Here is a 57671-nt window from a genome sequence, read left to right on the forward strand (position 1 = left end):
GCGTCTGCGCGAGGGGCAGCAGGCCGTAGTCGGGCGGTCCGGCGCGCAGTCCGTCGCTGATCTCGGCCGCGAACGTGCGGTACGGCTCGGGGAGTACGACGGCGTGCTCCGCCTCGAAGGACCGCACCGCCTCCCAGCCGGCCGGCGGTGCTGCCTCGGGGTACGACGCGATGACCTCGCGGAGGGTCGCCAACTCCACCGGGTCACAGGTTTCCGTGTTCATGCGGTTCATCATGCAAGATCCTGGGCGCGCTCTCGCCGGGACCGAACCCGCTCCGCTGATCTGCCCGTCCCCGGCGGGGTCTTCCGCGGCCGGGTCTTCCGCGGCGACGCGAGCAGCGCGCTGGTCCGGTCGCGTCCGCGCCCACCCGCGCCGCCCACCCGCGCCGCCGACCCGCACCGCCGACCCGCGCCGCGCCCTCCCGCACCGCCGACCCGCACCGCCCGCCCGCACCGCTGACCCGCCGCGCGCTCGCACAGGCTCTGACGTACGCTCCTCCGGTACGTCGACGACGGGGGAGTGGCTGATGGAACGCCGTACGGTGATGCGGGGCATGGGCGCGTTCGTGGCGGCATGGGGCGGCGGGGCGGTGCTGGGGGCCACGCCCGCGGCGGCCGCCGGCCGAGGTGTCGTCGTCGACGTCACCGCTCACGGTGCCAAGGGCGACGGTGCCACCGACGACACGGCCGCCTTCCAGGCCGCCCTCGCCGCGGTCAGGGACGTACCCGGCGGGGCCACGCTGCTGGTCCCGCCCGGCACGTACCCGATCGGCACGAGCCTCGTCCTCGGTGCGGGCACCACCGTCTCCGCGTACGGCGCCCGGATCGTCCGCATCAAGGACAGCGGTGCCCTGCTGAAGAACTTCGACTCCGTGACACCCGTCTACGGCTACGAGGGCGCCGGCGACATCGCCGTCCTCGGCGGCACCTGGGACATGCGAGGGGCGCTGTTCAGCAAGCAGAGCGACGCCATCGGCTTCGCCCACTGCTCCGGCGTCCTGGTGAAGGACTGCACCTTCCTCGACACCCCCTCCGCGCACGCCATCGAACTCAACGCGGTCCGCGACGCGGCCGTCGTCGACTGTGTCTTCGACGGCCACCACCCCGGTGACGGGGCAAGCCTCACCACCAAGGAAGCCATCCAGATCACCTGCGCCACCGAGGGCAACCTCCCGGCACCCGGCTACGACGCCACCCCGTGCGAGGACATCCTCATCACCGGCTGCACGCTGCGCGCCGGTACCACCACCGGGCCCTTCGGCGCCCTGTGCGGGGACCACTGGGGCGCCAAGGGTGTCCACCACCGGCGCATCCGGGTCATCGCCAACACGGTCGAGCGGAGCGGTGCCTTCGGCATCCGCGCCGCCGACTGGCAGGACTCGGTCATCGCCGACAACACCCTCACCGGCATCGCCCTGCACGGCATCTACCTCAATTCGCCCCAGGGCAACGCCCTCAGCGGCATCACCGTCTCCGGGAACACCGTGCGCGGAGTGGAGGGCAGCGGCGGCATCTCCGTGACCGTACCCACGGGCGGCGCCCGCCACCGCGACCTGGCCGTCGTCGGCAACACCGTCGAGTCCGTGAAGGGCGAGGCCGGCATCTACGCCACCCAGACCGACGGCCTCACCATCGCCCGCAACACCGTCAGCGCCACCCTACGGCTCACCGCCACCGGCAACAGCCAGGGCATCCACGTCCAGAACTCGCCGAACGCGCTGGTCACCGGCAACAGCGTGTCGAACATCCAGGGCGACGGCATCGGCGTCGACAGCGGCGCCACCGGCACGCTCGTCGCCGACAACACCGTCACCACCACCACCGGGTACGGCATCAGCGCGGGTGTCAACGGAGCCACCCTGCGCGGCAACCGCATCACCGGCGCCACCACCTACGCCGTACGCGTCGGCGGCAACGCGACCGGCACCTTCGTCCAGTCCACGACCGTCGACCAGGTCGTCGGCGGCACCTCGGGCGCGGCGATCGGCGTGATGGCGGGTTCCACCGGCACCTGGCTCGTCGGCAACGACCTCACCGCACGCGGCACCGGCACCCCGGCGATCGCCGACAACGGCACCGGCACCACCCTCGTCCAGAACCTGACCTGACGGGAAGAGTCCACTCGGCTCCCGTTCGCTCCCCTTCGCTCCCGTTCGCTCCCCTTCGCTCCCCTTCGCTCCGCTCCGGGCGTTCAGCGTCGGTCTCGCGTCCACGTCAGGCGGCCGTCGCACGGCGGCGCGCGCCGCCGCCGGCGCATGGATCCGCAGGACCGTCCACTCCATGGAGCGTGACCACACGTCCGGCCCCACCATGACGGCACGCCTTTGGCCACTGATCACCGGAGCCGGCGAAGCCGCCGAAAACGGCTGGCCGACAGCGTAATGCCCGATCATCCTGACCCCATGGGAGACAGAGCCAACGTCGTCGTGGTCCGCGAGAACGGGACACATGAGCTGTACCGGACCGGCTGGGCGGTCGGAATCGACCTCGACCTGCTGGAAGGGCCGAGCGCGGTTCTCGCCATGCTTCCCGGACTCCGCCAGGACGGCTGGTGGTTGGACGAGACCATGGCCCAGGGCGGGATACTGCTCGACCTCGGCCGGAAGGTGCTCCTGTTCTTCGCCTGGGAAGGGCCGAGTACTGAGCTCCGCCACCGCGCGGCCATGTTCGAGCTCATCGCGGCCGCGTGGCCGGGCTGGGAGGTCCGCTGGCTGTACGACGGCTCCGCCGAACTGCGTGAGTACGTCGGGCTGGACCCCGAGTACGTCCGCTGCCGCGATTCGGCCCCGTCCTTGGCCCTGCTCCTCGGTCCCGACGACGAGGACCTGGCCGGGCCCGACCCGGGCGGTGTGGTGATCACGGTCAGCACCGGCCGCTGCCACGTCGCCTCTGACGCCTTCGACCACCCCGTCAGCGAGGGCGCCGCCCTGCTCGACCGCCTGGCAGCCGCCCCCGGGCACGGAGTCTGCCGCCTGCACGTCAACTCCGGCATCCACCTCGACCCGGAACACCGCCATCTGAGCTGGTGGTCCCTCTACTCCTCGCCACAGGCTTACCAGGTACCCGAGTTGTGGCCGGGCTGGACGGTGGAGTTCTGGCAGGACGACTGGGAGAAGCACGTCAGAGCCAGCGACCGCTTCTCTCCGGCGGCGTTCGACGCCGGAGAGGAAGCCAGAGCCGCGATACTCGCCGAGGCCGGGGAGCGCAGGGCTGCCCGGGCCCGCAACCGCGACCAGGCCACCCGTCTACGGACCGCACCGGCCCGCTCCCAGGCGGGATGACCGTAACCGGCCTGTGCACGGACGACCGACGACTACACGCAGTCAGACCAGTGAATACGTCGTCCTCGCTCAGACCATTGAGTTCGGGCACTGAAGCCGGCACCTACCTCAGGGAGGCGCCTGGGAGGAGCGCACGCGATGCCTGCCTGGGCCATTCTTTCGATGCTTTTCGAAAGGCTGGGACCCGTCGGCCGGTCCGGACGAAACTGGTTGCGCTGACCGGGCCTGCTGGTCGGAGAGCCGGTATGGCATCGGAAGTGCCCTGCGCGTGGCGTCCGAAGTGCCCCTGGGTGCGGCGTCCTTGGCCGACTGTACCGGCCGTTGGGAGGACCCGGATGCAGGGGCAGCCGGGCGGCAGAAAGGTCTGTTCCTTGTCACACAGGAATGCGGTCCGGGCGGCGTTCGCCAGGGCGCCAGGCCTCCTGCCGTCCTCCCATCCCGCCCCCCACTTCTCGCGCGCGGGTACGATCACGGCGACTACGGGGCACGGGGTACGGGGTACGACGGGGGATCTGCATGTCGAAGGCGACCGTTCCGATCGGGCGGCTGGAGCACGAACATCTGCCGGGCTGCAGGCTGCCGGGCAGCACGCTGTTCTCCGGTCTCACGGGTGCGTTCGATGACCGCGCCCAGGAAGCGCCGGAGGCTCCAAGCGTGGGCGACCCGTTGCTCCCCGACAGCCTCGTACTGACGCGAGGCATTCACGAAGCCGGGCCGGCGGCGAGCGCGACGGAGGCCGAGGCCGACCCCTGCCGGTCCTGGCACCACTTGCGTCGGGTTCACCGCCGAGCTGGGGAGTCTGACGGATTGCGCGGACGCGGAGCCCGGTACGCCTGACGAGCGAGCCTGTGCAGGGCCTCGCCCTGCCCCCGGACCGTGGCGGGTTCCGCAGAAAGGCCGTTGTTCCTCTGCGATCGAGGGCCGCTCAGTACCGGGGCGACAACGTCCCGTACGCCTGCGTCCCGTGGAGCAAGGACCCCGACCGCGGGCCGAGGCAACTTCTCGGCGGCTTCCCGCCGGCGACAGCCGGAAGGCCGCTGGCACTTCTGTTGTGGTCTGCCGCAGGACCGGCGAGACGCGAGACGCGAGACGCGGAGTCGTCCCCGTAGACGTGTGTCGCCTCACCAGTCGTCGACTCCTCAGCTTCACGCCGTCCGCTCAAGTCCTGTGCTGTGCGCAGGTCGACCACTCCCCATGGCTCACCCGAAGTCTTCCCGTTCGCGGGACGTGCACCATCACCTCATCGGAGAAGGAAGGCACCATGCTCAGACAGAGGCTACGGTCGACGCTCACAGCGCTGACCGTCATGCTGGCGGCCGGCGGGCTCGTGGCCACGACGCCACCAGCCGCGCAGGCCGACGATCTGCCCCTGCCCCTGCCGGTCGTCTGCGGCCCGAGTCCCTGGCGGGTCGAAGGGCACTACGAGGACTTCAAGGAGGCCGAGGGGCCTTGGCGGGTGGCGCCAGGAGGCAACCTCCAGATAACCGTCACGAAATCCGACACCCTCGAGGTCGGCGCCCAGCTCACCGTCGGCATGGATGCGGATTACTTCGTCGGCAAGATCAACACCGAGCTCAGCATCAGCGCCAAGTCGTCGTGGACCAGCTCGGTGGGTCTGCAGACCAACATCACGTCCCCTCCCCATGAGATCACCTACGTCTACTTCGGGATCTTCACCGAACGCGTCTACATGACGCGCACCTGGTCCCCGGCGGGGTGCAACGATGGTCTCGAGCTCCTGGTGGGTCACGAATCCGCCCTCTGGCTACAGCTTCCGAAGAGCGAGGGATTCAAGACCGTCACCCAGCCCATCGGCCGGGGCGGGGGATCGTCCCCCGGTCGCACGGACTCGCCCGCCCCGCCGCAGCCCCAGCCCGTGACGTCGGTTCACGGCCTGGCCGACGGCACACTTCTGCACACCACGGACACCCAGCGCATCTACAAGATGGTCGGTGGCGCGCCGGTCTGGCAGGCCACCTGCGACAGCGGAATCTGTGATTCCACGCCTCGGCCCACGTACCAGTCCGTCATCGACGCGGGACCGAAGACACCCCGCAACGGCTCGTCGGCGATCGACCAGCGGGGACGCGTGTACATCTACGTGGGCGGTGCGCCCCTGCACCAGTCGCACTGCAACTCCCCGGTCAACTGCGGCCGGCCCCCGAAGATCTCGGACTGGTCGATCGACGCCCGTGACCACATGAACCAGGTCCCCGCCGACGGGAGCCTCGTCCAGGGCTGGAACGGCGGCAACGCGACCCCCGTCGCGCAGACCGTCGGCGGCGCGAGGATCAACTTCGCCAGCCCGCAGGAGGTCATCGACACGGGCCACGGCACGGACTGGGCGTCCAAGGTCGTCATCGTGTCGGACCACGCGTTCAACTCCATCAGCACCGTCCCGGTGGACGGCACGCTCGTCCAGGGCACGGGTGGCGGCTCTTCGACGCCGGTGGCCATGTTCGTGGCCGGCTCGCGCATCAACTTCGCTTCCCCTGAGGAAGTCGTCGAGACGGGATACGGCACGAACTGGCGTGAGAAGGTGCGCGCGATCCCGAGTCGGGCCTTCAACGAGTTCCACGCTGACATCCCGCCGGACGGCTCGCTCATCCAGGGCATCGCGAACGGCGTACCGACCCCGGTGGCGATGATGTTCGGCGGCGCGCGCGTCAACTTCGCCTCGCCGCAGGAGGTCATCGACGCGGGCTTCGGCACTGACTGGGCGTCGAAGGTCCGGACCGTGCCGACGCGCGCCTTCAACATGATCCGGCCCGACGTGCCCGACGACGGCATCCTGATCCAGGGCACCGGCGGAACCACGCCGGTCGCCGCGGTGATCGGCGGCGCGCGGGTCGACTTCGCCTCGCCGCAGGAGGTCATCGACGCGGGCTTCGGCACCGACTGGGCATCCAAGGTCCGTGCGCTGCCCGCCCGGGCGTTCAGCCTCATCCCGGACCGCATCGCGGACGGCACACGGATAAGGAAGGCAGGCAGCACGTCGCAGGCCGGCATCGTCGGGCGGGCGAAGGTGCCGTTCGCCTCGATGGACGAGTTGACCGCCTGTGGCTTCGGGGACAAGCCGACGTGGACCGTCCCTGCCAGGGTGTGGGACGCGCTCACGACAGAAATCGCGGACGGTACGCGTATCGCCAAGAGCGGGTCCTCCTCCGAGGCGGCGGTCGTCGGCGGGGCCCGCGTCGACTTCCACTCGGAGGCCGAACGCAACGACGCCGGCTACGACACCAAGGCTCGCCAGGTCGTCCCCGCCCGGGTGTGGGACGCGATGACGACGCGGATCGCGGACGGTACGCGTATCGCCAAGAGCGGCTGGTCGTCGGAGGCGGCGGTGGTCGGCGGTGCGCGCGTCGACTTCCACTCGGAGGCCGAACGCAACGACGCAGGCTACGACACCAAGGCTCGCCAGGTCGTCCCCGTCCGCGTGTGGGACGCGATGACCACCAGAATCGCCGACGGTACGAGGATCGCCAAGAGCGGGGCGACGTCGGAGGCGGCGGTGGTCGGTGGAGCGCGCGTTGACTTCCACACGATGGACGAACTTCTGGCTGCCGGCTATGGAGCCAAGCCCCGGCAGGTCGTCCCTGTTCGGGTGTGGGAGGGGATGACGACGCGGATCGCGGATGGTACGCGTATCGCCAAGAGTGGGTCGACGTCGGAGGCGGCGGTGGTCGGTGGAGCGCGCGTCGACTTCCACACGATGGACGAACTTCTGGCTGCCGGCTACGGAGTCAAGCCCCGGCAGGTCGTCCCCGTCCGCGTGTGGGACGGGATGACCACCAGGATCGCCGACGGTACGCGTATCAAGGATGCGGGTTCGTCGGGCCAGGCAGCGATCGTGGGTGGGGCGAAGGTCGCCTTCCACAGCATGGACGAGTTGACGGCCAGCGGGTACGCGAACGTCCCCATGCAGGTTGTGCCGAACCGTGTCTGGCAGTCGCTGTCCACTCAGATCGGCGACGGAACCCGGCTGAAGTCTCCCGATTCCCCGGCCGTCTGGCTGGTCGCGGAAGGACGCCGGACCCCGACCGACACGGCCACTGGCGTGTGGACCGTCCCGCAACGCGTGATCGACGCCATTCCTCTCGCCTGACCGCGGTGCGGTGACACCGCACCCCGTAAGGGAGGCCGCCCGGCACGCTTCCGGGCGGCCTCTCGCCGCCGACGAGGCTTTGGCGCCCGTGGATTCAGCCGGCCGACGCGTGGCGCCCCGTCAGCCGTCGTGAGGGCCCCTCGACCTGTCGTGCCTTGCACAGCGAGCCCGCCACGCCCGGCAGGCTGCTGCCACGGCCGTCAGGCCCGCCGGCGCTTCCCCACCCCGCGCGGGGCGGCCGACCATCACCCGCGCCTGCACCTGCACCCGCACCCGCAGCTCGAGAAGACCCAGCCACCAGACAACCCAGGTCATTGTCATTGCCAGGGCTTGAACAACCACTTCGGGGAGCTCTCGGTGCAGGCCTGGTAGACGACGGGGGTGCCGTTACGGTGTTTCCCGCTCGGCACACCGACGCAGTGCTCGCTGCCGATCTCGAAGCGGTCCCCGTGTCCGGTCAGGCCCCACTCTGTGCTCAGATTCTGGTCTGAGCAGTCCGCCTGCACGATGTCGACGCCCGGATCGAAGCGGTCCCCCGCCAAAGCGAGGCACTTGTCGCTGTGCTGGGCCCGGAGTTTGACGAAGAGGACGTGGTCGGTCTGCTCGCCGGCCGGACGGTCCTCCAACTGCCCGACAGGGGTGTCACCGATGTCCGTGACTCGCCATCGCTGGTCGGTGATTCCCAGGCAGTCCCACAGGACCACGTCCGCGCCGGAGCGCTGGGAGGATCCCGGGACGGCCAGGCATCTGCCGTCCGGGCTGCGGATCTCGTAGTACTGCACGGCAGCGTGAGCTGGGCCCGCACCCAGGACACCCAGGGCCAGGGACTGCGCGGCGAGGAGCCCGAATGCTGCGGCCACGCGGGCCGCGGAATGCCGGGGCATGCCCGTCATCGGTCCTCCTTCGGCCATATGGGCTACCTACGCAAACGAAGCTAGTCGCCCTCCACGAGCCACTTGGGCTTAGATACGTCCATTCGGGTGATGGTGCCCGGGTTCACCGCGAGCTCGCGAGTGCGCACGCGGTGCCGCGTGCCGAGTTGAGTTGCCGGCCGGCACCGCAAGCTCACCAGGCGGTTTCTGAGCGGTCTCGCAGCGCATGTCGCCGCCCCGTCCCAAACCCGTCAGCGGCTGCGCGGGACTCCTGGAAGAGATCTACGTTGACAACGCTTCACGTTGCCATCGCCTCACCAGCGACACCGTCGACGCGGTGCGCGCCGCCCTCGCTCCCCGCGCGCCCGTCCGTGTGGCCAGACCTCTCCTCCGACACCGCCGCTGTCCCCGACGCTCCGCCGACGGAGGGTCTCGTCGAAGGCGTCTGGCAGGACACGGACGGCGAGATCCACAGCGGCGTCGCTGGCGAAGACGAGTTCCTGGAGCTGGCTGCCCGGATCGCCTTTTCCCATGCTGCAGCGGTTCTCCCCATGTATGGGCCGCACGTCTTCATCGTCCTTTGCGCGTGTAGGCGCGCAGTGACAGAGGGATGAAGATCACCAGCAGCGTGGCCGACCACAGCAGGACCGCAGTCACCGGATGCGCGAGGGGCCAGGCTGCGGTCGCGGACGGGGCGCCCGGGTTGCCGAACAGCTGCCGCAAGGCGGCGGTGAGCGCGCTCACCGGGTTCCAGTCGGCCAGGAACCGCAGCCAGCCCGGCATGCCGTCGGTCGGGACGAAAGCGTTCGACAGCATCGTGAACGGCAGGCCCAGTGGCACCATCGCGTCGGCAGTCTGTTCGTTCTTCACCGCCAGGCCCACATAGACGCCCGCCCAGCTCAGCGCGTACCGCAGCACGATCACCAGCAGGAACGCCTGGGCGGTGTGGGTCAGACCGCGGTGCGGCTGCCAGCCCACCAGCAGGCCCGTGCCCACCATCACGGTCAGCATCAGCAGGCCGGTCAGCAGATCGGCGCCGGTCTGCCCGAACGGCACCGCCCAGCGCGCCATCGGCATGGAGCGGAACCGGTCCATCACACCGCGGGCGGCGTCGGAGGCCATGCGTGTCATGACCCCCAGCCACGCGGAGAAGGTCACCATCGCGAACAGGCCGGGCATGAGGTACTCGCGGTAGTCGCCGCCGTCCGGCACCTGGATCGCGCTGCCGAAGACGTATCCGAACAACACGACCATGACGGCGGGGAACACCAGCGCCGCGACGAGCTCGCCGGGAGCATGTCGCAGTCGCCCCAGCTCGCGGCCGACGAGGACCAGCCCGTCGGTGAACGTCCACTGCACTCGGCGGCGCAGCGGCGGGGCCGGATCGGTCGTCATGCCGGCTCCTTCTGCTGGTCGGTGAGGCGCAGGAACACCTCGTCGAGGGTGGGGCGGCGCAGCCGCACGTCGGCCGCGGCGATCCCGGCGCGGTCGAGCTCGCGCACGATGTCGGCGAGCCGGAGGCCGCCGCCCGGCAGTGCGACGCTGAGCCGATCCGTGCCGGTCATCGTGGGAGTGGTGCCGGCCAGGGCGGTCAGTGCGGTCACTGCCGAACGCAGGTCAACCGGGTCTTCGAGTTCGACGTCGAGGTGGTTGCCGATGGTGGCCTTCAGCTCGTCGGGGGTGCCCGTGGCGATCACACGTCCGTGGTCGACGATGGCGATGCCGTCGGCCAACTGGTCGGCCTCCTCCAGGTACTGCGTGGTGAGTAACACCGTCGTGCCGTCCGTCACCAGCTCGCGGACGCTGCCCCAGATCTCGCCGCGGCTCCGGGGGTCCAGACCGGTGGTGGGCTCGTCCAGGAAGAGCACCTCGGGGCGCAGGATGAGGCTGGTGATCAGGTCCAGGCGGCGGCGCATCCCGCCGGAGTAGCCGGCGACCTGGCGGTCGGCGGCATCCATCAGGCCGAAGCGTTCGAGCAGCTCGTCGGCGCGGCGGTGCGCCTGGCCCCGGGACAGGTGGGAGAGACGCCCGAACATGCGCAGGTTGGTGCGGCCGGTGAGATTCTCGTCCACGGCGGCGTACTGGCCGGCGAGTCCGATCCTGGCGCGCACCTTCGCAGCCTCACGCACGACGTCGTAACCGGCGATGCGGGCGTGCCCGGCGTCGGGATCGGACAAGGTCGCCAGGATGCGCACCGCGCTCGTCTTTCCTGCACCGTTCGGCCCCAGCAGGCCGAAGACCGTTCCTCTCGGCACGTTCAGGTGCAGACCCCGCAGTGCGCGGGTGTCGCCGAAGGATTTGTGCAGCCCTTCGGCGACCACGATCTGATCAGGCACGACCCCTCCACCGGATACCGTGTACGCGGTCATGACCGACTCTGGCCGGCACGGACCCGGACGACAGGCTCAGCTCCTGCCGTCCAGCCACGGAGCTTCTCGGGGTTACGGATCACCCAGAGGCACTTGACCTTCCGGTCGACGACCTCGAACGCGAACACCGTCACGATGACGCCGTCCTGCTCCGCCACCACGCCGGGCTGGCCGTTGACCGTACGTTCCAGGAACGCCATGTTGCCGGGCCTGCGGCGGGCGATCTCGACCAGGGCGCGCGCGACCTGCTCGCCGCCTTCGATGGGGTCCAGGAAGGTGACGGCGAGGCCGCCCCCGTCGCCGATCGCCGTGGCGTCGGGATCGAGAAGGCCGATGAGGGCGTCGATGTCCTTCGCTTCCCATGCCTGCTTGAAGTCTCTGACGATGCCGGCGCGCTCGGCCGACGAGGGCGCGGAGGCCTGTGCGGCCCGGACGCGGCGGCGGGCCGATGAAGCCAGCTGGCGGCATGCCGCCGGCGTGCGGCCGACGATCTCGGCCACTTCTGCGAAGGGGTAGCGGAAGACGTCGTGCAGGATGAACGCGACGCGTTCGGCAGGAGTCATCGATTCGAGCACGACCAGAAAGGCAAGGTTCACCGACTCGTCCAGGGTGACCCGGTCAGCCGGGTCGACGGCCTCGCCGCCCGGTCGCCCGCTGATCCACTCCGTCGGTTCGGGCAGCGGTTCGGGCAGCCAATGCCCCACGTAGGTCTCGCGCCGGGCCCGTGCCGAACTGAGCACATTGAGGCAGATGCGGCTGGTGACCGTGGTCAGCCAGGCACCGGGGGACTCGATGGTGTCCTGCTGCTGCCGAGACATGGCGTACCACCGGGTGTAGGTCTCCTGCACGGCGTCCTCGGCGTCGGCGAGGGAGCCCAGCAACCGGTAGGCGAGATTGATCAGATGGCGCCGCTCGCTCATGATCGCGTCGAGTCCTGGATCCGGCCGGCGCAGTTCTTGCACGGATGGTGTGGTCATCGTGACGGCTCCTCGGTCGTGTCTGCCTACGCCTCACCGACAAGACAGCGTGCCGAAATGTGAGGCCGCCGCGTCACCTGACATTCCACCGCGCCGTGTTGTCGAACGGTCGAGACGAACTCGCCCGCCCGTCGCGTTGTCGGCGGCAGCACGCAAGGAGAGACCGTGAGCCTGTTCCGGCTTGACGCCAGCATCCTTCCCGGCACCTCGGCCAGCGCCGAACTGGCCGACATCGTGGAAGCGCAGTGGACCGCGGCCCACCCGGACAAGCCGGTGGTACGCCGCCATCTGGGCACCGATCCGCTGCCCGCCGACGCCTGGGCACAGGCCCACGCCGGGGCCTTGACGCCTGACGCCGACCGCACTCCCGCCCAGCGCGACGCCCGCCTGCTGGCCGAGTCACTCGTCGCGGAGCTGGAGATCGCCGAGGCGGTGGTGCTGGCCGTGCCGCTGTACAACTTCGGTGTCTCCCAGCACTTCAAGACCTGGGTCGACCTGGTCATCGCCGGGGCACCCCTCGGCAGTCCGGTACTCAAGGACAAGCCGACCGTCCTGATCACCGTGCGAGGAGGCGGCTACGGCCCCGGCACCACCCGCGACGGCTGGGACCATTCCACTCCTTACCTCAAGCGCATCCTCGCCGACGTGTGGCAGGCCGACCTGACCGTCATCGAACGCGAGCTCACTCTCGCCGCCACCGCCCCCGGCATGGAACACCTCCAAGACCTCGCCGCCGACCTCCACACCGAGGCGATGGCCGCGGCGCGCGACGCCGGCCGTCAAACCGCGGCCGGGTGACGCCGCTTTCTCCGGTGCGCCTCACGGTCGTCTCGACCCGTCGCCCTGCGATCGTTGAGGCACCTGGCTGACAGACAGGGGCCGTGTTCCGGCGGGTGCCTGGGCGATGGCCTGCCGGCTGCTGGCTCGTGCGCGCACCTGCCGTACGCGGAGTCCGGCAAACCCAAACCCGGGGCTCTCCGCCTCGGCCCCACGCCCGGCCTGACCGTGGCTGCGGAATCATCTACTGACGGCACCCTCAAACAACAGTGCCGATCAGAGGCGTCAGCCCGAACCGGCGACCAGCGCCTCCCCGAGCGGGGTGCGCCGGTAGAGCACCGAGCGTCCGGACCGGGCGCGGACGAGCAGCCCCGCGCTTCGCAAGATGGCGAGGTGGTCTCCCACCGCGCCGGGTGCCATGGCGAGGCTGCGGGCGAGGTGGCTGGTACTGGCCGGGGCGTCCAGCGCCACCAGCAGCCGGGCTCGGGCCCGGCCGACCAGAGCGGTCAGCGCGTCCGGTCGGGGGACGTCCTCCTGTTCGCTCCACAGGGCGGCGGTGCCGCGGGCAGGGTAGACCAAGGTCCTGGGCCAGGGGTCTTCCAGGTGGGCGGCGACATTCCCGACGAAGGCCGAAGGGATCAGCAGGAGCCCGTCGCCGGCGAGGTGGATGGTTCCGCCTCGGAAGAAGCCGAGTTCGATACCGCCGGCCCGCCAGGCGATGCCCGGGTGCAGGCCCTCGATGGTCGTGGCCCATCCGTGTTCGCCGATCACACCCACCCGGTGCACGACATCGCGCTCACAGATCGCACGCAGTTGCGGCCAGTCAGGGGCGAGCAGCTCGTGCCACGCCTGGTCCATCGCCTCGGCGATCCTGGAGACGGCGTCCGGCGAGTCCAGCACGGCGCGTACACGAGGATCACGGGCGGACGGGCCGGTCGCGGTGGCGGCCCATTCGTGGCGGGCCGCCTCCAGCGGTGTGGCCCGGATCGCGGCGAGGTCGTCCGTCCAGGTCTGGTTGAGGCCGCGCGGGGGCGGGGCGACGAAGTTCGGACCGCCTTGCGGGGCCTGCAGGGCGAGGGCGGCGTTCAGTTCGGTCTCGCGGCGAAGCCGCTCGAAGGCCGGCATGAGCCGGGAGGCCCAGGCTCGCGGCAGCGGCCGGTCATGGCCGGCGAGCGAGCGCAGCAGCAAGCAGAGGTCAAGCGCGGGGGAGAGGGCGAAGCGGCTGCGCAGCAGGTCCTCGACGGAGACTTCGAAACGCAGCACCCTGCCATGCTACCGCGGCACGCCTGCTCCGATTCGTCCAGCGACGAATCATTGGTGAGTGGTGTGGGCGCACGGCGAGGCTGGGCGTCATGACCCCAACCGCCGAAACCGCGCAGGGCAACCACCCTGCCACCTACCGGGAGGTGCTGGCCGAGCCACGATTCCGGCTGCTCTTCTCGACCCGCGCCGTCGCGATCGCCGCGGGCTCGCTGCGGATCACCACGTACTCGGTACTGGTCTTCGCGGCCACCGGCTCCGCGCTGCTGAGCGCACTGGCCTTCGGCATCGGCTTTCTCCCGCAGTTGTTCGGCTCGCTGCTGCTTGGCTCACTGGCCGACCGACTGCCGCCCCGCGCGCTCATCGCCGGCGGCTACGCCCTGGAGTGCGCCGCCGCCCTGCTGCTCGCCCTGGTGCGGATGCCGATCGCGGCAAGCCTCGGTGTCGTGGCGCTGGTCGCCCTCGCCACACCGGTGTTCGGCGGCGCGTCGAGTCGGCTGGTCGCGCAGTGGCTCAAGGGCGACGCCTATGTACTGGGCCGTTCACTGAACAACATCGCCTCCTCTGGCGCGCAGTTGTTCGGTCTGGCGCTGGGAGGTGCGGTCGTCGCGTTCCTCGGCACGCACCGGGCGCTCGCGGTGAGCGCCGCCCTCTACCTCGGCTGCGCGCTCGCCATCCGCATCCGGCTACCGCGGCTGGAGCCGGGAGAGTCCGGCGGCTCACCGGGCAGTGCTCGGGGCGATGGCGGGGCCGTTCGGGCAAGCCTGTACGGTGCCGGCCTGCTGCTGCGCGGACACGACGTACGACGACTGATGCTGGCCCAGTGGCTACCGCCCGCGTTCGTCGCCGGTGCGGAAGGTCTGATCGTCGCCTACGCGGGAGGACGCCGCTTCGCGCCGGGCTGGTACGCGGTGCTGATGGGCTGTCTGCCGGTCGGCATGCTCGTCGGCGACCTACTGGTGGGGCGACTGCTACGGCCACTGACCCGGGAGCGGCTGGTAGTCCCGTTGACTGCGCTGACAGGACTGCCGCTGATCGGCTTCGCAACCGAGCCCGGAGTCTGCGTCTCCGCCTGCCTGCTGCTGCTCAGCGGCTTCGGATTGGCCTACGGTCTCGGCCTGCAACGACCGTTCCTGGATGCCCTGCCGCGGGACGGCCGGGGCCAGGCCTTCGGTCTGCTCGGTTCCGGCAGCATGACGCTGCAGGGCGTCGGGCCGGCCTGCTTCGGCGCGGCGGCCGCAGGCATCGGAACAGGCGGCGCAATCGCCCTGGCGGGCGGCGCGGCGGTGCTCACCGCCGGCTGGATCCTCACCTGGCACCCGCCCGCCTCGCCGCTCCCCGTCCGGAAGAACTCAACGGCACCGGAGAACGGCGCCGAACAGCATGCGTGCAGTTCTCCTGCACGGTAACCGTCCCACGCCGGGCCGGCCGCGAACCGTCTCCTGACCGCAGTCATTTCCCGCGCCGGCTCATGGCGTACGGAGTCCTCAGCCTCGGGTCTGCCGGCCACGGGCGGCGGCGGTTGCGAACCACGTACGGAATCTTGAAACCACGCACAGCCCATGGAAGGTTCATGCCGCATGATCGACCAATTCGCCAAGGACAACCTGCACGGGAGACTGCGGCGGGACCGCAAGGCGCTGCTGTGGAAGCTCGACGGCTTGTCCGAGTACGACGCCCGCCGTCCTCTGACGGCGACCGGGACCAACCTCCTCGGCCTGGTCAAACACGTGGCCACCGTCGAGGCCAGGTACTTCGGCGAGGTCTTCGACCGCCCTTCCCCGGAACAGCTGCCCCGATGGCAGGACTACGACGGCAGCGATCTGTGGGCGACCGAGGACGAGACCCGCGACCAGATCATCGAGTTCTACCGGCGCACGTGGGAACACGCGGACGCGACGATCAACGAGCTGCCCCTCGACGCCCCCGGCCATGTGCCGTGGTGGCCGGAGCCCGCTCCCAACACGAACCTGTTCGCCGTCATGGTCCACGTCCTCGGAGAATCCCTCCGGCATGCCGGACACGCCGACATCCTGCGCGAAGGCCTCGACGGCCGGACCGGGCTGCGCCCCGAATACGAGCAGCAGATCGACGCGGAAGCCCGTGCGGCCTACTGCGCGAAGATCGAGCAGGCCGCCAGATCAGCCGCAGCAATCAAGCCCTGACCAGACATCCCGAACAGTCCGAAGCGGCTCCCTTACGTTCGCATGCGATCTCCGAGCACCCGGCCACCTGATATGCCCGCGTCACCCGATGGGGCGTTCAGCCCGCGCCCTCGTCGTCCTCGTCATCCAGCTCGAGCGTGCCCGGCGGCGGCCGGCGGCCGGCGGCCGATCCGGTTCGCGGAGGGCGGGGGCGGCAGTTCGCGGAGGGCAGGGGGCAGCGGGCTCGAGGACAGCGGAGCCGTATCCCTGCCGGCACCGTACTGTAGGCCTGGAACCTGCCTCACCTGCCACTGGTTGATCCGTCACACGACCGTGCCGGCCACAGAGCAGAACCCGTCACTCGCCCTCGTCGCCGCAGTCGTGAGGACGGCGCTGCACCGCATTACCGTCGTCCTCCCCCACCCGTTCATCCGAGAGTGACCGGATGAACCCGGCTGGCGGTCCCGCTCGCCCCACGGCCGGGTTCAGGCGGCGAGGTGGCAGGATGACGCGGTGTCCGACTCTCTGCGCGAACCCTGGCTGCGCGGCATCGGGCAGTGGCGCTCGAACACGACTACTTCTGGTCCGTTCCGGGCGACGAACTCTACGACGTCCCCAATGAACCGAAAACGATCACAATCGGGCAACTCTCCGAGTCATGGCAGCACCTTGAAGACCTCCTCGCCGACCCGGACCGAGCCGTGAGCCACCACCTGGTCGGGCTCGCCGATGTCCTCCGCGCGATCGGACAGGACACCGCCCAGTAACCAGCGCACGTGCGACGTGACGTGACGTGGAACTACGAAGTCACACTGGAGTACTAGGCTCTGTCGTCAAACTCCCGCCTGGCCACGACGCCTGGCATTCGATCGCCAGGTCAGCCGTGTGCCCGATGCGGCGCCACAGGACCGTAGACGGAGGGCTTGACGTCACGTGGCAGGCGGAGCGCGGGACAGTCAGGCTCATGCTGGATGAGGCTGCAGCCCGTGCGGAGCCGGGAGCGCTCGCCCCCTTCCGTGAACAGGACTTCGGGAGGGTACGTCTCGAACGGCTCGCCGCCATAGTCGACAACGGCTGTTCCGTGATGCTCGAGACAGGTCCAGTCAATCTCCAGCCGCCAGCCGACCTCTTCAGCACCCACCGCCGGCTCGATCCAGAGTTGCTCCGGATCGGCGGCGCTGATCGTCAGGGGAAAGTCCACCCCCTCGGGCCTCAACTTCGGTTGGCCCGCATCGAGGTCGACGGAGAACTTCCTCGGCTCCAGGGGCCCGAGGATGTGCGCCTGATAGCACGCCCGTCGCGGTTGGCAGCGAGAAACGACCACGGACCGGGCCCGGTGCAGGATCACCGCTCGCGCGGTCCGCGCCTGCAGCGTCACTACGTACACGCTGCCGCTCGGTGCCATGGGACGGGGCGGGTCGGCGTCCACGATGAGGTCGGCGTGCCACGCGCGCGGGTGGATTTCCACGCCGACGACTATCGGATTCCTCATGTTACCGGCGTCATCGCCCACGGCAGCGTGAACGTGCACGCCGCCGGCAATGCTGCCTGCTTGGATCACATTCCCCAGCGTCCCACCGGTCACGCTGTTGCTGGTACTCCCCGGTCCGCCCTGCTGGTTGAGACTCGGAGCCCGCCGACGCTCCTCACCGGATAACGTCACTGGGATCCCGTGCAGTTTCTCCAGCAACTGACGCCCGACCTCGACTGCCCGCACGAGGTCGTCAGGGAGGTCGAGTGCGGCATGTCCGGCATGGTAAACGGACTTCCGCAATGACCGAAGCTCCGGCACCAGCCCCTCCGCCGTCGGCCTGTCGACCGCCGGAAACACGTGCGGCCACTTCACCGCCGAGGGCGTCAACACGCTTGCGAGAGAACCGATTCCATGGGCACTCAAAGAGCCGAGGATCTCTGTTGTGTAGGAGTCCAGGAAATCGACCAGTTCGGAGAGTTCAATCGGGCTGAGTGTCGTCTTGGGCGGGTGATCCGACATCGCACCTCACAGCTGCTTTCGCGGCCCACGCAAGTGGTTTGCCTCCCGAGTGTAACCTCGTCGCCCTCACATCGACGGTTCGTCAACTCATGCGCCACAAAGCCGAGTTGCGTCATGAGTCGTCGCTCGGGACGCCACTTCGGGACCGAGGCGAATGCCTGGAGCTGGCGCGTCACGGACCTGCTGGCGGCCTCCGACGATGAGCACACCCGCGAAGTCTGGTTGAGAGCCTTCACGGAGCTGCGCGCGATGCACCACCGGGCCTTCGAGCACCACATAGCCCAGATGCTCACCTTCGACGGGTTCACGGTGGAGCGCTGGAGCGGCGGGGCCGGCGATCTCGCGGCCGATGTCATCGCCCGCCTCCCGGCTCCAGACGGCCGCCGTGCGATCGTGCAGTGCATGCACGTCCAAAACCAGGACACCACCATCGTCTCGGGCGTCATCCAGCAGGTCGCCGGGACACGGCAGCTCCAGGAGGCCGACTTGGCGTTCGTGGTGACCACCGGCCGGTTCCCCAAGCCCGCGACCGCGAGTTGGAGCTCGGTATTCAGCTGACACGGTGGTGCAGTGGGCTCTGCGTGGCGAGCGCCTGCTCGATCTGTTCGCCGAGGCGGGCTGTTTCCCCGCACCGCAAGCCCGCCGTTCAGGTGGCGTCCCCGCGGGGCCTGTGCCCGCTGGGGGCGGCACGGACAGTTCGGTGGCCGCCGAGCAGCCGGCCCGGTTTGCCCTCGGCGTCGCTGTCGGGCCGATTCTGGTATCGGAGTTGTCCTTCCGGGCCGCCCAGGCATCGCGCTCAGCCGCAACAAAACCGGTCGATCCTTACCGATCGCCGGAAGAGTCGCCCTCCTTCCTGGAGTGATCACCACGCCCGCACCGCCGCCGGAGACCCGTGTTCCTCTGTTCAAGGGAATCGGGGGTGCGATGGGTCGGCGAGCCGGGCAGCATGGCGGGGTGACCGACCTGCTGTGGGATGACGTGGAGTGCTTCTTCGACCCGGACCTGATGGGGGCCTTGCCCGACGTGCGCGTGCCGGGCGCGTCGGTGGAGGAATGGCAGGCGGTTCTCGATCTTGTGGGGGAGAGGGGCTGGAAGCACCAGTACTCCGAGGGAGAGCTGGTGCTTCCGGTGCCGCGGGCGGAGGACGTGCTGTCTCGCCCGTCGGATGCCGAGTGCCCAGCCCTCCGGGTCTGGCCGACGGCCGATGTGCTGGCGATCTTCCGCTTTCACACCGATCAGGAAGTCGACTTCGACCTGGATCTGCGGGAGCTGCAGGGCCAAGATCGACTTGATGTGTTCTGCGGCTTCCTCCGGGAGATCGGGCGGCGACTGGGCAAGCCGGTGCTGATGGATCCGGAGGGCGACCCTGGCCGTCCGGTACTCGGCTTCGATGTCGAGGCGGATCGAGTCGTTGTCCTCGCGAAGTCGCCGGGCAGATGACTGCGAGCACCGCAAACCACGTACGCTGCCCCGCCTGGATCGCGCGCGGCCGCTGCGGAGTTGTTGCGGCCGAGGCCGGTCCATGGAGAGCGCCTGGGGGAACGTGGAGAACCTCGGCCCGCTCCCGTACGGCGATGCCCCAGCCGCCGCGAGCGGTCGGGGTCCGCATCACGAAGGCCCTCCCGCTCGGGCGCTGGGTGCACCGTCAGCGCAATGCGCTGCACGCGGTGGCGAGCTCGGATCCCCACCGCGAGAAGCTCCTTGGACGGTCCGAGGCTGGGATGTGTTGGGGAACCCGGTGAGGAAGCACTTGCTCCGGGCCGGCGGCCTCCTCCGCCGCCCGCCACCACCTGCGACGCCCCCGCCGGCCACGCCGCACCAGGGGGCGGCGCGCCGGTCCAGGAGCGGCGCGCCGGACCACGCCTGAGCCGGGTGGCTGGGGTGGGTCGGTTCCGGCGCGGGGGCCGGGTGCCTGGTGATGCGGCTGGCCGGCGGTCTACACGGGGCAGTTGGGAAGCGGGTTCGTCTCGCTGTAGATGTCGATGTCCCGCATGTAACCCCACTGGCCGTTGTCGGCCTGCGTCCACACCCATCGCCTCGGGTGCGGTCCGCCGATGTAGTCCCCGTTGTCGGACTTGCACTCGAACCAGCTGGTTGTGGTGTACATGTAGCCGACGATGTCGCCGCCGAACTTCGACTGGTACACCGGGGCGCCGTAGACGTTGTTGCAGTACCAGCGGCCGGCGTTCCAGCAGTCGGACGCGAGTTGCCCGGCGGAGGCCGTGGGGGCGGTCAGCGCGAGTGAGGCGCCGGCCACCAGCGCCGCCAGCGCGGTCTTCACCGCCCGTATGCCGTACATGCTCATGTCTCTCCTCGATAGGTGACGGTTCCGGAGCGGGACGGGCAGCGCACCCGGCAGGCGGCCGCGGGGCCCCGCCTGCGGAAGTCTGACGCGGCAGCCACAGCCCCCGACAGCTTTTCGAAATCGCTCAAAACGAGGGAGGACGGCGCGAGGCGGTGTACTCGGGACGACGGCATCACCCACACCGTCGCCCACAGCCACGTCACCCCCGCAATGCTCTGTGACCATGCCACCTCTACGCTCACCGTCCCGGCCATCGCGTACGCCGGCACACCGAGGACGCTGACGGCGACCACCACGTGGAATTCAGGCACGCGGCCCAGCGCCGGGTGGAGGGCCCGGCCAGGCTCCGGTGACATCCTTGGGACGTTCATCTGATCTTTGGTTGACGTGTGTCGCTGACTGATGCGCAGTGGGCGAGGATCGAGCCGTTGCTGCCGGACAGGACACCGAAGCGGGGTGGACGGTGGCGTGATCGCCGGAAGGCGATCGACGCGACGGCGTTCGAGTACCGCACCGGGACGCCCTGGATGGGCCTGCCCGAGCACTTTGGGTCGTGGATGGGCGCTCACAGCCGGCTGCGGAGATAGTCCATCGACGTCAGCTGGGAACGCGCTTTCACCGTCCTCCTTGCCCAGGCCGACGCTGAAAGCGACCTCGACTGGGTCGTCGCGGTCGACTCCCCTTTGGTCCGCGCCCACCAGCACGCCGCCGGGGCCCACCGAAGGGGCCCCGGCCGACGAGCCGGGCGGCCATGCCCACGGACGGTCCCGCGCCCGCTGGCCTGAATCCGGGCCGTGCTCCCGCAGCCCGCCGACCGGGCCGCCAGTTGCGAAGGCCTCGGCAGGCCGCGGCAGCAGACCACCTGCCTCCGACCGTGACGCCCGCAAACGGCGCAGGGTCGAGCGGGCTGACTCGAGACCGCTTTTGGCACAGAATGATCGCGTGCTTCCTTCTCGACTGCTGTGGTGCGATCCCCGGCCCATCCCCCCGTTCAACCGTCAAGAACCGGTGAAACTGATCGTCCGGGACCCCGGTTTCTACGAGCCGACCGACGAGGACGACTGCACGGTGTTCTCGTACTTCTGCCGGGCGCATGACCGCTTCTACCAGAGCGAGGCCTGCGGGGAGGGACCGCATCTCGTGGCTCTGCACTGTGAAGCGCACGGGCCCGAAAACATGTGGCCACAACCACTCACACTCGTGTTTCCCGAAGGCTTTGAGCCTCCGCTCAGCGAGGCGCAAATCAGCTGGCTGCAGGCAGAGTGGGACGCCGCTTAAGCTCGATCCGAGAGCGACGCCCTACTCCTGGGCTTCGCCCCACCGGTGGCGGCCACGATGGCGTACCTCATTGGCGATGCGGACGAGCAGCAGCTGCGCGCGTCCGCCCGCGGGCACGTCGCGGTCGCCGAGGGCCTGCTGCCTACGCGCTCGACCAGCTCGTCGCCGGACGGGTTTCTCCGCGCCGGCCTTTTCAGCGTCGCCCAACAGGGGCGCTCAGGCGGGCCAGGTGCCGGTGAGGCGGCGCAGGGCGGTCGCCCCGCCACGGGCGACGGCGGCTTTGACGAGGGCGAAGAGCGCTCCCTGGATGGCCGCGGCGAGCAGCACCTCCTTCCAACGGCGTTCCTCGTCGGTGGCCTTGGGGGCCTCGTCCTCGTGCCGCAGCAACTGCCACGTCTTCTTGAACGCGGCTCCGGCGAGCAGGCCGCTCGCGGCGCCGAGGGCCAGTGAGGCGGGTCGGTAGGCGAGGGCGGAGGCCTTCATCGCTGTCGCTTCCCTCCCGAATCGGGTGCTGCGGAGTCGTGTACTGCCGTCTCGTGCGTTGTTCCGGGCGCCTGCCGGACCTCGCCCGTGGGCCGGCGTCTGCGGGCGACTCGTTTGCTGCCCCACCAGAACGCGCCAAGCAGCACGAGCACCACGACGAGCCCCACCAAGATCATCAGCAGCGACGGCGTCCCGGAAGCGGCGAGCGGCAGGGCCGCCGGGTCGAGGGGTGTCATCTCAGGCTTCCTTTCGCTGCGACGATGAGCGGTCGCGTGCCGAGTACCCCGGGCGGCGGACCACATGCGTCGCATCCCATGCCCACTCGCCCGATGCGCCCCACGCGCTCAGGTGTCCTGGCGTTCCGTACGACCATTCGCTACGGTGCGTGAAGGTCTAGTGACAGGTGTCCGGCGTACGGGGACAGATGGCCTGAGCATGCATGCCGGCAACGCGGCAGGGACGCTTCCGCCGCCGAGCCCGGTCGGAGAACTGCCCCGGGGTAGCCACCGGAGCACCGTTCCGGGTTCCGGCCAGGGTCGGGTCCGGACGCAGCCCGGCGTCGGGGCGGCAGGCAGACGGTCTTGTCAGGGATGATGATCTCGGCACGCTCTGCTTGGCGGCGTCGCTTGGCGGCGAGGGCGGGCATACCGGTGCGCCGGTCGCCGGAGCTCTTCGCTCGCCTCGTTTACCTCCCCGCGGGCCGAGGGCCGCCTCATCGGCACCGGCACGTTCATATCCGTTTTTGACGACCGGTCCGTGATGTTGTCCGGCAACACCGTCCACGTCGCCGACGATCTTGCCTGTCGCACCGCGTTCCTCCGCCTCTCTCGGTTCGCGGTTTCCCCGCTGCGGCAGGTCACCGGCACCCTCATGCCCTGGGGGCTCAGCCCAAGGGGTGACTTCCGCCCCGGGCTCGCCCAGGCCCGTCGGTCGCTGCGCCGTGCGGGGCTGCCTCTGCTCTCGGCATTGGCGCTCGACGGCGCCGGCTATCTCCCTGACTTCCTCAGCCCGTATCCGACGTGTCCCGCGCCGACCGTCGAGGATGAGCTGGGACTGGTGGCTGCAACCGATCCCGAACGGGTCATGAGTGAGCCGGAGTTCGCCCGCCGCGGCCGGCCTTCGTGCGGTCTGCAGGGGATCGAGCCGTCAGAGACGCTACGCCGGGCCATGTCCCGCGGCCAGCGCCATGTCGCGCTCCAGGCCGCCACCGAGTTACGCCGCTACTGGCAACTGGCCTTCGCGCCCCACTGGAATACGGTCAAGTCGCTCCTCGACGCCGAGGTGGACCGGCGCGCGAGCACCATCGTCCGCTACGGCGCTGGACCGCCAGGCCACCACCTCCGAGCTGGCGACCCGTCACTTCCTCAGCCCGCGACGGTCTCGTACCACCTGGGGATCTTGCGTCGCTCGGGCCTGGTCAGCCCCACTCGGGACGGGCGGTACGTCCTGTACCGGCGTACCGCGCGGGGAACCGGGCTCGTCACCGATGAGCAGAACCTGCGCTGAAGGCGCCTGGCTGAGAGGCCAGGCCGGACTCCGGCTGACGCCGGGGCGGCTCCGTCTCGCGGCGCCCGTCCTGTGACTTGAACGCGTTCAAACTCTGTGTCAGGGTACGTCATACGTTCCTGAGGCGGCTTGTCGCGGGGGCGGCCTGTGGAAACCGGTAGGGGTGGAGTGTGCTGTGTTCCTGTCGTACGGCGCCGTGCTGGCCTGCCGTGAACCTCGCCCTGACGGCCGGTGGCAGGTGCACCGTCTTCCCTCCGGCAGCGCCGCCAGCCGGCGCCTCGTCCGGTTCGCCGTCGGGCGGCGGCAGATGGTGAACAGGCAGATGGTGAACATACGCAAGATTGTCGTCCCGGTCCTCGCCCTGATTGTCCTCGCGGTGGGATGTTCCTCACCTGATGGCGCGGCCGAGCGGCGTCTGACGCAGCTGCGGAGGGACTACTGCCTCAAGCTGGGAGAGTGGCAGGATGCGCGGCGAGCCGAGGGGGCGAAAACGCCGGGGTCACCGGCGTACCAGAAAGTCGGACCCGCCGCCCAAGGCGCCTTCCTGGCGATGCAACCACTCCGGGACGAGATCCTGAAAGGGGGCCGCACCTTAGGCGAGGAGACCTTCTGGACGATCGAGGGCGGTGACGCCAATGCGGAGCCTCGCGTCAACCAGTACTGCACAGACGCTGGCTTCGAGACGCTTCTCTGAGAGGTCGTCTCACTCGCTGCAGGCCGCCACCCCACGGGGGTGGCGGCCTGTTCCTGTCGCCGGGCTCTAAAGGGCGGCGCACTGGCCGCGGCGGCTGCCTGTCACGGTGTTGGGGACACCGCGGTTGGTCGGCGGGGGCACGTTGCCCGCGCAGCTGAGCGATCCACCGATGGTGTTGTCCACGATGGCGGCCCGGTCGTCGATCGGGAACGGTCCGCTGCCTGTGGTGCCGTTCACCTGGACGGAGCCTCGGATGTCGTTGGAGACGAGCTCGGCACCGGCCCTGTTGTCGGTCAGCTGTACGCCTCCGGTGATGCGGTTGGGTGCGCAGCCGTCGTCACCGGGGTCGCCCAGGAGGACGAAGCCGGTCGCCCGCTGGACGGAGATGCTTCCGTCGACGAAGCTGTCGCAGATGGCGAACAGGGTGCCGCGCGATGACAGGACGCTGCCGTCGATGGTCGAGTTGCCGATGAACAGTGCGCCCTCCGCGATGCCGTGGACCGTGCCGCCCACGTTCGCGTCGATGATGCAGGTGCTCTCACGGCTGGCGAACACGTCCCGGGGGTAGTCGCCGGTGATGGTGCGGGTGCATGCCACCGTCTGGGTCAGGCTCGCGGCGTCGCCGGCCAGGTAGTTGCCGTCACCGCTGTACTGGGCCGTGATGGTGTGGCTGCCGGGCAGAAGGTTCGCGTGGGTGAGCTGCGCCCGCGCGCAGTCCGTGCCGCCACCGGGGGTGAGTGTTCCGGTGCCCAGCAGGGTGGTGCCGTCCCTGAAGGTGACGGTGCCCGTCGGGGCGGCGGCGGGCGCGGTGCTGGCGCCGCTCGGGCAGACGACCGCGGTGAAGGTCACCGGCCGGCCGAACGAGGACGGATTCGCGCTGGAGGTGAGCGTGGTGGTGGTCGGTGCCTTGCTCACGGTCTGGGTGAGGGCGTCGGCGGTGCTGCCCAGGAAGTCCGTGGTGCCGCTGTAGGTGGCGTTCACGGTGTGGTCGCCCACGCTCAGCGTGGAGATCGGGGCGGAGGTCGCCCGGCCCGTCGTCGTGTCGACCGGCACGGCACCGCCGACCGCGCTGCCGTCGACGGTGAAGCTCGCGGTGCCGCCGTCGGGGACGGGCCGGACGGCCGCGGTGAACGTCACCGGCTGCCCGTAGACCGACGGGTTGGCCGAGGACGACAGCGAGGTCTCGGTGACCTGCGGGATGCTGAAGAACATGGCGTGGATCGGCGGCGAGCCGACGGGGTCGCGGCCTCCGGTGTGGCCGGGGAACGCGCCGTAGAAGGTGTTCCCGACGGCCTTCAGCTGCTGGTAGTCGCCGAGGACGCGCTGCCGGGCGCAGGTCAGGTTCGGCGGGTTCGGGTTCGGCGGCTGCGGGCGGGTGTCACAGCCCGTCTGGTCGGTCACGGGGGAGGAGAAGGTCTGCAGCAGGGTGTCGCTGAAGGTGGCGCCCTGGTCGGTGCTGCGGGCCAGGTGGGCGGAGAAGACCGGGAAGCCGGCCGTGTTGGTGCCGTCGAAGGTGTGGTACAGCACGCCGATGGTGCCGTTGTCGAGGACGGCGACGGACGGCAGTGCCGCGTCGGTCGACGCCGAGATGTTGACGGCCGCGCCGATGTTCAGCCCGCCCGAGCCGTTGTCGGTGAGCCGGCGCATCCGGAGCTGGTTGTTGCCGGTGGCGGTGTCGGCGCCGTACGCGACGTAGACGTCGCCGTTCCTGGGGTCGACGGCCGCGTGGTTGATGCCGCCGAGGAGGGCGTTGACGCCGCCGAACTTGTAGCCGAGGCCCTGGTTGCTGTTCTCCGTGGCGACGACGATGCCGTTGGCGTTGCCGTTGAGGGTCCAGGTCCGGCCGTTGTCCGTCGAACGGTTGAGCCGCCAGGTGACGCTGACGGGCTGGTTGCGCAGCACGCTGTTGGTCTGGTTCGTGCCGGTCGAGGTCTGATACAGCGCGTACATCGTGCCGTTGCGCGGGTCCTTGGCGAGGCGCAGGGCCCCGTTGGTGACCAGCGGAGTCATGGCACCGGCGATGTTGTCCCGGCTGACGCTCGCGGGCTGGGAGGCCGCCGCGCCGTCATAGACGGCCACCCGCGCGTCCGGGGCGCCGCCGAAGTCCTGCATGCCGATGTAGGCGTTGTCCTGGTTGGCGTTCGCGGTGTCACGGTTGATCAGCAGCCATGGCTGGTCGGTTCCCGTGCGGGCGCCGCTCGTGGCCTGGGTGGGCGGGTTGCCGAACCATCTCCAGTGCGTCGCGTCGGTCGGGTCGTCCGTCGAGCCCGTCACCGTATGGGACGTGGCGCAGAACGCGGCTGTCGCGGTGGCGGAGCTGCAGGTGAGGAACGCGCCGTGGAGGTTGCCGTTGCGGTCGAAGTCGATCGTCTGGTCGTTCGGGCCGTTCGTCGTGTCGGTCAGGCCGTGGAAGGGGATGGTGGCGTGGTTCGTCCAGGTGATGCCGCCGTCGTCGGAGTAGAGCAGATCGGCGTTGCCGCCGCCGACCCCCGACCAGCTCCCGTTGAACCGGGTGATCACGATCTCGTTGGTGTTGGCCGGGTTGACCGCGATGGACGGTTCGTTGCCGCCGCCGCTGGAGGCCGACGCGGACGCGTCGATGACGGCCACTCCGGGCGTGGCCCGCACGGCCTGCTTCAGGGGCAGGCGAGTGCCCTGGGACAGCGGCCGTCGCGTGAGGTCTGTCGGACTGCTCAGCAGTTCCCGGTCGGCCGGCGCGGGGACCGGGGGCGGCGTGTTCGCCCACGCCTGGAAGGGGGCCGTCAGGCCCAGGGTGAGCGTGACGGCAAGTGCACCGGCCGATCACCGAACGTGATCGTGTGAAGCCGGGGCGAGCCGGAGCAGCTTTCACGCGAGGATCTCCTCATCGGGAGGCTACGAGACGATCAGCAGCGTGATCACCGAGCGTGAGGAGCGCCAGAGAGCAACCCGCGCCCACACCCCTTCGCCGACGAACTGCACCCCTTCGGTCGAGCCCGAGCGGACAGCCCTCACTCACACAGACGGAACGGTCAGCTTCACGGTCACCGTCTCACCCGCCCGTACGCGCACCCGCGCGCTGACGCCGAACATGTCCTCGGTGATCCGATAGGCACCAGGCGGCAGCTCGAACCGGAAACCACCACCGGGGGAGGCACTGACCGCGCCTGCCACCACCCGGCCGCGCTCGTCCCGCGCCCGCACCGGGTCGCCGTTCACCGGCACCCATACCGCGTCTGGGCCGTCCGGGCCGCCTGCACCGGAGCGCGGATCCCGGCCGGCGGCCGTACGACCGTGCCGTGCACGGTCCCGGTCGCCTGCTCCGCCCCCGGTCCGCAGCCGACGACCGCCGTCGAGGCCACGAGCAGCAGCCCAAGCAGCACCAGCATCCCAGCGCCCCTGCCAGCGCGCCTGGCCATCGCGTTCACCTCCGCCATCAGGTATGCCCCGCGCAGGTGGTCCTGTCCATCCGAATACCTGGCGGCTGCCCCGTCCCTGCGTGCAGGCAAGAACGTGGCGCAGCCGCACCGGAGGGCGGGCGCTGCCGAGGTGAGCCCACGAACAGCGCCGCCCACATCGTGATCCAGGGACGGCCGGGTTCAAGCCCAGTCGGCCGACAGCGTGGTCAGTCTTCCCGGCGGGTCATGTGCATGTGCCAGTTGGTGAGCCAGGTCCGGCCGTCGTCCACGGAGAACGCCTGCTCCCAGTGAGCGGTCGTCTCCCTGATCTCCGACCAGATGAAACGGACCTTCACCGGGCGGCCGTCATGCTCGTCGTCACCGTGGAAGACGCCGGTGCCGTCGGGGCGGAATCGACCGGTGACGGGAGGGAAGAGGACGCCGCTGCGCTTGCTGGCCCAGTACAACGACCAGGCGTCGGCGGCGGGATCGTACAGCCGGAGCGTCAGCCCGGCGAAGCCCTTGGTCGGGAACTCGATCTCGTCGAAGCTCGCGCGACCGTCCAAGTGAGCCGACGCGCGGGTGATGCCCGGGAACTCCTCCCATTGGTCTTCTCCCTCGGTGGGGTCGAGGAAGTCCTTGCGCCAGCGGTTGGCGACATCGTAGGTGCCCATCAAGAACGTGAATGCGGTGCTGTTGTCCATGAACTGCACGTTAGGAGGCCTTCACTGACATCCCATGTCAGTGAAGGCCGACAGGATTCGGCGCAGAAAGCAGTCGGGGGAGTGGGCCGGCTCGCCTCGGCCACGAGCGGGATGAGCCGGTTTCCCGGGGGAGGGGGCTGAGCGGCGGTGGGTGAGCCGAGCTGATGACGTGGACGACTGGACCGTGGTCGGGCATGTCGAATGCGACAGCGAGGTCGGGATGGAGATCTCCGATTGCTGGACCGAGTACGACATCCGGCTGTTGAGCACAGCGGTCTCAAAGGGTCCTCACGATCGACCGGCGACTCCCGACACCAGCACGACACCAGCACGACAACAGGACACGTCTCCTAAGACGTCACCTCGATTGACGGATCGAAGTGCGGGTGACCCGGCGGACTGAGCCACTGGGTGCTGGTGCGACCATGCGGGTATGCGCGAGGTCAATGAGCTGATCAACGTCGACGATCCAGCCTGGCCGCTCCTCCTTCAGGAGCTGTCCGGCACCGAGGTACCAGTTGAGGTGGTGCCCGGCGATGCCGAGATCGGCCGCGCCTCCCTGTTGCAACTGCAAGTCTCCGCCCGATCAAATTTGGGCGGCCTCGTACTGAACTGCGGCGGTCTGCTCGTGGACAACGGATGGTTGCGGATCTTCGGAAGCCCGAGTGGTGCCGACGCCGAAGGACTGCCCGGTCTGGCCGAGATCAACGCGATGCCCCCGGCGTTCGACCCCGGATGGGCGTCGGGTGCAGGTCTCGTGGTCGCGCACGATGTGCTGGGTGGGGTCTTCGCTCTCAACGGAGGTAACCCTCGTGAGGCCGGTCGGCCCGGCGAGCCAGGCGAGATCCTCTACTTCGCCCCCGATTCCCTGGGCTGGGAGGCCCTGGGTGCCGGCCACTCGGCATGGCTGTCCTGGATTCTCTCGGGAGGGCTCCAGGAGTTCTACGAGGGTCTGCGGTGGGACGGCTGGCGCGACGAAGTCTCTGTGCTGAATGGACGGCAGGGACTGTCGTTCTTCCCTCCGTTGTGGTCGGCCGAGGCCCGCCAGGATCTGCTGGCGACCAGCCGTCGTGCGGTGCCCATGGCGGAAGTCCTGAGCCTGAGCCGGACCTCGTGCCTTCAGTTTGACGGCGCCGATCCTGGGTTCCTCGGTGTCGCATGAACCGGCTCACCCACCCGGACGCCGGCAGCAGATGAGGGTGGCGGCGATGCCGGCGAAGGCGAGGAAGTGTTCGGCCTTGCGCTCGTAGCGCCGGTGCAGGCGGCGGCACCCGGCAAGCCAGGACACCGTCCGTTCCACAGTCCAGTGGTGGCGGCCCATGTGCTGGGAGGGCTCGATGGCCCCTGCGTGCGATGCGCGGGGTGATGTTCCGGGGGCCCGCATGTTCACCGAGTCGATCGCGCACCACGACCAGTCCAGCTCCCCGCATGCTCCGAGTTCGTCCAGGACCAGACGGTGGAGCTTGCCCCACGCCATCCAGGGGACCGGCGACCAGCTCTGGGCGCAGCGGATGGAGCAGCCGGACCGGCTCCGCCGGACCCCCGGCGCCTCCGCACCGCCCGCCGCCTCGATCGCGTCCAGGGCCGCGGAGGGCCGGTGGAGGGCGCGTACCGTCACGCCGAAGGCATCCTGGCCCCGAAGAAGTCCTGGCCCCGAGGGCTGGACGCTCTGGCGGACAACACCTCGGACGTGCGCTGTCAGTGGTCTGTTCTAGAGTTCCCGGCACTTGATCACTGAAGTGCGGGGAGGCACGTGTGGGGTGGGTGACGGCCGGCGACTACGAGGTCGCGCTGGAGGCCGGGAAAGTGGTCTGCCGCAATGCGGCCGGGCGGCGGCTGAAGTCCGTACCGGCCAAGCTCGCTGACGACGCGGCCGTCATGGGACTGCGCCAGCTCGCCGAATGGCTGGAGCGCCACGAGCGGCAGTGCCTGACCGACGTGGAGCGGTGGATGGTGCGCTCGCTCCCGGTGCCGCTCGCCGTGATCGCCCGCGTGTGGCCCGACCCGGCCTGGCAGAGCGCACTGCGCGATCTCGTGGTCACAGGACCCGACGGCGAGGTCGCCGGCTTCCTCCGGGACGCCGACCTCGACCGCGGGCTCGGTCTCGTCGACCTCGACGGCGACACCGTGCGCATCAGCCCCGACCTCGTCCGCCTCCCGCACCCGGTGCTCCTCGACGAGCTCGAGGACCTGCGGGAGTTCGCCGTCGAACTCGGCGTGGAACAGCGCGCCCAGCAGCTCTTCCGCGAGGTGTGGCACCGCCCCGGCGATGTCGACTCCGAGGCCCGCACGGTCGAGGACTACGCGGGCGGGATGTTCAAGGAACTGCGCTTCCTGCACGGCAGGGCCACACAGCTCGGCTACCGCGTCCGCGGCGGCGACGCCGTCTGCTCCCTGCGGGAGGACGGCCGCACGGTCGAGGCCCGGGTCTGGATCGGCGACTACGAGACCTACATGGAGACCGAGACCGGCCCGCTGACCTTCACGGACGCCTCCGGGCGCGCACTCACACTCGGACAGGTGGGGCCGGTGGCCTGGTCCGAGGGCATGCGCATGGCGGCCGCACTGTACGCCGGGCGCGACATCGAGGACGAGGAGCAGGCCGCATGAGCACGACGTACGACGAGACCACGGCGGCCGCACTGCTGGAGTCGGGCGCCGTCCTGCCGCCGGGCAGCACCACCCGAGAGGACGCCGACACCCTCACCGTCCGCACCTACACCCACCCCGCCCTCGACGACCGGCGCGTCGTCCGGCTCGTGCCGGGCACCCTCGGCGAGGCCGAGGACCTCGCCCTGGAGTTCCTCGGCCTCGCCCGCGAGCCGGAGACACCGGAGGTGGGCCAGGTGCGGCGGGAGACCCTCGGCTTTCCCGCCTGGGCCCTGGTCAACGACCCCGGCAACGGCCATCACGCGCTGGCCCTGGTCAAGGACGTCGAAAAGCTCGCCCGGCAGGCCAAGTCCCGCCCCGGCACCGCCAAGGAGGGCTTCGAGGCCCTCGGCGAACGGCTCGGCCGCGCGGTCCCGCACTTCCTGCCGACCTTCTACGAGCAGGCCGCGCGGATCTTCCTCCAGCACGAGAACACGACGTACGCCTCGGCCTTCTTCGGCAAGGCGCGCGCAGCCGAGCGGGTGCACGCGCTGGCCGTCGACGAGGACCGGCAGCGGGCGGTGTTCCTGGAGTTCGCGTTCGCCGGGGCGCTGACGGTCAAGGCCCTCAAGGAACATGTGAAGGACCTCGCCCGCCGGCTCGACCCGGCCGAAGCGTGGGCGCAGTACCGGCAGCTCACCGTGGAGCGCTGCGCGGCCGGCATGCCGCCGTACGCCTCGCTGCCGCAGGACGCCCGCAGCCTGATCAAGGCTGCCGGACTGAACCGGGTCACCGAGGAGTGCTCCCTGGTCGCCGACCTCATCGCCTCTCCGGCCGCGGTCCGCGCCCCGGCCTCCTTCTGGAACACCTACCGGGCCACGCTGTCCGTCCTCGTCGAACAGCAGCCGTCCGCGCGGACACGACTGCTGGAGATCATGCCGAACGGCCTGGGCCGCAGCGTCGAGGACGACGAGTTCTGGCTGGCGTTGCTCGCGGAGACCGGTGCCGACCGCGTACTGACCGGCGAGGACACCGAGTCGGCCGCGCCGGTCGACGCCGCGGAATGGCTCGGCCGCTGGGCCGCGCACCGCAAGCACGGCGCCTCGTTCTCCAACCGCTCCCCGGCCACCCTCGCGCTCGTCGAGCGCATGGCGCCGCGCCTGCGCGCGGAAGACCGGGCGGTCGATCTCTTCACCGGCCGCTGGCACGCGGGCGCCGACCTCGACCTGCTGGACCTGTGCGCGGCCCACCGCATCCCGCTGGCCGTCCCCGACGCCCACACGCCCGTCCACCTGCCCCTCGACAGCTGGCTGCGCGACAGCGGACCCGGCCGCCGCGACCTGACGACCACCGCGGCCGACCCACGGCTGCGGCGCCTTCTGTACGAGGCGATCGGCGCGCTGAGCGGCAACCGCGCCTCGTCCGAGACGCTGGAGAAGCTCGCCGCGCACCCGGTGCTGGGCGACGTCCTGCGCGAGTGGATCGCCGACCGGGCCGGCGACTACACCCGGGCGACCGGACTGCCCGGCGCCCGCGCGGCCCTGGACCGGCTGCGGCCCTTCCGCCCGGTCGCCACCCGGGTCGACGCCGACGCCGTCGCACGGATCGCCGCCCACGAGACCGCGCCCCTGCTCGGCCGCACCCTGCGCGCCGGCATCATGGACGAGCTGGGCTGGCCCGCCCTCGACGAGGCCCTGCGCAAGCTCGACGCCGAGAGCCGCCCCAAGGCTCCTCACAACGACCTGGCCGTCTGCGAGGCCTGGCCCGCACTGATCGTCTCCCGCGGGCACAAGGCGATCGTCGTCGGCCCGGAGAGGGTGCTGCTCGAACACGACCTGCGGCTGCCCGTGGAGCTGGACCACTGGAGCCGCCCGCAGTTCCGCTACACCGACGGCGAACTGCTGGTGATGTGGCGGCACGGCGGCAAGCAGTACGGCTACTGGTCCAATCGGCCGTCGGAGGTGTTCACGCTCGGCGGCGAACAACTCGGCTACTGGTACGGCGGGCACATCGGCCTGCCCTCGATCCCGCTGCCCGGCGGCGGCCGGGCCACCGGCGGTCGCACCCTGCACGCCGGGGACACCGTCCTGCCGCCGAGCCGGGCGATCATCGGCGACGGCACCCATCTGTGGCGCCAGGGGAGGCAGGGCCGACAGCAGGTGTGGCTGGAGTACGACCCGTCGACCGGCCGGCACGGACGTGCCTCCCTTCCCGCGCTGCTCGCCTCCGGTGTCCGCGAGGACGCCTCGCTGCACCACGCGGTCTGCGAGGTCCTGCCGATGCAACCCGGCCTCGAGCACAGCCCCTTCGGCACCGACGGCATCGTCCTGGGACGTTGGGTGCGCAAGGAGAAGGACGGCGACGAGCAGCGCACCACCACCGGTACTCCTGACGGCCGTACGGTCACCATGACACGGGGCATCCCGCTCGGCACCCTGCGCATGCCCGGCGGTGCCGAGCCGGTCGCCGCACTCCTCGACGGGCACGTGGCCCTGTTCGCGGCCCACGACACCTCCTCCGACGGCCTCCTCGGCCGGGTGACACTCGGCGACCGGGGCAGCGACTTCGCCGCCGGAACCCGGTACATGCCGCACGTCCCCTACTGGCACGCCCTGCGTCCTCGCGACGAGCGCGGCTCGGCCGTGCTGCGAACCCTGGACGACGGGCGGGCGGCCGGACTCCTGCGAGCCGGAGCCGCCGCCCTGGCGGAACGGCAGGCACAGCTCGCCGCGGCGGACGAGACCACGCGCGGCGGCATCGCCACCGCGGACGAGTTCGTCCGGCGGGCCGTGGCCACGGCGTTGCCCGAACTCACCGACGCGCGGCTGCTCGTCGGCGTCTCCTGCCTCGTCCGCACCGCGCTGCGGCTGACCGAGTCGGCCACGGCCCTCGCGGCGCCCCCTGTCCAGCGGGAGGCGCAGGACAAGCGGCGCACCGAGGACATGTTCGCCGACTACAGCCCCGAGCACGGCGACGACCGGACACTGCGCGAGGCCACCGCCGGCATCGTGCATCTGTGGGGCGGGTGGGGCAACCAGACGTGGACCGTGCTGCGCCAGATCCGGGCGGTCAACCACGTGCTGTCCGGGCACCCCGCCGAAGGCAAGCCGCTGCCCGCCGGACACGGACGTCCCGCCCCGCTCGGCGACGGCTGGACCAGCGACGAGCTGACGATTCCCGCCATCGGCACGATCTGGCCGCCGCTCCTTGGCGTACTGCGCCCGCTCGCCTACCGCGCGGCCATGCCGACCGTGCCGGACGCCGAACGAGAGGCGCTTCTGCTGCTGTTCGAGGCCCTGGCCGACGGGCCGCTCGCCGCGGCCGGGGACGCGCTGCGCGAGATCGTCCTGGCCGAACCGGCCGAGAAGCAGCAGCGGGTGGGCCAGGTCCTGCGCCGGGACGGCCGTACCGTCGTCATCCTCGGCTGCCAGCGCATCGACACGGCTCGCGGCCAGGTGCACTGGCTCGCCCTGGATCACGACCCCACCGGGACGTTCGGCGCGATCGCGCACTTCACCCTGGAAGAGGAGACCCGGCGCCCGTCGGTCTTCCCCGCCGACGGTCTCGCCACCGTCGCCCGGCTGGTCCGGGACAAGGGCGCCGCGCCCTGGCGGCCCGAGGCGGTCCCCGCGCTCGCCGCCGCGACGCGCGGAGGGCTGGGGCCGCTCCAGGCGACCGTGCTGCTCGGCGCCCAGCCGCACGACCGCCACGCCGACGCTCTCGCCCTCCTGGGCCTGAAGCCGCGGCAGATGGACCAGGCCAACGGCATGCTGGGGTCGCTGTCCGCCGAGGACCGCACGGCGCTGCTCGGCGCCCTGCTGCCCGCCGACCCCGACGACCTGTGGACGACCGGGCCGGACACCGACGCGGCCGGCCGGGTGTGGACGGAGCGGCTTGGTTCCCTCGTGCGCCTGCCCGAGGACGTCACGGCCGACCTCGCCGGTCTGCCCTGCACGGCCGCCGAAGCCGTGCTCAACCCGGGCCGCACACCCTGGATCAGCCGGACCACGGTCATGCGGCCGGACAAGGACGGCCACCTCGCTGCGGAGGACCCCAAGGCCCTGCCGGCGAGGGGAGACGTCGTGGCGGCCGCCGTGTCCCTGGCTTCCCTCGCCTACGGTCTGCCGTACGGTCATCCCCTGCGCGCTGCTCTGCCCGAGGGCCTCGCCGCTCTGCGCCGCCGGGTCGCCGATCCGCAACTGTTGCTGGACCTGGACGTCGAGTGGACGGAGAAGGGCGGTCCGACCGCCGTCGAGATCCGTAAGGCGTTCGGGCTGCCGGCCACCGGAGGCGTGGATGCGGACGGACTGGTCCGGGCCGGCGAGGCGCTGGTGCTGCGCCCGTGGCACCAGCGCGACGGCGAGACCACGCTGGTCCGCCCGGCCGGACTCACCGGCGCGGACGACGCCGTCTTCGGCCTGCTGGACGGGCTGGTCGGTCCGCTGCGCGGCGCCGGACTGCGGGCACTGCGCACCATCCTGTCCGACGACCTCGCCCGGACCGTCGCCGCAGGCACCGGCCCCGACGCGCCCGCCGGGTATGCCCAGGACCCCACGGCCAGCGTGCCCGCGCTGGTCACCGAGGTCTCCTCGGCCCACGGACTGAGCGAGGACGCGGCAGCGCTCTACCTGCAGCTGCTCGCCCTGCCCGACCCCACGGACCGCAACTGCGCCCGCTGGACCGGCTGGAAGCCCACCCGGCTGAAGAAGGCCCGTGCCGAACTGGCCGCGACCGGCCTCGTCGTCGAGGCCAAGCGGGCGAGGGCGGGGCGCACGCTCTTCCTGCCCTGCGGCTGGCGCGACCTCAAGGGCGCCGCGCTGCCGGTAGAGACCTGGAAGGAAGGTCTCTACCCGGTCCACCCCGTCCTGCGCACCGTTCCCGTGCTCCCGGTCCCTGAACTGTTCGCGCGCGCCTGGGAGCGTGTGCGGTCCGGCGACGCGCCCACCTACGAGGAACTGGTCACGCGCGCCACCCGCAAGGGGCGGAGCCGATGACGACCGCCCAGACCTCCTCCACCTCCGACCGACCGGAAGACCCACAGCCGATGACCGCCACCCTCACCCCCGACACGGCCCGTCAGATCGTCCCGCCCGAGGATCTGTACGCCACCGAGCTGGCCTTCCTCGCCGCCTACGACGACGGCCCGCGCCCGCCCGCCTGGCGGCTCACGCCCCGTGCCGTCGTCACGTTCGTCATGGGCAGCGCAGGCCAGGCGCTGCGGCTGCCCGACACCGCCGACGTACCGGACGGAGTGCCGCGCCGCCTGACCGTATCGGGCAAGTTCGTCGGTGACCGGGCGCTGGTCGAGCGGTGCGTCGTCACCCTCGCCGGTGAGCGCGGGCTGCTGCTCGTCGGCGAGCCCGGCACCGCCAAGTCGATGCTGTCGGAGCTGCTGTCGGCGGCCGTGTGCGGCACCAGCGGGCTGGTCGTGCAGGGCACCGCGGGCACCACCGAGGACCAGCTGAAGTACGGCTGGAACTACGCCCTGCTGCTGGCCCAGGGCCCGAGCCGCACGGCCCTGGTGCCCTCACCCGTGCTCACCGCGATGAGCCGGGGCGCCATCGCCCGGGTTGAGGAGGTCACGCGCTGTCTGCCCGAGGTGCAGGACTCCCTGGTCTCGCTGCTGTCGGAGCGGCGCATCGCCGTGCCGGAACTGGCGGGCAGCGGGGACGCGCTGGCGCACGCCGCACCCGGCTTCAACCTGATCGCCACCGCCAACCTGCGCGACAAGGGCGTCTCGGAGATGTCCGCCGCGCTCAAGCGCCGCTTCAACTTCGAGACCGTCGGACCGATCGCCGACCTCGACGCCGAGTGCGCGCTGGTGCGCAGCGAGGCACGGGCGTCCGTGGAGCGCGCCGGGGCGCCGTTCCAGGTCGACGACGCCGTCCTGGAAGCCCTGGTGACGGCCTTCCGGGATCTGCGGGAGGGCCGGTCGGCGGAGGGCTGGGAGGTGGAACGGCCGTCCACCGTGATGAGCACCGCCGAGGCCGTGTCCGTCGCGGGCGCGCTGGGACTGGCCGCCGCGTACTTCCCCGGCGACCGCGACGTGCTCGGACTGCTGCCGGGCCATCTGCTCGGTGTGGTCCGCAAGGACGATCCCGCTGACGCGGCCCGGCTGCGCGGCTACTGGGACGGCCCGGTCCGGCGCCGCGCAGAGCAGGGCTCCGCCACCTGGCGCACCCTGTGGGACCTGCGCACGGTCCTGGAGGGCTGAGAACCGTGCCCCTCGACCCCCACGAGGCCGTAGCCACCCTGACCGACCCGGCGGCGCCCTACCTGATCGGCGTACGGCACCATGCGCCGTCCCTGGCCGCCGCCGTGCCCGCGCTGCTGGAGCAGGCGAAGCCCGACGTGCTGCTCGTCGAGCTCCCCGACGAGATGCAGGAGTGGCTGCCCTGGCTGGGCCATGAGGAAACACGTGCTCCGGTCGCCCTGGCAGCCGCGCCCGCCGCCGGGGGGTCTCCGGCCTTCTATCCCTTCGCCGACTTCTCACCGGAACTCGCCGCCGTGCGCTGGGCCACAGGGCGCGGGATACCGGTCGTCGCCTGCGACCTGCCGCTCGCCGACCGGGAGTGGGAGGAGGGGCCCGGCAGGCCGGGGCAGGCACCTGGCGCACCGGGGCTCTCCCACGTCCTGCGGGAGCGCCTCACCGGCCGTCCAGGGGAGGATCTGTGGGACCGGCTCGTGGAGGCCACCGCGCCGGGTTCCCCGCCCGAGGCGCTGCGCCGGGCGGCGCTGCTCACGGGCTGGGCGCTGCGCGAGGACGCGGCCGCCTCCGGCGGAGTGCCCGAGCTGGACCTGCGCCGCGAGCGGTGGATGCGCGCACGCCTGGCCGAGGCCACCGCGCGAGGCGAGCGGGCCGCCGTCGTCGTCGGGGCGTTCCACGCCCCCGCGCTGCTGTCGCCCGAGACGGCATCCGGTCCGCTCTCCGCGCCCGTGGAGCGCGCCGGCTGGGCGACCTCCCTCATCCCGTACACCTACGCGCTGCTGGACGAGCGCTCCGGCTACCCGGCGGGCATCCGGGACCCCGAGTGGCAGCACCTGGTGCTGACCGCTGCCGGAGAGCCGGCCGCACTGGAGGAGGCACTGACACGGACGGCCGTGCGGGTGTGTGCGGAGCTGCGCTCCCTCGGGCATCCCTCGGGCCCCGCCGATGCCCGGGAGATCAGCCGCCTGGCGGGTGACCTGGCCCGGCTGCGCGGGCTGCCCGCCGCGGGGCGGGGCGAACTGGTGGAGGCGGTGCAGACGGTGCTCGCCCAGGGCGAGCCCTACGGCCGCGGGCGGGCAGTGGCGCGGGCGATGGAGCGGGTGCTCGTCGGTACCCGTGTCGGCCGTCCGGCGCCCGGTGCGCCGCGCAGCGGCCTGGCCCCGGCGGTCGAGTCGGAGGTGGCCGCGCTGGGCCTGCCCGGGCCGGACAGCGGTGGTGCGCGTGATCTGCGGCTGGACCCGCTCCGCTCCCGCCTGGACCGCCGCCGCGAGCTGCTCCTGCGCCGGCTGACGGTGTGCGCCGTGCCGTACGCGCAGGCCAAGGAGGTCGTCGGCGCGGGCGGCGCCGAGGCGCTCACCTCGCGCTGGGAGATCCGCTGGACCCCCGCGACGGCGGCCATGCTGACCGCGGCCGGTGTGCGCGGAGTCACGCCCGCGCAGGCGGCCGAAGGGGTGCTGCGCGAGCGCCGGCGGGCGGAACAGGACGAGGGCGGGCCGACGGCCGCGCAAGTTCTGCACGGACTGCGGCAGGCCGCGGAGTGCGGCCTGCCGGAGCTCGCGGACGAACGGCTGGGCGAACTCGCCGACACCGCCGCGCAGGCCGGGACGCTGCCCGAACTCCTGGCCGGCCTCGCGCTGGTGGACCAGCTCCGCGCCGGTCACATCGCCGGACTCGACGCCGACGAGGAACGGGCGGGCCGAGCCGCGGCCGTGGCCGAACTGCTGACCGCGGCGGCCGTGCGCCAGGTGGACGGCCTCACCGGTTCCCAGGACCCGGCCGACGCGCACGCGTTGCTCGAACTCGCCCACCGCGCCGACGTCCCGGGCGGTATCCGGCTCACCGACGCGCTCGCCCGGCTGGCCGCCGACGGCTCGCCGCTGATGCGCGGCGCGGCGGGCGCCGTCCGCGTCCTGCTCGGGCACGAGGCGCCCGCGGTGTTCGGCGGCCGGGTCGCGTCCTGGGTGGACTCCGCCACCGGACCTGCGGCACGCTCCGCTCTCACCGACCGGCTCACCGGCGTGCTGACGGCAGCCGGACCGCTCCTGGAGGCGGCACCGTCCGCACTGGAGCCCCTCCTCGACCGCGTCGCGAGCCTGCCCGACCGGGCGTTCCTGGACCGGTTGCCGGCCCTGCGCGCAGGCTTCGACACCCTCAGCCCGGCCGCCCGCGACCGGCTCCTCACGGTCGTCGAGGAGCGCCTGGGCGCCACGCACCTGGACGACACCGGAGGCGTCGACCCCGGCGCACTCGCCGCCTGGACCCGCGCGGACCTCGCGGCCCGCGCGACGCTCCAGACCCTCGGGCTGCTGCCCGCGCCGGCCGGTCACACCTCTCCCCAACCGCACCTGGCCCCGGCTGCCGCGCCCCCCGAGGGCAGCCTCCTCGCCCCCGACGACCGCTGGCGACTGGTACTCGGCCGTCGTACGGACCGACTGCCGCCCTCCGCCGCCGGCCTGGCCACCGCGCTTGACGAGCTGTACGGAAGCGGACGCGGCGAGGGCAGCCGAGGCGGACTGCCCGGCGGCGGGACGGGCGGTGGCCGGCAGGCGCCGTACCCGGGCGTGCGGGAGTGGTCGGAGGAACTGGCCGCCCTGTTCGGGCCCGGCATCCGGGAAGAGGTGCTGGCGGCGGCGGCCGCGTCCGGCCGCACCGACGTGTTCGCCGCACTCGACCCGGACAGCGTGCGCCCGTCCGTCGACCTGTTGCGCACGGTGCTGCGGCACGCCGGCGGACTGCCGGAGGCCCGGCTGGCCGCGCTGCGGCCGCTCGTGAGGCGTCTGGTCGACGCGCTGACCCGGGAGCTGGCCACCCGCCTGCGGCCGGCGCTGCACGGCACGGCGCTGCCCCGCCCCAGCCGACGGCCCGGCGGCGCACTGGACCTGCCCCGCACCCTGCGCGCCAACCTGGCCACCGCACGGCGCGCCCCCGACGGCACGGTTCGGGTGATACCCGAACGCCCGGTCTTCCGTACCCGGGCCAAGCGCGCCGCCGACTGGCGGCTGATCCTCGTCACCGACGTGTCGGGCTCGATGGAGGCGTCGACCGTCTGGGCCGCCCTCACGGCCTCGGTCCTGGCCGGGGTGCCCACGCTGTCCACCCACTTCCTGGCCTTCTCCACGGAAGTCATCGACCTCACCGGTCATGTCGAGGACCCGCTGTCCCTGCTGCTGGAGGTCAGTGTCGGCGGCGGTACGCACATCGCGGCGGGGCTGCGGCACGCCCGTGAGCTCGTCACCGTGCCGTCACGCACGCTCGTCGTGGTGGTCAGCGACTTCGAGGAGGGTTACCCGCTCGGCGGGCTGCTCGCCGAGGTCCGCGCCCTGGTCGGGTCCGGCTGCCATGTACTGGGCTGCGCGAGCCTCGACGACGCGGGCCGCCCCCGCTACTCCACCGGCGTCGCGGGGCAGCTCGTTGCCGCGGGCATGCCGGTCGCCGCCCTCAGTCCGCTCGAACTCGCCCGCTGGGTAGGAGAGAAGATCGCATGAACCCGGGTCTCCCCGCGGTCGCCCCGTCCGTGACCGCCGAGCTGGTGGGCGCGCTGTCGCCCCGGCTCCGCAAGCGGCTGGACGCCGGTGTCGCCAAGCTGTCCGGCCGCCCGGTGACCGTGGACGGCGACACGGTGCGCCTCGCCGTGGACGACGACACCGACCTCGAACTGCACGCGCCCGGCGGGGTGGTGACCCGTCCGGACGCGATCCGCTGCGGCTGCCTCCTCGCCCCCGACTGCCTGCACCGCGCGGCCGTGGCTTCGGCGGCGCCGATCGCGGAGACGGGGGAGTGCGCACCGGCCACAGATGCCGGGTCCGCACCGGACGGCGCATCGGCCACGGCTCCCGGGTCACCCCACGCACCGGCGGTGCAGACAAGGCCGGCCAAGGCGGCACAGGCGAACGCCGGTGACCTCCCGGCCCCCGCTGCCACCGCGGAGCCCGCATCCGGCTCGGATCCCGGGCCGCAGGCGCAGCCCGACCCGGCCGCCGCAACCGCCACCCCGGCCCAGCACACCGCCGCCCGTGCCCTGCACACCGCCGCGGCCCACGTGCTCGACGCGGGGACGGACGGCGCCGGGGCCGTGCTTCAGGCGGAGTTGCTGCGGGCCGCGCACACCGCGCGACTGGCCGGACTGCCCAGGGCCGCCGCCTCCGCGGTGTCCGTGGTCACCGGGCTGCGCGCGGCCCGCGCCGCCGATCCGGCATACCGGCTCGCCGACCTCGTCGCCACGCTCCGGGAAGTCCTCGGCACCGCGCACCGCCTCCCGCGCGCCATCGGCCAAGAGCTGACCACGCTGCGCGGCGCCGTGCGCCAGCCCTACCGCCCCGACGGCTCGCTGCGCCTGTACGGCCTCTTCTCCGAGCCGGTCCTCACGACGACCGGCTACGCGGGGGCGGTGACCTGGACCGCCGACGCCCAGGGCCGCCTGTACACGGTCTCCGACGTGGCGCCCGGCGGCGCGAGCCGGGCAGTGGGTGCGGCCGACCGCGCCGTGCGCATCGGCGACACAGCCCTGACCCACCGTGAACTGTCACGGGCAGGGCTGGCCGTGTCCGGCGCGACCGTCTCCCCGACCGGCCGGCTCGGCGCCGGGGCGGGCGTACGGGCAGTGCGCGCGTCCGGCGTGGCCTGGCACGCCGCGCCCCTGGACCAGCTGTGGGCCGTACCCGCAGCAGACCAGGCCGTACGCGCTCTCGCCGAGGACACCCACCACGACCTCCTGTTCCTCGACGTCACCCTCGGCGGCACCGTCCGTGAGGCGGCGGGCGACTGTCTGCTCGCCGCATGCGGCGGCCTGACCGTCAGGCTCACCGCCGCCCACGACGATCCCTCGCTTCCGCACCGCGACAACCTGCGTCTGCTGGCCGCGGCCAGGGGAAGCCGGTTGCGGATCGTGGCCCGGCTGGTCCCGGCCGCGCACGCCCGCGCCCAGCTCCTCGCCGTCAGCCACCCGACCGACCCCGACGCCCGACTCGACACCGGCCTCGACCGCCTCCAGCTCGCGGACCTGCCCGCACCCTCGCAGACCGACCCCGTAGCGGCACCACCCGTGCCCGAAGATCCTCCCTTGCACCTCCTACGCCGCCGCGTCCACCAGGCCGTCTCTGGCGGACGCCGAGTGCTGGCCTTCCCTGGGGACGGAGCCGCCGACAGCGGACGACTGCGGCGCATCGGACTCGGCACGGCGGCAGAACTCCTCGACGAACTGCACGCGGCGGCCGCCGACCGTACCCGTGACGCTTTCGGCCGTCTCCTCCCGGCCGACCTCGACCGCTTCGCCCACGCCTGGCTCGCCGCCGCCCACTACACCACGGAGGTTGACCGTGCACTGTGCGCCACGGCGTGGGGAGCGGACGCCCATTGAGCCCACGGCGCCGCGGGCCGCGACCAGGCCGAAACCCGGTCCGGGTCGAGGTGTGCTCGACCTGGCCAACACCATGGACCCCAGCTCGTACCGCCGCGTTCGGCATGGCCCCGGGGCCAGGATGATCCATCTGTCCGACCGCATCGATGAGACCCGCTCGGCGGAGTGGGCGGCGGTCAAGAACTGATCTCTGGTCAGAGTCCGTACGGGTAGAGCGCGATCCTCTCGCGCTCGATGAACAGCTCGACCCGTGTGCCGGCAACACCCTCGGGCAGCGGATCAGCGAGGTCCAGCAGAATCTGAGTGCCATCGAGGTCCAGCACGGCGGCGCCGTCCACTGTGAGGTCCAGCCGTCCCCGCAGGGCAACGCAGTGCCCGCCGGGCCGGACTCCCGGTCCGACGCCGACGGCCGGTTTCGCGTTCCGCCCCCAGACGATGTCCTCGTCTACCGTCCAATCGACGTGATACTTGCCCGGCTTCGCGGCTTGGTCACCGCACCAGCGGACCGCTGTCCCTCCGAACGGGGTCTGGATCTGGGCCAGCCAGGGGCTCCAGGGAAACTTTGAGACCTTCACCAGTTCGACCAGCATCGTTCGATGCAGCATCCGAGTTACTGCCGGATCCAATGAAGTCTCGGCGCTGCCGGGCAAAGGTTCGCCGGAGCATGTGCGTCAAGAAGCCCGCGTGAACAGCGTTAACACAGCCTGACCTGCACGTCACCACAGGTGCAGGAAGCTCCGGACGTCGTCATAGCCGTCGAGGGCCCGACCGTCCACGTCCGTCGAGTCCGCCTCGGCCCGCGCCGCCAGCGATTCCACCAGCGCCAGGGCTTCATCACTGAGGCGCCCGAAGCGCCGGGCGGCGTGGCCCAGGCACAGGCCGGCCAGCCCAAGCAGCGGACTCCCCGACACAGCCCGCGTCCCGACCTGCACGCACCAGTACTCGATGAACTCCGCGTCGTCGTCGTTCAACGCGGTCCCGACCAGGACTCCCGCCGCCTCACCTTCCGCCGAGCGGTCACGCAGGGCCCGCTCCACCGTCCCGACCACCACCTTGTGAGGCGGCGCAGCAGGGCTCTCGAAGCTCAGATGAGAATCCACCCCGCGAGACTACGCGGACCGCAACCAACCGCTACCTCCCGCCGCCCCGTCCGGCCCGTAGGACGGGGCGAACGTTGCGCGACGTGCCACCAGGACCTGTCCCGCGATCACGGCGCCAGTCTGCATAGCCTGAGGGCAGCACCCCAGGGGGCGTGCTGCAGGGAATTCGGCCTGGCCTGGCTGCCGACGTGTGGGATCATGATGCGGTCCGCTGCCGACTTCGAGATCCCGAACGACGAGGCCAGTTATCGCATGGTCAGGTTCGTTCGCCAGTACGCTACGCGGTGACCAGCAACGCCTGGTTCGCCAGCGGAAGGCTCCACGGCCGACCCTTGCGGGCCGTGTCCGCACCCGCGTGACGCAGCACCGTCACCTGCTTCCCGAAGGCACGCGGACTGAGCCCGGAGAACGGCGTTATCAACGACGGCTCTGACGCTGAGATCACACCAGCCACATCGAGATCATTTTCGTCCACGTGACTACTTCTTGGGAGAGCCACCGGGGGCTCTCGTCGGCTGTTCTCACGAAGTGCGACACTCTGCACGTGATCTATCCCGCGACAGACCAGCTGTCCTCCGCCGAACGCGCCTTCATGATCAACGCCACCGAGATCGACATCCTCCCCGGGGTCTGGGGCGACCTCGACGAGCCGCTGGTCTCAGGCCCTGCAGCGGCTCTCGTCCCGATCCTCCTTCCCCTCGTCGACAGAGGATGGATCGAAGTCTGCCGGCTCGTGCCCTGGACAGCTCCCGATGGCGCTCTCGGTGCACAGCCCGGTCCTCCCATCGCGAAGCAGGACCTTCCCGCAGTCCTGGCGAACGCCGAGAACTGGGAGTATCCGCGATCCGGCACGTGGCTGGGCTGTCTCACCCTGACCCTCACCGCAGCAGGACGGAGGATTCCACGCTGACACCCAGTCTCAGCGGCACAAATCCGCTCTCTGCAAGGTCCTCCATGACTGCCGCCTCAAAGACGAAGGCGTTCACCGCAACGTGCTCGGCATGAGCCCTTCAACCTCACCCATGCGGGTAAAGCGCGGCGTTGCTGGTCAAGCGGCACGCCGTAGTTCACATCGAAACAGCTCTGAGAACTCCTAACAGAATGCAGCCCGCCCTCCTCCACCCAGGTGGCAGGGCGGTTGTTTGGCACAGGGTGTGGCTCCCCGCGGTTCCTGTGGGCCTGTCCGGTCAGTGCCGCAAGCAAGTGTCCGGATGTGACCTGTGATGTGTGTGGACACCGGATGCGGTGGGTGCCGGTGACGGAGCCCCTGATGGAATGGAGCCTGCCAGTGAAGGAGCGATGGTTCTGTCCCTGGTGCTACGCATGGACCGAGCTGGGATACCGACCCAAGGAGGTCGCACGGCCCCAATACGAGCCCGTGAACCGGCGTTGGGAGCGGGCGGAGTCGCCGGATCTACCCGAGGACGTGGCCCATGGCTACGGATACTTCGGCTCGACCCTGTGCGGCATAGAGCGCGGTAGCCTGTCCGCCTCTCCCTACCGGTGGGTGCCCGAATGGCCCGATGCCTGCCCAGGCTGCAAGAAGGCGGCGGTCGTCATCGACGAGCGCTGGCCGGCGGAGATGCGCGGGGGGAAGCGGATCAATCCCGTTCCTCCACCCGGCTCGGACTGGCCTCCCTTCTAGGCCACTCGACGTGCTGCGGTGAGCTGTCTCCAACAGATCAGTGCGCATCCGAGTCTGAGGAACGCTTCGTGGATGTCATCGCGTATCTCCCAGCGGGTCCGCAGCTGTCGGAACCAGTGCAGATGGGCGAACGCGTGCTCCGCGCCCCAGCGCTGGGTGCCCAGTCCGGAGCCGTGCTCGGTGCCGCGGCGGGCGATCAAATCCTTCACGCCGAGGTCCCAGACCAGGCCGCGGTACTTGTCGTGATCGTAGCCACGTTCGCCCAGCACCACGTCCGGGCGACGCCGGGGCCGGCCGCGCTTGCCCCGCACGGGCGGCACGGCCTGGAGAAGTGGGATCAGCTGGGTGACGTCGTTGCCACGGCCGCCGGTCAAGGTGATGGCGAGCGGGATGCCGGTGGCGTCGGTGATCAGATGATGCTTGCTGCCTGGCCTGGCCCGGTCGACAGGACTTCATCCACTCTTGGATCCCGCTGCAACGCCCGGACGTGGGAGCCGTCGACTGCAGCGAGGGAGAAGCCCAGAGCGTCCGCACCACGGAGTTCGGGAAGCAGCACCGCATGCAGGCGAGGCCAGTTACCGGCCTGGTCCACTCGGTCAGGCGACGCCGGCAGGTCATGCTCGAGACGAAGCCAAGTTCCTACGACAGGTTTTCCCAGACGATCGCGGTATGCAGCGCCAACAGAATTCCCTGAAACCATCTAACGCAGTCGTAGCTTTCGGAGCTGACTGCGTCCAGAGAGTTCACCTCCAGCCGGGCCAGCTGCTACGGAAGGCCACGGGGCGTTCCTCACGAACCTCCCACTGAGAGTCTCTGAAGACAGCGTCCTACTCCGCTGCCCTGACTTTCAGCCGGTGGTGAACTCCGCGTCCCCCTTTCCGAACAGACGTGTCAGCCCTGTCGGGTTCCCGTCAAATTTTCCAGTGAGGAGCTGCAGCAGGAATTCCGTCATGGTGCAGTCGTAAACGGTCCAGCCACCTCCGTGCGTAAAGACAGCCACAGGCCACGTGTCAGGTTCGCCGCCGCTTGTGATCCAGCCCAGTACATCCGCTTCGGCTGTCTCACCCCAGACCATGATGTCCGCCGGTCCGTAGCGCTCGGCGTGCAACGGGTCGTTCCACTCGTCGACCTCCGGCAGGTCGAGAACGTCCGCCGGGAGCCTTGAGGTGTGACGCGAAGGAAGATGAGGATTGGTGCTCGGAGCGAAGACGGCCAGCATTCCGTCGATTTCACCGCTGCCGTAGACGGACAGGAAGTCCCTGTAATCAGACGGGAATCGGGTGCCGTACGCCGTCGCGATGTCGTCCCAGTCGATGAAGGTCCCCATGCCCGACGGCTGCATGAGGTGTCGAAGTCGCTCAAGGGCGGTCATGGTCTTTCTCATCTTTCGTAGTCCAGCCAGTCTTGCCCTCGTATGGGAACCGGCTCTCCGCCTTCGATGACTCGGCTGAGGTCGTGCCAGTGGCGTGTCCCAGGCCCGTAGGTCAGGTTAGGGACATCATCACACCAGCAGCGAGCGCCCTGCGGACCGGCGGGTTCAACCGCGCACCGACACCATTAGGCGATGACAAAGCCACTCAACGACTCGCGACCAGGTCGACGCCGCCTGCCTTAGCGTCACTCAGCTCGCAGCGGCGACGGAAGAGGCGTTCCTCGCATACCCTGATGCGGACATCATCACGAGCTTCCCGGGCTGTCTGTATTGTCCGGGGCGCGCGTCCTCGCCGAGATCGGGGACGACCGCGAACGATTCGCAGCCGCCAGAGCCATGAAGGCATACGCCGGAGCGGCACCTGTGACGCGAGCCTCCGGTCGAAGCCATGTGGTAGTGGGCCCCACCAGCCGGCCGTCAGCCATCGAGATCGGCCCCTCGAAAACAGTCGTGAAAGAAGGACCCGGCCGCAGCCCCTCGTCGAGCGGCTCGGTGAAGAGCCGGACCTTTATGAGTCGAACCTGAGCCTGAACCCGGACCACCACATGGGTGTCGCACCCGACCGCGGCCTAGCCTCCCAGCGCCAACACCGGCAGCCAGTCGGTCGACCCCAACGCCATAACCGGATGATTCACCGGAAACTCGACGCCGGCGACCTGCATATTTGGCCCCCTCCCGTGTCAGCCTCATGACGCGCCGCGATGTTATCGGGTGGCTCCGACAGGCGAAGCACATCACGTCCGACCACTGAGGTCGGACGTGACGCCGCCACCCCCTGATTTGACCTCCAGCGACATGAGATGTCTTGGACTGCTCCGCCACGCTGTGGTCCCGCGTCGGCACCAGGTGCCGTGCACAATCTGCACCGTGTCTCTGAGGAAGCGTCTACGCGGCCGCAGCGCGAGCAAAGGACCGAGCTGGCTCACGATCCGCCTGCTGCCGACTTCGAGATCCCGAAGAGAGGACCCAGTTGCCGCAAGGTCAGGTTGTTCCGCCAAGACGCGGCAACCAGCAGCACCCCTGTCTTCCAGCGGCAGCCTCCACGGACGGCCCCTGCGCACCAGAGGCGGACCGCCCCGCGGCAGCAGGGTGATCAGCTTCCCGAACTGCTTCGGACTGAGCCCGGAGTACGGCGCTATCCACGACTGCTCCGACGCCGTGATGACAGCCCCCATATGAAGATCATCTCAGCCGTGGGCGGCCTGGCATCCCCGCAGGCCCGTAAACATACGGCCCCGGCTCTGTCGGGCCGAGGTCAGTAGGGCCAGCGGTCCAGGAGCCCGGGCCAGAGAAACCCCTCATAGCAGTTGAAGGCCGCCGGGTCGATCTCCTTCAGCTCCTCGGTCAGCCGGTTCAGCTCGGCGAAAGCCCGCTCTTCCTCCTCTTCGGAGAGGTACTCCTCGGAGCCCTCCGGCTCGCGGAGAAGCTCTGAGGCGGTGACGCGACTACCGTAGTGGTGAAGGACGTCGAGCCACACATCGACACCCGAGTCTGCGAACCATGCCTCCCCGTCCGGCAAGACGAAGCAGACCGTCCCGGTCTCCGGCTCGACGCCGAATGATGACCGCTCGGCCTGATCATCGGGGCCCGCCTGCTCGGTGAGACGGTAGAGCGAGCCGCGGGACGTGAGCAGGACTGGCCCAGCCTCGCTCTGCATCACGACTCGTTCGATGAGGCGCGCAGCTACCGGGATGCCTACCTCGACGAGCTGCGCCTTCATGAAGCTGGAGATCCGCCAGCCGGCCACAACGTCCCGTCCGGCTCGCGTGACTTGCCCCAGACCCGCCCACTCGGTCAGCTGGTCGTAGGTCGCCACCGAACGATCCTCTTTCGTCGGCTGTGGCGCTGACCCCATCGAGCCAGCCTCAGGTCAAGGCACGGGCGCGCTTGCGGGAAAGCCCTTAACAGGTCGTTTCACAATGAGGATGACGAGGACTGTGCGGTCGTGCTCGGCTTCGTCCGTAAGATCGCTCCATGCCTGCTGACGAACGTGTAACTCGGTCCATGTGTCGTGTCCAGCCGATATCAAATCCTCGGCCGATGCCGGAGCTGCCGCAGCGAATCTGGTCAGATGAGGACTGGGAGCGGATCCAGCGTGGCTACGGCGCGCGGGACATGGACGAGAAGTGGGACGTCTTTACAGAGGGTGCGGTTGTCTTCCTGCATCGAAGCTGGACCGGTTACGGCGTGTTCGAAGCGACCTTCGCGCCGGTTGATGGCGGTGGATGGCGGATCGTCAGTGCCGTGGTAGAGCGTGATCCCGAACGCTATGGAGGCACGGACGATGCCTACGACTGCGTCATGCTCGAGTTGGTCATCACCGCCATCGTGCTTGGCGAACCAGCGCCTGACCTCCGATGGAAGCTTGTGGAGTTGGCCCGTCGAAAGCCGCGCTCTGCTGCTGCCCCAGCTGGCCTGATTCAGCACAGCGCCCTGGGTCTGCGCTCAGATTCCTAGTCCATCACTTGGAGCGGCCACACAGACATCGGATGCAGATCAGGCTGCAGGCCAGTTCGAGCAGGTCCTGGTGGAGATCGGCGCGTCGTTCGTAAGCGGGTGCGGAGCGCCCGCCACCATCGTCCGCCCAATGGCCGAGCCCACACACCCCACATCGCCGAAGCACGCTGATCACCACCATCGGCCTATTTCTCCACGCCCCAGAGACAGGCAAGCACGCGCAGCAGACTTGCCACACCACGCCGGGCGGCTCCACGAAGGGCTACACCGCACCGGCGACGCCCGTACGAGCCGCCGCGGCGTGGCGCTCGGCACGCCCGTCATGGTCCCTACCCGGTTCGTCATGGTCGCGATCACGACGATGACGCCGGTCCACATGCACGACCACGGCCACGGCGCCGCCGCCTCCAGCCTCGTCATCGCCCTCCACATCCGCGCCATGTACCTGCCCTCACTGATTACAGGTCGGCTCGTCGACCTGCACGCCCCGATGGCGATCGCCGCGGCGACCGGCGTCACGCTCCTGGCCGCTGGCCTCCTCGCCGCGTTCGCCTCCGGCGACTCCGTCGTGCTTCTTGGCCTCCCGCTCATCCTGCTGGGCCAGGGTTGGAACTTCGGCCTCGTCTCCGGAACTACCGTGATCACCGACTCCGTGCCCCTCGCCACCCGGGTCAAGACCCAGGGCACGGTCGACGTCTCCATCGCCGTCTCCGACGCGGCGGCGGGCGGCATGTCCTCCGGGATCGTGGTTGCAGCTGTCGGCTACTCCCCGCTCGCGTTCACCGGGTCCTCCTCTCTAGCCCTCCTGGCTGTCGTCGCCCGCGGTCCGCGGGATCCGCTGAACGGCGTCGGCGAGTAGGCCGTTGTCAGAGGTGCAGGTAGTTCAGGCCGGAGCCGTAGCCTTGCTCGCCCTCCAGGCCAGCCCCAGCCGATGCCGCTGCCCCCGACGCCACGTAAGGGCCAGGGTGTACGCGGAGGCCTCGGGTCCGTCAGGGTCGAGCAGCCGATGGCCTTGGTGTGGGTCGGCCGTTCCGAGACCGGGCCGACGACACGGTGGCCCACCTCTGTAGCGCGAACCGGCCAGTGGGATCCCCACATGAGCTTTGACCAGCGATAAGCATCTGCGTGGCAGCTCCTGCTCGACAGCGGTGCTTGAATGGACCGTCGTTCTTGGTCTGGCAAGGAGAAGCGCTGTGCCCCTGGTGTCTGTCGTGATGCCCGTGTACAACTCGGCAGCCACTCTCGGCGCAGCCGTCCGGTCGGTGCTCACGCAGACCCACGCCGACCTGGAGCTGCTGATCACCGACGACCAGTCCTCCGACGGCTCCATGGACCTGCTCCGCGAGTTCGCCGAGCGGGACGAGCGCGTCCGGCCGGCGCCGGCGCCCGAACGAGGCGGCGCGGGCCGGGCCCGCAACCTTGCGATCGAGCGGGCCCGCGGGGACTACGTCGCTTTTCTCGACAGCGACGACATGTGGCTTCCGGAGAAGATCGAGAAGCAGCTCGCCTTCGCTGCCGAAGGTGATGCGCCGCTGACGTTCACCTCGTACTTCAAGATGGACGCCGACCATGACGGCGAGAGCACCGACTGGGTCCCGAACGGTCGGGTGGTCCGTGCGCGGGAGCACGTGGACTACCGCGACATGCTGGTCCGGGACCACATCGGTGCGCTTACCGCCATGTACGACCGCAAGGTCCTGGGCACGAGGCTCATGCCGGAGATGCTCAAGCGCCAGGACTACGCCCTCTGGCTGTCGATCATGCGGGATGGCGCTGACGCCCGGGGCCTGGCCGAGCCGCTTGCGGTGTACAGGGCCCATCAGGCGGGATCGCTGTCCTCCAACAAGCTGTCGCTCGTGCAGTACAACTGGGCTCTCTACCGTGAGCACGAGAATCTGTCGGTTCCGCGGGCGACGCGAGCCCTGGCCGGCGCCGTGTGGCAGTCGCTGCGAAACGCGCGCATCTAGATCCCTACAGGCCCCCGGGGAGCGGTGCGTAGCCACTTCCGTGGTGCCCGACCGGAACCGCCCCCTGACCGCGCCGCATGCTCGGCGACCACAAGCAGGCCGTGCCCTGGCCGAGCCGGGCATCGACTTGCTCCTTGGGCAGGGAAGGTAGCCGAGGTCGGGGCGGGCGCTGAGTACGCTTGCCAACGCCCCGTACCCTCAGGGCATCCGGACCAGGCCGTACCGGCGGCGCGGCGCGCACGGCTTTGGCCGGGGAAGCGGACGACCAGCAGGGCTGGGGGGCGGCCTTCCTCATCCTCGGCATCGCGCGGCGGGACTCAGGAGGCCAGGAGGAGGCCGCCGGGGTCGGCGTCGAAATCGAAAGCCCTCAGCCGTCCGCCGGCAAGGTCGGAAGCGGTCCTCGCTGGGGCAGGCGCTGGAGTCCCGCCCCGGGGCCACGCAGCCTTCGACTCGGGTGGGCGGACAGCCTTCAATGGGGACATGTCTGGCCGGTCATGTGACCACTGCGTGCCTGAGGCACCCCGTGGGGCATGGGGCGGCGTGATTTGAGTGATGCCGAGTGGGAAGCGGCTGCGGCCGTCCCCGCCGGTCAGTAACCGGCGCCGCCGCTGGGTGGCAGGGTTCCCGGCGCGCAGGCGTCCACGAGCGGTCCGGACCGGTCCCGGGCATGGCCGGGGGATAGCGCGCCGAACCGCATCGGCCGGTCCAGGTATCGGCTTCGCTGACCAGATGAAGATCCGCCGCAGGGTGGGCGCGTGGCCGAAGTGGGGCGGCGTCGGCCGGCCGCGACGACGACGGGCCCGGCCCGGGCGCCCACAGGCGCTCTGGACCCGGCCCCGGTCTTCGCTCAGAAGCTGAACCGGCCCGTGATCGGGTAGTGGTCCGACTGGCCCGCATCGGTCGTCACCGCGCACGACACGACGGTGCCCGACGGGGGACCGAACAGGTAGTCGATCTTGATGCTGCGGGTCGCAAGCGGCTTCGTCGGCCGGCCGTCACGCGGCCGCGTGCTGGACAGGCCCTCATCGCACTCCTCATCCGCCGTGTAGGCGGACGTCATGATGTCCTTGGGGGTGTCCGGCGAGGCGGAGTCCGGCGGTACGGAGTTGAAGTCGCCGCCATAGACGGTCCGGTAGCCGGACATCGTGTACGAACGGACCATCCGCTGCATCTCCGCGGCCTGCTCCGCGCGCTTCGTGCCGTCCGCGTCGTCCGTCGGCAGGCCGGCGCTGAAGTGGGCGGTGCAGAACTGGAGGGCCTGCGCCGGGAGGACGGCGCACATGCCGGCCCGCTGCTCCATGCGCACCCACGTGCCGTCGATGGTCTTGTTCTGCGGAGACGGCAGGTCGTACGAGTGGTACCACTCGTTGGCGTCCGGAAGGGCGAGTCCGATGCCGTAGGAGCCGCGGTCCTTCCAGGCGCCCGATGAGCCGGCGTTGTCGCAGGTCCTCGCTGCCTCCAGGGAGGAGCCGTCGACGGTGAACTTGATGGGCGCGAAGCGCACGTCCCACCCGGTGCCCGTCTTTGCCTCGAGGGCGGTCTCGATGGACTTGGCGTGCGACTCGCACATCTCCTGGAGGAAGACGGCACGGTACGTCCGTGCCTCCGCGTCGGTGCCCATCCGGCTGATGACCTGCGAGGCCAGGGACGGGCCTTCCACGCGATGGTTGCCGCAGGCGGAGTTGTGGTTCGCGCAGACGTTCCACGACATCACGCGGAAGTCGGCGGCGGGAGCGGGGGAGGCGGGGGCGGGACGGCCTCCCAGGTCGCTCGCGTTCTCCTCGCCGAGGTAGACGAGCTGGAACTTCTGCCAGGAACCGACGGAGGTGCCGCGGGCGCGCAGCAGCCCCGCGTCCGCGCCGGGATCCTGGACCTCGGCGGTCACGTACCGGTAGCCGTCGTTCGTTGCGGCCTTCAGGGCGTACGCGCCGTCGGACTGCTTCTCCAGCCGGAGCTTCTCCCATTCGCCGGAGGTGGTGCCCCGGGCGCGCAGCAGGTTCTGATAGCTGCCCGTGTAGCTGCGCTCGGTCGTGACGTAGTTCCCGTTCGCCTCCGAACGCAGGGTGGTGGTCACTCCCTTGTCGTCGGTGTGCAGCGTGAACTTCTCCCAGGACCCCAGATCGGCCGGCGAGGCGGCGGAGGTGCGCGCACGCAGCATGGCCTCCCCGCTGCCGGTCTTGGAAATCTCCACCGACACGTAGAGATTCCCGGCGCCCACGGACCTGAGCGCGTACTTGTCGCTCGCCGTGACGGGCACGGACCGGCTCTCCACCGCCTGGGCCTGCGCCGGTGTCATCGCTATCACCGCGAACAGAGCGGAGCACAGCACCGCCAGGCGGCGCACTGCCTGTCTCATTCGTGTACCTCGCTTGGGGCGGAAACGATCGGAAGATCAAACGAGGCACACTAATGATCCACTGATCCGCCGACAAGGATCATCAGGACAGTCCGTCGAGTCCACTGGTCGCACGGGACGACCCTGCGGCAGCAGTCGTACGGTCCTTCAGGTGAGCCGGAGACGCGGTGCGAACCGTTCGGCATCCGGTAGACCGAGCTTCCGAGACGGTTGCCACGGTTCATCGCGGGGGGATCCGTAAGCGGACCGGGGTCGGGGTTTTCATGGTCCCGGGCCGCAGACCCGACTGGTGACAGAGAGGGGGCGACGCGCTCTCGAACTCCTGGCTCGCCACGTGCGCGGCTGCGTAGAGTCTCGGGTCATGGAATCCGCACCCACCCCGATATCTGCCCGCACCCTCTACCGGCCGTGGCAGCGGATAGGGCTCGTCGTGGTGGGGTGCTGGTTCATCCTCATCGGCGTGCTCGTGTCGCTGAACACGCACGACAGCTTCGGCCGGGTGACGAACGCCCTGGTTCTTCTCTGCGGCCTCTTCTTCGTGCTCCGCAGCCGCAACGCCTGGGTGCGCGTCGACGAGAAGGGGGTCACCCACCAGAACCTGGGGCGCGCGCGGCCCTACGACTGGTGCTCGATCCGCTCCGTCGTCCCCGCCCACCAGTGGAGCCCCTGGCCGCTTCGACGCGTCGCCATGCCGGAACTGTCCCTCACCAGCGGCCGCTGGCCGGTGCTGCTCGCCATCGCCACCTACTCGGCCGCCGACGCCCGGGCCGACATGGACATCATCACCACCGCCCACGCCGCCCACCGGGCCTCGTGCCGGACCTGCACCGCCTGACCAGGCCGACGGATGCCCAACATCCCGCAGGGGCGCGCGGACGAGGGCGTCGCTGCGGATCTGGCGCTGAGTCACCCCTGATGCTCTGGCCCGCCTGGCCCGCCTGGCCCGCCTGGCCCGACCTCGCCCGCCTGACCCGTCTGACCCACGTGAGTGCGAATGCGGTGCGCTATCCGACCGCGGCGACTGCTGCCGCCGGGCCTCCGATCCTGGACCAGTCACCGTTGGGTGACCAGCGCCATACCGATGCCCCGTCCGCCGCGATCCGGTACAGCGCGCGGCTGTCCATCGCCAGGGCTGCTCCCGAGTCGCCGATCTCCGCCCAGATGCCGGGCTCCCCTGTGTAGTGCCAGAGCCGTCCCGTCTGCGGGTTGACGGCGAACAGTCCGAGTTCGCCGCCGTAGATCGCCCGCGCGGGCCCGCCGATGACGTCCCACTTGTCGCCGCTGCCCGACCACTGCCAGACCAGGTCGCGGGCGGGGTTCAGTCCGTAGAGGTGGCGGGGGCCGACCACGAAGTGTGCGCCGGGGTTGCCCACGCGGGTCCAGGTCTTCTTGGCGGAGTCGTAGCCGATGAGGCGTCCGTAGGCGGGTTCGGTGGCGAAGAGCCCGGCTCCGCCTGCGTAGATGTGACCGGCGGGCCCGCCGATCGTCGTCCAGCTGCCGGCACGGCCGTTCCAGCGCAGGACTTTGTCGCGCTTCGGGGCGAGGGCGTAGAGGGAGGAGCCGCCGATGGCGAGCTCGGAGGCTGTGCCGATCACGGTCCAGGAGTTCGGGGTGCCGTTGTAGCGGGAGACGCGCCCGGTCTTCTCGTCGAGGGCGAATACGCCGGCCTCGCCCGCGTACGGGGCCCCGACCCCGGCACCGATGGTGGCCCAGGTGTCGCCGGATCCTGACCAGCGCAGCAGGGTGCGGCCGTCGGACGAGAGGGCGTAAGCGGGCCCGGTGGCCTCGGCGGCGGGAAGGGTACGGGGTAGTGCGCCCCGACCGGGGATGCGGGACGGGCCGGGCGCCGTGCCCGGCGCGGAGGGTGAGGCGGGCGGCTGGCCGGTGGTGCGGGTGGCCGATGGCGAGGGGATGTCGTCGGGTGCAACCGGGGTGGCGACTCGGGGGCGACGGGCCGCGTCGTGGTCGGCGCTGTGCCGGAGGGCGAGAACGGCGGCTGACGCGAGTACGGCGAGGGCGACGGTGACGGCGACCGCGAATCGGGTGCGGCGGGCCGGGGAAGAGGCTGTGGCGATGGCGAGGTTGGCGCCCCCACCGGGACTGTCCGGGCTGGTCAGGGGATTGTCCGGGGCGGGGGGCGTGGCAGAGCCGCCGGGGCCGTGCCCCGCGCGCGCGGCGGGGCCGTCCGGAGCGGACTCGTCCGGAGCGGACCCGGCCGGACCGGGGGCGGCCGGGCCGGAGGCGGCCTGGCCGGGTGCGGCGGACGAGGCCGTGCCTGGCGCTGCCGGGGCGGAGGTGCCCGCGATCGCGGCCCTCTGCGCCGCCTGGTGCAGGCGCCGTGCCTCGTTCAGCATCCCTTGCCGTACGGCGGGGTCCCGCACCTCCCGTTCCACCACCGTCTGGAGTCGTCGCCAGGGGATCACGCGAACCCCTGACCGGTACTCGCCCCACGTCGTCTTGCCGACCTCGCCGTACCTCTGGGCCAGGTCCCGGACGGTCTGCCCGTCCGTCAAGTCGCACAGGAACCGGGCGAGGGCGTTTGCCTGCTCGCTGCGTCCCCTGAGCTCACCCTGCTGACGACCGGCCACGGCCTCGCACCCCCTGACTGTCCGGGTGGACAAAACCTTGTCCACCCGCTTTCACCGCTCTGACCTGCCCGGACGAACGCAACCTGCGGCGTCCAATTCCCCGCCTTGCCATGGTGGTTGGCGTGAAGGCGGCGCCGTTCGCACCACTTCGGGTGCCTCGCCAGATCACACCACGTCTGTGCGTGGCCATGACACCTGGTGTGCATATCGCGCCGCCGCACAGGCACGGGATTCAGCCAGATAGTCGGACAGCCAGACAGCCGGACAGCCAGACAGCCAGACAGCCGGACGGCCGGACAGCCACACGGCCGGTCAAGCCGGCCCGCCACTCCCAGGAGCTTCCTTGCCCAACACACGCATGCGTAAGACGAGCCTTCGCGTCCTGTACGGGACGCTCAGCGCCGCACTCCTGACCACCGCCGTCCCTTCAGGGCCCGTCCAGGCGCAGACCGTCCAGGCCGGCGACCGGAAAGCCACCGAGACCGGGACCATCGGCCGGGGCGCCGCGCCCGGGGGCGAGGTCACCCGCGAACAGATCATCGAGCGCGCCAAGGCATGGGTGGCGCAGGAGGTCCCGTACAGCACGAACGGGCTGACCTCCCCGTACAGCTGGTGGTCCGACGAAGCCACGGGCGGGTACTACCGGCAGGACTGCTCGGGCTTCGTCTCGATGGCCTGGCAGCTGCCGTACAGCCGGTCCACGCACACCCTGCGCGCGGTGTCCAAGAAGATCGGCCTCTCCGAGCTGAAGCCGGGCGACATCCTCAACTCCGACCGGCACGTGCTGATCTTCGGCGGGTGGACGGACCGGGCCGGCCGAGAGTTCACGTACTACCAGCAGAGCAGCCGCAGCCGCCCCACCAACCGGGGCGAGGGCGATCTGGACGACGCCACTCTGTCGGGCCACCCCACGGGCAGCTACGAGGCCCGCCGCTACGACCACGTGGTCGACACTCCCGCGGAGCCGTCGGACGCGGGCCGGCTGCGGGCGACCCCGCCGCCGCCCCCGTCGCCTCGGCCCGCGCCGAAGCCCCAGCCGCTCCCGCCCGCCTCCACCCCGGCTCCCGAGCGTGCGGCGCCCCGGCCGCCCGCCAAGCCCGCCGAGCCCGCCAAGCCCGTCAGGTCAGCCAAGCCAGCCGAGTCCGCGCCTTCGAGGCCCGCCGCCCGCAAGGCCGTCCGGCTGGGTGCGCTGGCGGCGCACAACCGGCGGCTCTACGCCCTCGCGGAGGACCGCAGCGCCGTGTACGAGCGCAGCAGCGGCGTCTGGCGGCGCATCGGGGGCCCGGCGGGACGCCTGTACGCGGGCGGGGCCGGGGTGTTCGCGACGAACCCGAAGGACGGCCGGATCTTCAAGTACAACGGCCGACCGGGCTCCTGGACCTGGATCGGCTCGTCCGGCGCGGAGTTCACGATCGCGGGCAGCACGCTGTACGGGCTCACTCCGAAGCGGGACGCGGTCATGCGGTGGACCGGCAGCGGAAGCCGCTGGACCGCGGTCGGCGGCCCCGCGCGGCACCTCTACGGGGGTGGGGCGGGCCTGTTCGCCACCAATCCGGACGACGGTCGCCTCCTGAAGTTCCTGGGCCGCGCGGGCGCGTGGAGGCAGATCGGCGGCATGGGGACGACGTTCGCGGTCGACGGGGGCACGGTCTACGGGATCAGCCCGGACGGCTCGGCCGTGTACCGCTGGACGGGCTACGGCGCGACGTGGGCTCGCGTGGGCGGCCCGGCGGTGCGGCTGTACGCGGGCCGGGCCGGGGTGTTCGCGACCAACCCGAAGAGCGGAGACCTGTACCGGTTCGACGGGAGCGCGGACTCCTGGACGAAGGTGGGCGGCCCCGGAGCCAC

44 protein-coding genes and 6 pseudogenes (2 of these 50 cut by a window edge) are annotated in these 57671 nt (G+C 70.7%); 26 read left to right on the top strand and 24 right to left on the bottom strand.

Features of this window, described 5'->3' with window-relative positions; all coding sequences use genetic code 11:
* Positions 1-235: the beginning of an SMI1/KNR4 family protein gene (locus ACFWJO_RS06425; protein WP_386863674.1), read on the bottom strand. 350 nt of this gene lie to the left of the window's left edge; only the first 235 of its 585 coding nucleotides appear in the window; it begins with the start codon at positions 233-235; its stop codon lies beyond the left edge, outside the window.
* 292 nt (positions 236-527) lie between these two features.
* Between ACFWJO_RS06425 and ACFWJO_RS06430 the strand changes: the two genes are divergently transcribed.
* The 3 genes from ACFWJO_RS06430 (at position 528) to ACFWJO_RS06440 (ending at position 7386) form a co-directional block, all read left to right on the top strand.
* Positions 528-2108 (top strand): right-handed parallel beta-helix repeat-containing protein, encoded by a 1581-nt coding sequence (locus tag ACFWJO_RS06430; protein ID WP_386863675.1) that lies wholly within the window; start codon positions 528-530, stop codon positions 2106-2108.
* Positions 2109-2402: 294 nt separating this feature from the next.
* Positions 2403-3281, top strand: coding sequence for a hypothetical protein (locus ACFWJO_RS06435; protein WP_386863676.1), 879 nt, complete (start codon positions 2403-2405; stop codon positions 3279-3281).
* Between the two features lie 964 nt (positions 3282-4245).
* On the top strand, positions 4246-7386 hold the full coding sequence (locus ACFWJO_RS06440) for a hypothetical protein (RefSeq protein ID WP_386863677.1): 3141 nt from the start codon (positions 4246-4248) through the stop codon (positions 7384-7386).
* 317 nt (positions 7387-7703) lie between these two features.
* Here ACFWJO_RS06440 and ACFWJO_RS06445 read toward each other — a convergent pair whose 3' ends face one another.
* From ACFWJO_RS06445 to sigJ, 4 genes are all read right to left on the bottom strand, one after another.
* Positions 7704-8279, bottom strand: a complete 576-nt coding sequence (locus tag ACFWJO_RS06445; protein WP_386863678.1) for an RICIN domain-containing protein — start codon at positions 8277-8279, stop codon at positions 7704-7706.
* Positions 8280-8828: 549 nt separating this feature from the next.
* Positions 8829-9653 (bottom strand): ABC transporter permease, encoded by an 825-nt coding sequence (locus tag ACFWJO_RS06450; RefSeq protein ID WP_386863679.1) that lies wholly within the window; start codon positions 9651-9653, stop codon positions 8829-8831.
* On the bottom strand, positions 9650-10627 hold the full coding sequence (locus ACFWJO_RS06455) for an ATP-binding cassette domain-containing protein (protein ID WP_386863680.1): 978 nt from the start codon (positions 10625-10627) through the stop codon (positions 9650-9652). Before ACFWJO_RS06455 ends, ACFWJO_RS06450 begins: the two co-directional genes overlap by 4 nt.
* Positions 10624-11604: an RNA polymerase sigma factor SigJ gene (gene sigJ / locus ACFWJO_RS06460; protein WP_386863681.1), complete on the bottom strand. Its 981-nt coding sequence runs from the start codon at positions 11602-11604 to the stop codon at positions 10624-10626. The genes ACFWJO_RS06455 and sigJ overlap by 4 nt, the downstream gene beginning before the upstream one ends.
* Positions 11605-11769: 165 nt before the next feature.
* Between sigJ and ACFWJO_RS06465 the strand changes: the two genes are divergently transcribed.
* The gene (locus ACFWJO_RS06465) at positions 11770-12402 is read left to right on the top strand and encodes an FMN-dependent NADH-azoreductase (RefSeq protein WP_386863682.1); all 633 of its coding nucleotides are present in this window, start codon (positions 11770-11772) and stop codon (positions 12400-12402) included.
* 264 nt (positions 12403-12666) lie between these two features.
* Here the strand turns inward: ACFWJO_RS06465 and ACFWJO_RS06470 are convergent, their stop codons facing one another.
* Positions 12667-13644: an ArsR/SmtB family transcription factor gene (locus ACFWJO_RS06470; protein WP_386863683.1), complete on the bottom strand. Its 978-nt coding sequence runs from the start codon at positions 13642-13644 to the stop codon at positions 12667-12669.
* An 89-nt stretch (positions 13645-13733) separates the two neighbouring features.
* Here ACFWJO_RS06470 and ACFWJO_RS06475 point away from each other — a divergent pair, with 89 nt between their 5' ends.
* The 3 genes from ACFWJO_RS06475 (at position 13734) to ACFWJO_RS06485 (ending at position 16552) form a co-directional block, all read left to right on the top strand.
* Positions 13734-15050: an MFS transporter gene (locus ACFWJO_RS06475; protein ID WP_386863684.1), complete on the top strand. Its 1317-nt coding sequence runs from the start codon at positions 13734-13736 to the stop codon at positions 15048-15050.
* Positions 15051-15221: 171 nt separating this feature from the next.
* Entirely contained in the window at positions 15222-15806 is a 585-nt protein-coding gene (locus tag ACFWJO_RS06480) for a DinB family protein (protein WP_386863685.1), read from the top strand.
* 536 nt (positions 15807-16342) lie between these two features.
* Complete coding sequence (locus tag ACFWJO_RS06485; RefSeq protein WP_386863686.1) at positions 16343-16552, top strand: hypothetical protein; 210 nt, start codon at positions 16343-16345, stop codon at positions 16550-16552.
* A 110-nt stretch (positions 16553-16662) separates the two neighbouring features.
* Here the strand turns inward: ACFWJO_RS06485 and ACFWJO_RS06490 are convergent, their stop codons facing one another.
* Positions 16663-17778 carry a hypothetical protein gene (locus ACFWJO_RS06490; RefSeq protein WP_386863687.1) on the bottom strand — a complete coding sequence of 372 codons (1116 nt, stop codon included), beginning with the start codon at positions 17776-17778 and terminating at the stop codon, positions 16663-16665.
* A 114-nt stretch (positions 17779-17892) separates the two neighbouring features.
* Here ACFWJO_RS06490 and ACFWJO_RS06495 point away from each other — a divergent pair, with 114 nt between their 5' ends.
* Positions 17893-18336 carry a restriction endonuclease gene (locus tag ACFWJO_RS06495; RefSeq protein ID WP_386863688.1) on the top strand — a complete coding sequence of 148 codons (444 nt, stop codon included), beginning with the start codon at positions 17893-17895 and terminating at the stop codon, positions 18334-18336.
* A 396-nt stretch (positions 18337-18732) separates the two neighbouring features.
* Positions 18733-19218 (top strand): hypothetical protein, encoded by a 486-nt coding sequence (locus ACFWJO_RS06500; RefSeq protein ID WP_386863689.1) that lies wholly within the window; start codon positions 18733-18735, stop codon positions 19216-19218.
* Positions 19219-19714: 496 nt separating this feature from the next.
* On the opposite strand, the gene ACFWJO_RS06505 is transcribed toward ACFWJO_RS06500, so the two are convergent.
* The gene (locus tag ACFWJO_RS06505) at positions 19715-20083 is read right to left on the bottom strand and encodes a hypothetical protein (RefSeq protein ID WP_386863690.1); all 369 of its coding nucleotides are present in this window, start codon (positions 20081-20083) and stop codon (positions 19715-19717) included.
* Positions 20084-20472: 389 nt separating this feature from the next.
* On the opposite strand from ACFWJO_RS06505, the gene ACFWJO_RS06510 reads away from it, so the two are divergent.
* Positions 20473-20670 carry a transposase gene (locus ACFWJO_RS06510; protein ID WP_386863691.1) on the top strand — a complete coding sequence of 66 codons (198 nt, stop codon included), beginning with the start codon at positions 20473-20475 and terminating at the stop codon, positions 20668-20670.
* A gap of 421 nt (positions 20671-21091) precedes the next feature.
* Positions 21092-21361, top strand: a complete 270-nt coding sequence (locus ACFWJO_RS06515) for a hypothetical protein (protein ID WP_386863692.1) — start codon at positions 21092-21094, stop codon at positions 21359-21361.
* A 216-nt stretch (positions 21362-21577) separates the two neighbouring features.
* On the opposite strand, the gene ACFWJO_RS06520 is transcribed toward ACFWJO_RS06515, so the two are convergent.
* Positions 21578-21844, bottom strand: coding sequence for a DUF4235 domain-containing protein (locus tag ACFWJO_RS06520; RefSeq protein ID WP_386863693.1), 267 nt, complete (start codon positions 21842-21844; stop codon positions 21578-21580).
* Positions 21841-22080, bottom strand: a complete 240-nt coding sequence (locus tag ACFWJO_RS06525) for a DUF6479 family protein (RefSeq protein ID WP_386863694.1) — start codon at positions 22078-22080, stop codon at positions 21841-21843. Before ACFWJO_RS06525 ends, ACFWJO_RS06520 begins: the two co-directional genes overlap by 4 nt.
* A gap of 520 nt (positions 22081-22600) precedes the next feature.
* Between ACFWJO_RS06525 and ACFWJO_RS06530 the strand changes: the two genes are divergently transcribed.
* Both ACFWJO_RS06530 and ACFWJO_RS06535 read left to right on the top strand, forming a co-directional pair.
* Positions 22601-23350 carry an ArsR/SmtB family transcription factor gene (locus ACFWJO_RS06530; RefSeq protein WP_386863695.1) on the top strand — a complete coding sequence of 250 codons (750 nt, stop codon included), beginning with the start codon at positions 22601-22603 and terminating at the stop codon, positions 23348-23350.
* A 175-nt stretch (positions 23351-23525) separates the two neighbouring features.
* Positions 23526-24044 carry a hypothetical protein gene (locus ACFWJO_RS06535; RefSeq protein WP_386863696.1) on the top strand — a complete coding sequence of 173 codons (519 nt, stop codon included), beginning with the start codon at positions 23526-23528 and terminating at the stop codon, positions 24042-24044.
* A 66-nt stretch (positions 24045-24110) separates the two neighbouring features.
* On the opposite strand, the gene ACFWJO_RS06540 is transcribed toward ACFWJO_RS06535, so the two are convergent.
* The 4 genes from ACFWJO_RS06540 to ACFWJO_RS06555 form a co-directional block, all read right to left on the bottom strand.
* Positions 24111-26672, bottom strand: a complete 2562-nt coding sequence (locus ACFWJO_RS06540; protein WP_386863697.1) for an Ig-like domain repeat protein — start codon at positions 26670-26672, stop codon at positions 24111-24113.
* A 366-nt stretch (positions 26673-27038) separates the two neighbouring features.
* On the bottom strand, positions 27039-27242 hold the full coding sequence (locus ACFWJO_RS06545; protein ID WP_386863698.1) for a hypothetical protein: 204 nt from the start codon (positions 27240-27242) through the stop codon (positions 27039-27041).
* Positions 27239-27412: a hypothetical protein gene (locus ACFWJO_RS06550; protein WP_386863699.1), complete on the bottom strand. Its 174-nt coding sequence runs from the start codon at positions 27410-27412 to the stop codon at positions 27239-27241. Before ACFWJO_RS06550 ends, ACFWJO_RS06545 begins: the two co-directional genes overlap by 4 nt.
* A gap of 236 nt (positions 27413-27648) precedes the next feature.
* The gene (locus ACFWJO_RS06555) at positions 27649-28125 is read right to left on the bottom strand and encodes a hypothetical protein (RefSeq protein ID WP_386863700.1); all 477 of its coding nucleotides are present in this window, start codon (positions 28123-28125) and stop codon (positions 27649-27651) included.
* A 433-nt stretch (positions 28126-28558) separates the two neighbouring features.
* On the opposite strand from ACFWJO_RS06555, the gene ACFWJO_RS06560 reads away from it, so the two are divergent.
* A complete protein-coding gene (locus ACFWJO_RS06560) occupies positions 28559-29287 on the top strand; it encodes a DUF2625 domain-containing protein (protein ID WP_386863701.1) in 729 nt (242 codons plus the stop codon).
* 6 nt (positions 29288-29293) lie between these two features.
* Here the strand turns inward: ACFWJO_RS06560 and ACFWJO_RS06565 are convergent.
* Positions 29294-29498: pseudogene (locus ACFWJO_RS06565) on the bottom strand (transposase); the annotation flags it as partial.
* 382 nt (positions 29499-29880) lie between these two features.
* Between ACFWJO_RS06565 and ACFWJO_RS06570 the strand changes: the two are divergent.
* From ACFWJO_RS06570 to ACFWJO_RS06590, 5 genes are read left to right on the top strand one after another with little or no spacing between them, the layout of a single operon-like run.
* Positions 29881-30735 carry a DUF4132 domain-containing protein gene (locus tag ACFWJO_RS06570; protein WP_386863702.1) on the top strand — a complete coding sequence of 285 codons (855 nt, stop codon included), beginning with the start codon at positions 29881-29883 and terminating at the stop codon, positions 30733-30735.
* Positions 30732-35708: a hypothetical protein gene (locus ACFWJO_RS06575; RefSeq protein WP_386863703.1), complete on the top strand. Its 4977-nt coding sequence runs from the start codon at positions 30732-30734 to the stop codon at positions 35706-35708. The genes ACFWJO_RS06570 and ACFWJO_RS06575 overlap by 4 nt, the downstream gene beginning before the upstream one ends.
* 50 nt (positions 35709-35758) lie before the next feature.
* A complete protein-coding gene (locus ACFWJO_RS06580; RefSeq protein WP_386863748.1) occupies positions 35759-36928 on the top strand; it encodes an AAA family ATPase in 1170 nt (389 codons plus the stop codon).
* A 5-nt stretch (positions 36929-36933) separates the two neighbouring features.
* Positions 36934-40407 (top strand): DUF5682 family protein, encoded by a 3474-nt coding sequence (locus tag ACFWJO_RS06585; RefSeq protein ID WP_386863704.1) that lies wholly within the window; start codon positions 36934-36936, stop codon positions 40405-40407.
* Positions 40404-42278 carry a hypothetical protein gene (locus ACFWJO_RS06590; RefSeq protein ID WP_386863705.1) on the top strand — a complete coding sequence of 625 codons (1875 nt, stop codon included), beginning with the start codon at positions 40404-40406 and terminating at the stop codon, positions 42276-42278. The genes ACFWJO_RS06585 and ACFWJO_RS06590 overlap by 4 nt, the downstream gene beginning before the upstream one ends.
* A 194-nt stretch (positions 42279-42472) precedes the next feature.
* On the opposite strand, the gene ACFWJO_RS06595 is transcribed toward ACFWJO_RS06590, so the two are convergent.
* The 3 genes and pseudogenes from ACFWJO_RS06595 to ACFWJO_RS06605 all read right to left on the bottom strand — a co-directional run.
* Positions 42473-42868, bottom strand: a complete 396-nt coding sequence (locus tag ACFWJO_RS06595; RefSeq protein ID WP_386863706.1) for a hypothetical protein — start codon at positions 42866-42868, stop codon at positions 42473-42475.
* A gap of 126 nt (positions 42869-42994) precedes the next feature.
* Entirely contained in the window at positions 42995-43378 is a 384-nt protein-coding gene (locus ACFWJO_RS06600) for a hypothetical protein (RefSeq protein WP_386863707.1), read from the bottom strand.
* A gap of 182 nt (positions 43379-43560) precedes the next feature.
* Positions 43561-43832, bottom strand: a pseudogene (locus tag ACFWJO_RS06605) (transposase family protein); the annotation flags it as partial.
* Positions 43833-43922: 90 nt separating this feature from the next.
* On the opposite strand from ACFWJO_RS06605, the gene ACFWJO_RS06610 reads away from it, so the two are divergent.
* Positions 43923-44288: a hypothetical protein gene (locus ACFWJO_RS06610; RefSeq protein WP_386863708.1), complete on the top strand. Its 366-nt coding sequence runs from the start codon at positions 43923-43925 to the stop codon at positions 44286-44288.
* 731 nt (positions 44289-45019) lie between these two features.
* Here the strand turns inward: ACFWJO_RS06610 and ACFWJO_RS06615 are convergent.
* Positions 45020-45713, bottom strand: a pseudogene (locus ACFWJO_RS06615) (IS5 family transposase); the annotation flags it as partial.
* Between the two features lie 157 nt (positions 45714-45870).
* Positions 45871-46395 carry a hypothetical protein gene (locus tag ACFWJO_RS06620; protein WP_386863709.1) on the bottom strand — a complete coding sequence of 175 codons (525 nt, stop codon included), beginning with the start codon at positions 46393-46395 and terminating at the stop codon, positions 45871-45873.
* A 220-nt stretch (positions 46396-46615) separates the two neighbouring features.
* Between ACFWJO_RS06620 and ACFWJO_RS06625 the strand changes: the two are divergent.
* A pseudogene (locus ACFWJO_RS06625) lies at positions 46616-46851 on the top strand (transposase); the annotation flags it as partial.
* Between the two features lie 408 nt (positions 46852-47259).
* Here the strand turns inward: ACFWJO_RS06625 and ACFWJO_RS06630 are convergent.
* Together ACFWJO_RS06630 and ACFWJO_RS06635 are read right to left on the bottom strand one after the other, a co-directional pair.
* A pseudogene (locus tag ACFWJO_RS06630) lies at positions 47260-47630 on the bottom strand (transposase family protein); the annotation flags it as partial.
* An 80-nt stretch (positions 47631-47710) separates the two neighbouring features.
* On the bottom strand, positions 47711-48271 hold the full coding sequence (locus ACFWJO_RS06635) for an SUKH-4 family immunity protein (protein WP_386863710.1): 561 nt from the start codon (positions 48269-48271) through the stop codon (positions 47711-47713).
* 224 nt (positions 48272-48495) lie between these two features.
* On the opposite strand from ACFWJO_RS06635, the gene ACFWJO_RS06640 reads away from it, so the two are divergent.
* The 3 genes and pseudogenes from ACFWJO_RS06640 (at position 48496) to ACFWJO_RS06650 (ending at position 50879) form a co-directional block, all read left to right on the top strand.
* Positions 48496-48912, top strand: a complete 417-nt coding sequence (locus tag ACFWJO_RS06640; protein WP_386863711.1) for a hypothetical protein — start codon at positions 48496-48498, stop codon at positions 48910-48912.
* 292 nt (positions 48913-49204) lie between these two features.
* Positions 49205-49771 (top strand): annotated as a pseudogene (locus ACFWJO_RS06645) (MFS transporter); the annotation flags it as partial.
* Between the two features lie 334 nt (positions 49772-50105).
* The gene (locus ACFWJO_RS06650) at positions 50106-50879 is read left to right on the top strand and encodes a glycosyltransferase family 2 protein (protein WP_386863712.1); all 774 of its coding nucleotides are present in this window, start codon (positions 50106-50108) and stop codon (positions 50877-50879) included.
* Positions 50880-51726: 847 nt separating this feature from the next.
* On the opposite strand, the gene ACFWJO_RS06655 is transcribed toward ACFWJO_RS06650, so the two are convergent.
* Positions 51727-53235, bottom strand: a complete 1509-nt coding sequence (locus ACFWJO_RS06655; protein WP_386863713.1) for a hypothetical protein — start codon at positions 53233-53235, stop codon at positions 51727-51729.
* Between the two features lie 361 nt (positions 53236-53596).
* Between ACFWJO_RS06655 and ACFWJO_RS06660 the strand changes: the two genes are divergently transcribed.
* Positions 53597-54070, top strand: a complete 474-nt coding sequence (locus ACFWJO_RS06660) for a hypothetical protein (protein ID WP_386863714.1) — start codon at positions 53597-53599, stop codon at positions 54068-54070.
* 169 nt (positions 54071-54239) lie between these two features.
* On the opposite strand, the gene ACFWJO_RS06665 is transcribed toward ACFWJO_RS06660, so the two are convergent.
* A complete protein-coding gene (locus tag ACFWJO_RS06665) occupies positions 54240-55823 on the bottom strand; it encodes a hypothetical protein (RefSeq protein WP_386863715.1) in 1584 nt (527 codons plus the stop codon).
* Between the two features lie 343 nt (positions 55824-56166).
* On the opposite strand from ACFWJO_RS06665, the gene ACFWJO_RS06670 reads away from it, so the two are divergent.
* Positions 56167-57671: the 5' portion of a hypothetical protein gene (locus tag ACFWJO_RS06670; RefSeq protein ID WP_386863716.1), read on the top strand. Its footprint extends 118 nt past the window's final position; only the first 1505 of its 1623 coding nucleotides appear in the window; it begins with the start codon at positions 56167-56169; its stop codon lies beyond the right edge, outside the window.

Origin of the sequence: Streptomyces sp. NPDC127092 (genome assembly GCF_042722475.1) — a bacterium.
GTDB lineage: Bacteria > Actinomycetota > Actinomycetes > Streptomycetales > Streptomycetaceae > Streptomyces.

Excerpts from the sequence above, each read along its gene's own strand:
- ACFWJO_RS06430 (WP_386863675.1), top strand. The coding sequence starts at position 528 with ATGGAACGCCGTACGGTGATGCGGGGCATGGGCGCGTTCGTGGCGGCA.
- ACFWJO_RS06435 (WP_386863676.1), top strand. The coding sequence starts at position 2,403 with ATGGGAGACAGAGCCAACGTCGTCGTGGTCCGCGAGAACGGGACACAT.
- ACFWJO_RS06445 (WP_386863678.1), bottom strand. The coding sequence starts at position 8,279 with ATGACGGGCATGCCCCGGCATTCCGCGGCCCGCGTGGCCGCAGCATTC.
- ACFWJO_RS06450 (WP_386863679.1), bottom strand. The coding sequence starts at position 9,653 with ATGACGACCGATCCGGCCCCGCCGCTGCGCCGCCGAGTGCAGTGGACG.
- ACFWJO_RS06455 (WP_386863680.1), bottom strand. The coding sequence starts at position 10,627 with ATGACCGCGTACACGGTATCCGGTGGAGGGGTCGTGCCTGATCAGATC.
- sigJ (WP_386863681.1), bottom strand. The coding sequence starts at position 11,604 with ATGACCACACCATCCGTGCAAGAACTGCGCCGGCCGGATCCAGGACTC.
- ACFWJO_RS06475 (WP_386863684.1), top strand. The coding sequence starts at position 13,734 with ATGACCCCAACCGCCGAAACCGCGCAGGGCAACCACCCTGCCACCTAC.
- ACFWJO_RS06480 (WP_386863685.1), top strand. The coding sequence starts at position 15,222 with ATGATCGACCAATTCGCCAAGGACAACCTGCACGGGAGACTGCGGCGG.
- ACFWJO_RS06490 (WP_386863687.1), bottom strand. The coding sequence starts at position 17,778 with ATGTCGGATCACCCGCCCAAGACGACACTCAGCCCGATTGAACTCTCC.
- ACFWJO_RS06495 (WP_386863688.1), top strand. The coding sequence starts at position 17,893 with ATGAGTCGTCGCTCGGGACGCCACTTCGGGACCGAGGCGAATGCCTGG.
- ACFWJO_RS06505 (WP_386863690.1), bottom strand. The coding sequence starts at position 20,083 with ATGAGCATGTACGGCATACGGGCGGTGAAGACCGCGCTGGCGGCGCTG.
- ACFWJO_RS06520 (WP_386863693.1), bottom strand. The coding sequence starts at position 21,844 with ATGAAGGCCTCCGCCCTCGCCTACCGACCCGCCTCACTGGCCCTCGGC.
- ACFWJO_RS06525 (WP_386863694.1), bottom strand. The coding sequence starts at position 22,080 with ATGACACCCCTCGACCCGGCGGCCCTGCCGCTCGCCGCTTCCGGGACG.
- ACFWJO_RS06550 (WP_386863699.1), bottom strand. The coding sequence starts at position 27,412 with ATGCTGGTGCTGCTTGGGCTGCTGCTCGTGGCCTCGACGGCGGTCGTC.
- ACFWJO_RS06555 (WP_386863700.1), bottom strand. The coding sequence starts at position 28,125 with ATGGACAACAGCACCGCATTCACGTTCTTGATGGGCACCTACGATGTC.
- ACFWJO_RS06560 (WP_386863701.1), top strand. The coding sequence starts at position 28,559 with ATGCGCGAGGTCAATGAGCTGATCAACGTCGACGATCCAGCCTGGCCG.
- ACFWJO_RS06575 (WP_386863703.1), top strand. The coding sequence starts at position 30,732 with ATGAGCACGACGTACGACGAGACCACGGCGGCCGCACTGCTGGAGTCG.
- ACFWJO_RS06580 (WP_386863748.1), top strand. The coding sequence starts at position 35,759 with ATGACCGCCACCCTCACCCCCGACACGGCCCGTCAGATCGTCCCGCCC.
- ACFWJO_RS06590 (WP_386863705.1), top strand. The coding sequence starts at position 40,404 with ATGAACCCGGGTCTCCCCGCGGTCGCCCCGTCCGTGACCGCCGAGCTG.
- ACFWJO_RS06595 (WP_386863706.1), bottom strand. The coding sequence starts at position 42,868 with ATGCTGGTCGAACTGGTGAAGGTCTCAAAGTTTCCCTGGAGCCCCTGG.
- ACFWJO_RS06620 (WP_386863709.1), bottom strand. The coding sequence starts at position 46,395 with ATGACCGCCCTTGAGCGACTTCGACACCTCATGCAGCCGTCGGGCATG.
- ACFWJO_RS06640 (WP_386863711.1), top strand. The coding sequence starts at position 48,496 with ATGCCGGAGCTGCCGCAGCGAATCTGGTCAGATGAGGACTGGGAGCGG.
- ACFWJO_RS06655 (WP_386863713.1), bottom strand. The coding sequence starts at position 53,235 with ATGAGACAGGCAGTGCGCCGCCTGGCGGTGCTGTGCTCCGCTCTGTTC.
- ACFWJO_RS06660 (WP_386863714.1), top strand. The coding sequence starts at position 53,597 with ATGGAATCCGCACCCACCCCGATATCTGCCCGCACCCTCTACCGGCCG.